The sequence below is a fragment of the Vibrio sp. D420a genome (assembly GCF_030248625.1).
GTDB classification, from domain to species: domain Bacteria; phylum Pseudomonadota; class Gammaproteobacteria; order Enterobacterales; family Vibrionaceae; genus Vibrio; species Vibrio fortis_A.
This window is the reverse complement of sequence record NZ_JAHGAN010000047.1, coordinates 1-57,671: the sequence shown is the minus strand read 5'-3', so window position 1 is coordinate 57,671 and position 57,671 is coordinate 1. Positions and strand designations below refer to the sequence as shown.

Genomic DNA, 57,671 nt, shown 5'->3' with positions numbered 1-57,671 from the left:
TCAGTTCCCTTCCATGCATCACTTTTATCTCAAAGGGGGTAGCAATTGGATAAACACAGCGTAGATACTCCAAAGCTTCAATGCCGTTACTTTGATATACCGCTCCAGCGAGTGGGGCGCCGACATTTTCTAAGCAAAAGTTTTGATTGATGGCGATAGGTAGATCTTGTCGTGCTGCATGCAAATTTAGAGCATCCCAAAACTGAAAGCATTCATCTGGCGAGCAGAATAGCGCGCCGTCTTGAAACCAGTTCATGGGCAAATTTGCTTGGGGAAGAAAGTTTGCTAGATCGATCCCCAAGTCAGATAGGATTAGTCGCCATCCTAGCTGTTTTGGAAAGTTCTGATTCACAGGCGCTCTCTCAATTTCAAGGGTTAGGGAGAAAGTAGGGGGCTTAACCCCCTTGACTAATCAAACGTCGTTACTTATTGGTATAACACCAAATTAATCAATAAGTTGCCGAAAGGCCTTACATTACTTTAGTGCTCATTATTTAGTTTTACGTAAAAGGGTTGTTGCTATAACCGTAGTGATTATAAACAATCTGTTGAGTGTTTATATCCGTAAGGCCGACACCAACGTTATAGAGCTGAGTGAGGTGTTGATACTTGTCTAAGTTAGAGACCGTTTTCGAAGTTTCGAACCATGCGGTTCCGGTTTCTAGAAAACTTGAACCAAGCGCTTCAAGCAGTAGAGTTTCACCTAATGATGTGCGGACAATGATCTTCGAGTTCATGACCATTGAACCATCAGGCATGACTCTGAGGAAGTTTCTTCCAGAGATCACGCCATTGATTGAGCCTTGCACCGGGCCACTGAAGTATCCATTTAAGCGCAACCCTTCTTCAGGGATCGGATATTGGCCGCTCAATACCGCTTGGATATCGACACCAAATGACTCAATACCATTGAGCTTCCCTTGTCCTGCGTAAATGATTTGCGCATTGGCATCACTTTGCAGTGACTCTAGAGTAAACGGAAACGCTTTGTAGCTGATGGTAGGTGCATCGGGATCGAAGAATGCGTTCCCTCCCAAGTAGAGTGAGAGACCGGATCCGAATGGGTTCGTTTCTGATGAACAGATTTTGAGACTCGTACGTCCCGTTAGCACGTCGACACGTCCTGTCGCAAAAAGATGAAGATGGTTAAACTGTTGCCCTAACTCACCATATTGACGTAATGCGATCTGATAATTTGCAACGCCCAAGTGGCTAATATGGCCGAGCATCTTTACTGAGACTGACTCACCCACTTCAGTGCTCAGAATACCATGAACATTAACGGAAAAACCGTCGTCAGTTTTCGTGAAGTACTCTGTGGTTGTGAGAGTCCCTGATAGCTCACCATTCATTTTGCCGGTTGATTCAGCGATAAACTGAACCCCGATTTCTACGCTGGACGAAAAGATCTCGCCTACGTTAAGACCAAGGCCATCAATGGACGTAAAGTGACTGCTGAGCTTCGCAAAATGTGTGCCGTTAACTTGTGCAAAAATTGGTTGGGTGTTCGACATCGTCAATCTCCTATTGGTTCAGCTGAACTAAGTCTCTTGCTGCAGAAACTAGTCGTATTGCTTTATCAAGATCGTTGGCATTTGGGTTTGGGCTTTTCATTGGCCACCCTCCGTTGCGGCACTCTTTATCCTGGTAGAGCACACTAGATTGGCTAAAGTAAGCACCAGAATAGTCAGGCACCGTATCGCTGAGTAGTACATGCAATGAGGTTTGTGCTGATGCCCAATTACTGTCTGACATGTGCCAAGTTAATGGGCGAAGTATGGTAAATAGCATGTCCATCCATTTGCCCCCTCCACGACCAAAATTGGAACGAGCCCAGCCAGGGTGGATCGATGCGACAGTGATATTGGTGTTTTCGAGTCGTGTCGCTAACTCACGAGCATAAAGTGTATTGGCAAGTTTTGCCTCAGAGTAGGCATCAAAGGCGTTGTATGAACGAGTCGTCCAGTTAAGGTCATCAAAATTAATGTCTGTACGTTTTGATGGTTTATTTGCGTGAACGACCGATGACAGGATAGCGATTCGAGCGGAGTGATTGAATTTTCCAGCACTAAGCAGTTGCTCGATCAACAAGAAGTGGCCAAGGAAGCTCGTTGCTAGAGTCAGTTCATGACCTTGCTTGGAGTACTGAGCTTGGTTGCCCATGATGACAGCGCCTGCATTGCACACCAACCCATCTATTGGAGTATAAGTTTGAGACAACTTTTTTACACATTGCTTAACACTATTCTCATCCGCAAGATCGCAGTCAACGATTTCATAAGTTCCGATGAGGTTTTGAAAAGCTAATGCTGCTTGCTCCGCCGCTGTCTTGCGGCGACACGCCATAATGACGTGAGCCCCTTGTTTAATGAGCTGTTTAGCTGTTTCAAACCCGACGCCTGAGTTTGCGCCCGTGACAACGTATACTTTGCCGAAAAGGCCTTTTGCAAGGTCTTCTATTGAGCACCAGTGAGTATTTCTGCGAGCCATTACTTTTCCTTCTTACAACGACTATCAAGCACCATTTGACCGGCCAGTTTTATGAACAGCCCCCACGTTTGATGGACTGAGAATTTTGAAGCGTTCACTAGTAAGTTTTCGAACTGTTTCTGATTTGTGAGAGCAAATGTGTCGGCATTGAAATCATCAATGATCACTGACTTCAAAACGTTGTCGAAATTGAGTGCGTTACCAAAGTTTCCGACACCAGATACCAGATCCTCTTTCGTTTCTCCGCAGCCTCCCCATGTAAGGTAAGCATTGAGCCAGATATTGGGTGGCACGTTGTTCACTGCTATGCCGCCATAGTTAAGCTGATGAACTGTGTTATCGAGCAGTGTTCGATGTGCTTTTAGGGTGTGGTTATCCACTAGGATCATGCAACCCAACGAGCCAAGAAGCTTGTTGTTGCAAAAGTCCGTTGCTTTGGCCAAAAAGTCTTGTGCGTTATTCTCAGTATTCAGGGGGAGTTCGCTGAATACTTGGCAAAATGCCTCATTAGTGACAGCGAAGTCTTCTTCACCAATATCCGGGATGAATACAAAGTCTCCGAATGGGTTCGCCCCATCTTCCGGTTTAAGTATCTCTGCGCGTGGTTGCTGCTCAAGAAATTGAGCTTTGGTTTTCTCCACCCCTGGGTAATAGGTAGTGGTGGCAAATGTTTCTACCTCAATCGCTTTTCGTAATGCATTAAGAAACTGTTCTCTTTGGGGCCAGTTTTTTGAGGTAATAATGGTTTGAGGACGTCCGCACACCGCTCCACCATTTAGCTTGCCGACAGAAGCAATCTGGAGGGCCCACTTATTCAGTTCTTTGTCGGTCCACGGCTTGTCACCCGGAACGATAAGACATGGATTATTGCCGCCACATTCTGCAACTAACGGCGCGCTGGCTTCGTCTTGAATAGCTTTAGCTACGCCAGTCGAGCCTGTGAAATAAATGGCGTGGAGTCCTTCTAATGAGGCCATCGCATGACCTTGGTCACTATCGATAAATGCGAGTGAATTGCGAGAAATCAAAGGCGCAAAAATTTTTGCCCATACTTCATCGGTTGCTTCGTTGAGCGCATGTGGCTTGTGAATCACCGCTTTGTTCTCTAAAAAAAGCGCCATCGCCATTTCAATAGAAGAGCTGTAGTTACCTGCACCAGATACGGCGATAATGCCTGCTGGTTTATCTAATGGGCTTGTTTGGTTTGGGGTCCCTTTGACGTGTAAGTAACCTTTCATACGTCCCGCAGTGAGCTTATCTTTATTATGGATGGGATAAACCTCAATTGCATGGACATCATCATCAATTTTCTTTGTGCTTTTTGCTATCGGCATCGCGCCATGAGCAAGAGATTCATACAGGTGGCGAATACCCTGTAGGGTATTGCCCATTGCATTGACGGTGGTACCGACCCCTTCACCGAAGCTAACGGCGTTGTTGGACGTCAAACCGCACTTCATTCTCGCGTCGGTTGTGCCCAGCTCTTCGGTGTATTTTAAGAGGTTATTTTGGATCTCTTCGATAAGTGACAGGCGTTCAATCGCAGATGTCTCTGACCAAGATTGAGGGTTCAGTTGTTCAAAGGCTTGTTTAGCGAGCATCACAGTTCCCTATACGTAGTGGACGTACTGTTAATACTGGTAGAGACTCTGCTGTTTGTACCAATCAGAAGGCGACAAGTAATATACCAAAGGCGTCATATATATTAGATGTGACGCCTGGACGTCATTTGGGGTGATTTAGCCGATACTGACTTGGTGTACTTCCACACCATTGTAGAAATGCACGAGAAAATGAGTTGTTGTCTTGATAACCGAGTAAAAAAGCAATTTCTATCAATGGTGTCGAAGGCTCTTTTAGGTAGTGGATGGCGAGGTCTTTCCGTGTTTGTTGCAGTAGGTCTTGGAAGCCGCAATCTTCTACTTGAAGTTTACGTTGCAGTGTTCTGCTGCTCATAGCGAGTTCACTCGCGACACAATTGATTGTCGCTTTGCCATCAGGAAGTAACCGAGTTATGGTTTTGCATACCATATATCGTAACGATTGATTATGCGTATAGCGATCCAATGACTCTTCCAAATTTTTTTCTAGCGTTCCCCAAATCAGACTGTTTTCTGTGAGCAGTGGGGTTGTCAAATCTTGTGTAGAAAGAGAGAACGCATCTACGTCATCAAGCTCGATAGGGCAACCGAGAAGCTGCTCAAGTTCACTGTAGTCTTCGTGCTTTTCTTTCACGGTGACTCGCACGGGAACAATGTGTTTTCTCGTGGCGATGCGTGCTACTTGCACGAGCAATGCAATCTCTGTTACGCCTAAACTCTTAGGTACCTCGTCCCCGTCCCCAACAGGGAGAATTTGGTAACGAGTATATTTCGAAGACGGTTGGATATTGAGTTTTACTGGACCGATTAAGGGTTTGTAGCGCTGCATACGAAGAAATGCTTGTTCCATGTTTGCGCTACACATGCACCCAAAAAATGCAGGACTAAGGCTCTCGAAAGTCATGGACTGAGCCACTTTGATGGAGAATGTATTGATACCTACATCTTGTTCAACCGCTCGCCATAGTGCATAGAAGGTATATCCATCAATATCTTGAGAGTTTGAGGTGTAGTCGTCAGGCTCAATGTTGGCGCTACGCATTACTGTCAAATAATCACACCCCATATCACTGATAAGAACTTTCCAACCAGGGTTAAATGGGTAGAGTTGGGTTAGTGACACAGATGCTCCTTGGGTTGAAACCTGTTGTTCTTTAAAGTTAACACCGAGGTTGCATGTTGTCATTATTGAGTTGTTTATAAAAAGGCTAACTGAACAGAGCCTTTATAAACAGTAGAGCCCACATTTGTAGTAGAACCCAGACTATCATCATCAAAATATCCATAATTATTCTCCTAATAAAGCATCGGTAATATCGCGATAAGCCTCCAATTTCATCGAGCATAGCGAGCGCGTTTATGTCGCGGAAAATTGGAGGTTGTCGATTGAATAAGGGCGCTTTTAGGATTCATCCCAAAAGCCAAGACCGTGTTCCGAACCGGATTAACTCTGGCAGAGCATGTACACAACGGTTGCAGCTAAAGTTAGTCCTAAGCAACGGTTAACGATAAGCATTTGATGTGTCGACTTTAGTGCGTGCTTGAGGAGTGTTCCTGAGTAGGCCCACACTAAAGTACATAACGCCGTTACCAAGACAAAAATGAAAATGAGAATGCTCACTTGCAGTACGTAGTCTCCCGTTGCATCGGTAAACTGAGAAAATATAGTCATGGCGGCGATCCAAGCTTTCGGGTTTAGGACTTGAATGAGAATGCCTGATGTCACGCCGCTAGTACGTTCTGTCTCCTGGCTTTCAGCTATCTCTTGTTTTGTGATCCCCCATGCTGTGTACAGCAGATAAGCCGCTCCAGCGTACTTGACTGCTATGTATAGCTCGGGGCTAGACAGCAAGAGTCTATATAGACCGGCACTTGACCCAATAAAAACGAACATAACGCCCAATGTCGTACCGATGACAAAAGGCAGTGCTGCTAAGAACCCATATCGATTTGAGATACTTAATAGCATTAGGTTACCAGCTCCTGGCGTGAGCGACATCGATATAGAAAATACGACGAAGGCCATAAAAATCTGAGGTTCCATTAACATATCTTCAATTCCTCTTAGCGTTTGTGCGTGTAATGCACAGTTGGGTAATGCACAGTTGGGTAATGCCAAATATTTTATAAAAACTCACGGGAAGAACTTTGCTTTATGCATTATGATTAGGGAAAAAGTGGAAAGGATATTTCAATGAGTGGTATTAATAAGAAGGAAAATAGCCTTGAAATGCTTGATGACGTAGATTTATCAATGCTCAGGCTCATCCAAAAAGAAGGACGAATCAGTAATAGTAAGCTGTCTGAAAAGGTCAACTTAAGTGAAGCCCCGTGCTGGCGCCGCTGGAAAAGGTTGGAAGCGGCGGACTACATCAGTGAATATGCAGGCGTGCTTAACCGTAAAAAACTCGGTTTTTCAATGGTCGGCTTCACTCTAGTGACTCTTGGCAGCCACGAAGTGGAGAATACGGAATCGTTTGAAGCCTTTGTATCAGAAACGGATTGGATACCCTTGTGTCATTGCATTGCAGGTGGAGCCGATTACATTGTGCAAGTGATGGCACGAGACTTAGATGAGTACTACGAATGCATAAGTGAGCTGAGACGTGTCAAAGGGGTCACTGCTGTGAACTCAAATGTGTCTGTTAAGGAGATTAAGAACAGCCATAAAGTTCCGCTAGGCTAAGATAAAGCATGACGTTTCGAAGGTTTCGCTTCGGTATTTCTAGCATGGTTCACTCCTATGCGACAGCAAACTTGCAGACATTGCGTTAGTTTAACGTCAACGCTTTATTCATTAGGCTTTATCTGAGCTTGTTCTGTTGTTTTTTCGAGCGCGGGGTAAGGACATTTCCATTCGGATCAGATCCCAACTTTGTCCTGCAAACATAAAGCTTGCTGTTTCCAACAATACGGGGCGAAAGCCTAGTGACTCATAACACTGCTTAGCGGCCGAATTATGTGTGTAAACAGCGAGACTGAGTGTGTCAGTGTTTCCGTCTGTCTCGACTATGGAGATCAGTTCTTCAAGCATAACTTTGGATAAGCCAAGGCCACGATGTTCATTACTTATCAAGACGCGACAGATTCTTTGACGACGTTTGTCTATTTGGCATAACTCAACAAACCCAGCAGGTTTCTCACCGTAAAAAAACAGGTAAGGATGAAGACCTTTCTGAGAGTAGTGCTGATCTAATTGGTTAATAGACAAGGGGAAGTCAAACGTAGGTCCCCCCCATAAATAGTTCAACTCTTCAGAGTCAATCCAACTCATTAATACTTCATAGTCGTTGTCTTTAAATGGTACTAACATAACGTTGCCTATTGTTGATGAATATAAGTCATTGCAAGTTGTGGATACGCGGCTTGGAGAGCTTCGAAGGTTTGAGTTAGAGTCTAATTGATTCCCAAATACGCGATAATACCTATTTTGGGAAAAACATTAGATTCATATAGGAATGAATAAAAGGGTAAGTCATGGATTGGTTTCAATGTGTGAAAAGCTATATACAGGTCGTTGATCAGGGAAGTTTTAATGGGGCCGCCAGAAAACAACACACGACAAGTTCTGCTGTGAGTAAAAGAGTCTCTTGGTTAGAAGAGCGCCTTGGTGTGCAATTGCTTAAGAGAACAACTCGCTCTGTCATACAGACTGAAGCGGGAGTCTTGTTTTATCAGCGGTCGAAGGTTCAACTAGATGAATGGCAATCGGTAATCGATGAAACTCGGTCTGTAAATCAAACGCCATCAGGTGTATTGAGGATTGGCGCGAGTTTAGCTGTTGGGGCTAAGTTTCTTGTTCAATATTTTGGTGACTTTTTGAGGCTGTACCCCGACATCAAAGTCTTGTTACTCACTACAACACCCGGACAAGTGCCTGAGCTCAACCTAGATCTCTTTATTAGTCCGGAAATTGAACATTTAAACTCATTCAATTACAAAGCAATGCCACTTTTTGAACACAAGCTTGCCTTTTACGCTTCGCCTGATTACCTGCATGAATATGGGGAGCCAAAGCAACCAGAGGAGTTAACAAACCACAATATGTTGATCCATGGTGAAAGCCCACATAGAGAGATTAGAATTTTTCCCAATATACGTGTTTCTTTGACGGCTAATTTTGCTACGACAAATGTGGAAGCATTGTTTTATGCGGCAAAAGGTGGAATGGGGATTCTGATGTCCAACGACATGGTGCTTAAAGAGGAGCTAAAGAACAGTCAACTGAAACGAATCCTCCCTCATACAACATTAGAAAAAGCCACAATGTACGCGTATTACCCAAATCTGGATTACCAGCATACCCGGACTAAATTATTTTTAGATTTCTTAAAAGAGCGTTTGCGGGAAGACCAACACAAAGGTTCGTAATGGGGGCGTGGATTCAGTGAATCAAAACCTGAAGTAACCTCGAGAGCTGTAACTCTATGCAACCAATATCACCGCATCTTTTGTTCGCGAGTTAAATGTAAATGAGGGCGACCAATACAGCCCGTGAAGTATGATAAATACTTGTGTTTAAGTGGTTAACTCTCATTATTTTCGCCTTGGTGAAGTGGCTCATTGAGACAGTGCAAAATAACAATAGAACCATATTAAATCTCTAAGTAAAAAAACGATCTAGGAATCCCTGTGTAACCATTTGTAACCGTTTATTCACCACTCATTGAGTCGAGGTAGGCTGCACATACCCGTGTCTTTGAACCGGGGTCACAAAAATACCGTGTACCAAGCAGTGGAGTTACTTAGACGATGAGTAAAGACGTCCCTCATTCTAAGCGGGCCATCAGCCTGACTTATTTTATTTCGCTTAGCTTACTGGCTAACCCCGTGGCGCTAGCCAACGGTGATCATGCAGAAGCTCAAGTGAAGCCTTACTTAGAAGGGCATCATGGGTTTAACCTTGAACCGCCTACACCATATCCTGCGTTTATTATGTATTCGACGTATCCAACTGACACTTGGCAAGATATAGCAGATCGGACAGGTACGCCTTTGAAAGATGTACTGCGCTTGAACGAAGCTCGAGTGAACGATCAGTTACCAACAAAGGTATGGGCATACGCTCCACCCCTAGGGGCAGGGCGATTGGCATCGGATCTAAACCTACCAGATTTGGGCTCATCCTTGACGAACACGTCAAACGACGACTCATTGAAGGAGCAGATTGCGACAGAACTGAGCCAGTTGGGAACCGCGTTAAATGACGGCAATGAGCGCGATTACGCGCAGGCTCGTGCGACACAGGGGGCCGAACGAGGGGTATCCAACTGGCTGGAGCAATGGTTCGGTGGGCTAGGTAAGCTAGAGGTCAAGAGTAATGTTCTGAGCCACTTGGATGACCCGAGTCTATCCGCAAAAGCATTAGTCCCGCTTTATGAGCACGAAACTGGGGTTATTTTTACGCAATTTGGCGCCGAGATGAATCCAAAGTCGACCTATCAAGGCCGCGATTTTGCGCATGTGGGTTTCGGCTTTCGCCAAGAGCTCAATGAGTTTGCGCTGGGACTGAACACCTTTTTCGATCGTGATTTGTCACGTGGTCACCAAAGGGGAAGTGTTGGGGTTGAGGCGTGGGCTGAGTACTTGAAGTTGTCGAGCAACTATTATGTCGCGTTGTCAGATTGGAAAGATTCGCCAGACTTTGAAGATTATCAAGAGCGCCCTGCGTCGGGCTTTGATGTCAATTTAAAAAGTTACTGGCCGACAAACCCTTCTCTAGGGTTGGATGTCACTCATGAGCAGTACTTTGGTGATGAGGTTGGCGTTGATGGTACGCGTCAGCGAATGAAAGACCCTTATGTCAGCGAAGCCTATCTAGCGTATACGCCTGTGCCTGCTGTCACGGTGAGAACCGGTGTAAAGAAAGCGAAAGGTCTGGATTCATCCTTCGAAAGTGATGTGAGCTTCACTTATCGCTTCGGTATGCCTTGGTCGAAACAGTGGTCGATGGACTCTGTGGCACCGCTGAGAGACCTACGAGGTCAGCGTTTGGATTTTGTTGATCGAAATCATCGCATTACCCTCGAGTACAAAGAGAAAGATCTCCCACTCAATGTGAGTGCACTCAACAGCGTAGCACAGGCACTCAATAGCGGTGATGGATACGGACCACTGGAGTTGCGTTTGTTGTTTGACGAGGAAGACGCGACTGCGAATGCGTTGTCTGCCATGTCAAATGCCCACTCGAGCTCTGCGCATCAAGAATACGAAGTGGATTGGACACTACCAGAAGCCTTTGCCGTGGATGAACAGACGTTACAAAACCAAACTCGCATTATGGTGAATGTGCCGCCGGTTGCGGGTGACTATAACTACCATGCGACGGTTCGTCATTTGGCCTCTGGTAAGTTTCGAGATGTGACCGGTACGTTGACGGTGGTTGACTCTGGTGAGTTAAATGAAGTGATTATTTCACCTGTGAGTACCCTGAGCAGCACACAGTTAGAGCGCTCCGATTTGACGTTTGACATCGAGTTTTCTGGTGCGCCAGATGACGTGCTAGCCGCTTTGACGCAATATAACGCCGCGTACATGAATCTCTATCCATTAGAAACACGCTCCAGCGTGGGCTTACACGTTAGGCTAGACAGCAGTCAACGGGTTCAGGTGGACATGGATAATACACCGCTTAGATCGCGTTTAGGTGATGGTCAAGAGCCAGTCCAGCTTATGTATGGTCAACAGGCGATGATGTATCAGCTGGTTAGTACTAAAGTGGGCTTAGCTGGTCAACCTCTGGACTTTGGCGATGATATGACAATCGAGTATGGTACGGTGGTGAACTTTACTCGTGCTGCAACCGCGGGGAATCAGGGGACCATTACGTATGAGTCGTCTGATACCAGCGTCGCAGAGGTGAATACGACGACTGGTGAAGTAACCATTGTGGGGTTAGGGAGCAGCACAATTACCGCAAAAGAAGCCGAAGCGGGCGAGTTTATGGCGCAGCAAGCAAGCTATAATATTCATGTTACGGCTTCTGCTGGGCAAAGATTGTCGTTTGGTCCTGATGTGGTAATGAACTTCGGTGGCGATGTCACGGGAGAGGGGGCGAACGTCTTTACACAAGCGGCGACTCAGGGCAATGGGGGGCCGGTGACTTATACTTCCTCTAACCCATCAGTGGCTACGGTTGAAGAAAGCAGCGGTACTGTGACCGTGTTGCTTCCTGGCGCTACGGTGATCACGGCTCATGAAGCGGCCAAAGACGGATATTTAGCGCAGCAAGCAACGTATTTACTGACAGTAGACAAGACATCGGGCACGCCATTAGAAGCGGGCAGTGATGTGACTCAGACCTACCAAACGCTGACGCAAACGCCGCTTCATAGAACAGCGCTCGGAGGCAATGGTGGCACTATTGTTTACCGTTCTTCTGATACAAGCGTGGCGACCGTGGATATTGCAACTGGGGCCGTGACAGCTGTCAAGCCTGGTCGAGTGGCCATCACTATGGAAGAAGCGGCATCAGAGCGTTACCAAAAGCAAACGGCAAGCTATGTTCTTACCATTGAGAAAGACGCCCGACCAAACTTCGAACTAGGGCCTGACATGTCGGTAACGTATGGCGACAGTGTTCAAGGGCATACAGAGGTTGGGGCACGATACCTCTCGTCTGACTTTGATGTGGCGATCGTGAATTCCCGCACGGGTGCCGTGTCTATTGTCGGAGCCGGCAGTACAACAATCACTGCGCTGGTGACGGAAGATGAGTATTTACTGGAGGCAAGCGATAGTTACACCATCACGGTAGCCAAAGCTCCGGGTACCGCGCTCGATGTTGGAGAGACTCAAATTAGACGTCTGAGTGATGGTGGGTTTGTCGCGGCGTACCGTGGCGGTAATGGTAGTGCGATCAGCTATCATTCTAGTGATCCAGCTGTGGCCAGTATCGATGCTGTTGGTCAAGTGACCTTACACAAGGTAGGGAGTACCACCATTACACTAACCGAGGCAGAATCGGAAAACTTCTTGGGTAGTACTGATAGCTTTGTGTTACAGATTATCGATGGCGGCACGCCACTGAATGCAGGGCCAGATGTGCTAGGTAAGGTAGTATTTGACGATGTAACCTTTACCCAAGTGGCAACCGGCGGTAACGGCGGCGCATTAACGTACCGTTCGGATAATGAGCACGTGGCCACCGTGGACGACGATGGGCAAGTGACGATTCATAATGCAGGCGCCGCGACGATCACGGTAGACGAAGCTGCGTATGGCCCGTTTTTAGCTCAGAGTGATAGTTATCTGTTAAGTGTGAGTCGAAAGCGAGTTTCAGCGAGCATGCTCAGAGAGAATGTGACGGACTACTTTGATATCTCAGTGCCTATCGAACATGTCATTTCAAGTCACACAGCACCAATAGAGATAGAAAGGGGGGAGTCGATGCCGATTCACATAGCCTCTAAAGTCGGGGGCAATCTAGCGTATCTCAACTACGGGGGGTCAGGCTATAGCAGATTTGATTTTGACCGTTTTAAGAGTGAAGGCATTGCTTCTTGTGGTGGTGTCGACAATATCGCTTATTGGGGGCCTGAGCATATGCGTAACGTTGCCATAGGGATTGAAAATAGCCCCAACTATCGCTTTGGCGACACCGAAAAGGAAGATATGGTAAATGACTGGCGTGATTATACTACGATTCGATTGCAGTTTTACTGTTCTTATTAAGACACTTATTATGTTGAGGCGATCTTGATTCCTGCCTCATGAGTGTTTTTTCTATCGGCCCCACTTAATTGGGGCCGATTTTATTTTTGGATCGCGTAACTGAGCACAAGTTTGTGTGGGTTACGGGCATACTGTGCGCTGACTGTTTCTGCTCATTGAAAGCACCGCAAGCCTATGCGACGTTCGTTACTTATCATTTCTCATTGATTTATTTGCAATCTCACTCGAAACTGCGAGGCGATGAGCCGTGCTTTTTAGAGCGTTCTTGTACCACCTTAACGCTTAGAGTGTTTCTAAAGCACACAAAAGCCGACTCCTTAAGTTGGAAGGTGAGTGCCTTGAGTCGTTGCAATGGACGGCCTGGTCTTCTCTGTTACCCGAAAGCTGACCTCAAACATCTTTTGTGGTATCTGGGTTCTGGCGACACAATGAATAAAAGAAGATTCATTAAGTGAGTCTTAATGTTGTGTTGCAGGAAAGGGAGAGAAATAGCGTTTTGAGTGCGTGTGTAAGTTGGTCGAAATCTCTTGAAGCGGGGCAACAGCTTCAAGAGACTTGATTATTTTAATCTGAGAGTGGGGGGGTTACAGGTCAAATGAGTAACGAGCGCCGATTGACAAGTTGATGATATTTTGTTGTTCCAGTTTCATAAAGTCAGCCATTGAGTAAAATTGCCAATGGTCAGAAAATTGGTAATGGGTTCCTAAGCCTACTATAAGGTCGGTACCATGGTACTTTTGGCTGTCTGAAAGCGCACTAATTGGCTTCGCCTTAGCTTGACTCTGCCAGACAAATGCTCCTACTTTCCCCAGCGCTGCCCAGTTGTCGGTTATCGGGTAAGAGCCGATCAAACTGGTTGTTAGACCATGACCTGTCGCGACGTACGCTTTTTTAGCCACATCGGCTTGTAAAGCTTGATCGGGTGTTAAAGAAACGCTGCGCCTACCAAGGTTAAGGTAGCCTGTTTCAATAGCCAAATAGTCATTTACATGGTAACCCACTAAAGCAGAGTATGAGATTCCTCCGTTGTCCACGTGACTTTTCCCACTGTTTGTGCTGAATTGCCCTTCGATATCTTTGTATGTTGCGTCGGTATTGCTATAGCCGATTTGACCACTTACATAGAACTTTTGCTGATCTAAACACGATGGTGTCTCCATACATTCTTGAGAGAATGCTGGCTTGGCAACAACGGGTAATAACATCAGTACAGCAGTTGGGCCGATCCGCGTATTTTTACCTGTGTTTTGCTCGCGTGAACGCAGTCGAGCGATGAGTAATAACAGTGGGCCGAACAGTATGTTAAATGCCCCCCCAGACATGCTCACTTCACTCGCGATAACATTGTTTGATGAAGATTGCCCTACGGTAACGCTGCCATCAATTTGACCGCCATCTCCGTCGCTTATGGTGAAATTGATTTGAGCTGTGCCATGGAACTCTGCGTTTGGTGTGAAGGTAATGCGACCATCTAGGCCTATTTCAACACTGCCATGGTCGCCATTAACGCTTACATGACTGACGGTGATATTCGTGCTGTCAATGTCTAGTGCAGCATTCAGTACGTCGATAATATAGCGGCCATCTTCTTGGCGCTCACTCAGGATTTGTTCGGGGTCGGAAATGTATGGGGCATCGTTGACTGGGCTGATAGAAAGCTCGATATTGACGTCATCCGACCATGTACCGCCGCTTGAATCCCAACCTTGCCAAATAAACGAGTCTTCACCGAAAAAATTGGGTGCGGGTTCATAACGCAAATCACTATAACTGTCTTGATCAATGTCCAACCCTTCCGTTACTTCTGTTTCATTTAGCATTAAGCGTCCATTTGTGGGTAAGCTCTGGATTTTAATTCTAGGAAACGTGGCTTCGGTGTTGTCTTGAAAGCTTGTTGCGTCGAAGCTTACATCATGATCTTCTGTTAAGGGGATTGTTGTGTCTGTTATGGCGGAAAGTTCAGAGATCATGGCTGCTAGGTCTTCGGCCTGGCCGCCTGAATAGTTCCAATCAAACTGCACGCTCTCTGATGTCTCTAAATCGGGAAGGCGCATAAATAAGCCATAAGAACAGTCTGCCCCATCTATGTAAATCTCGCTATTGTTTGGGTCTTGAGTGTATAGTGGGTAGAATGTAGTCCCATAGCCTGCAACGACAGAAGCGACGTTTGGTGATTGTGAATAAAAGAGCACGCTATCGTCAGCAGATTCTACTTTTATGGCATTAGAGCTGTCGGTCGTTTGCGATAGAGGAATGAACTCGCCGTTAATTATGTTTCCGCGAGTTTTATTGGGCGCATCAACCTCACCTATCCAATCATCGCGAGTACCGACCCAAACACGCAGATTGTTAAGTCTACTATCGCTTGTGTTGGTAACGGTTGTTTTTGTTGATATGAATTGGGTATCTGCAGATAGTGTATAGGAATGTGATAGCTCGATCGACTGACCGTTGATGTAGAGTGTGCCGCTTGCGATAATCGTACCGTAGCCTTCTGCAGATCCAGTTGAGATATATTGGTCTGAATTAATGGTAAGGTCGTTTATATACGGTGAATTGTTATCTGTCGAAGCGAATACGCCGTTTGTGTTCCAATTATTCTGGCCATCCCCGCCGGCGGCAATGGCAAAATCTAAGGCAAAATCTCCATAAGTGAGTTTGCTCCAGTCTACTCCATTGAAATAGTGCGGTTGATATAAATTGCCCCAGCTATCCACAGAGCCCTTTTCTACGCCCCCTTGATTTTCCGAAGCAATAAATCTTAAATTTCCATTATTGAGTACGTTTTGATCCGCATAGGAAGAAAGCGAAATGAGCGCTGAAAATACAGTGATCGCAACGCCAATTTGGCTTTTAGAATTTCGTTTAGAATCCATGAAATTAATCTCTACTTCATTTTATGTCGATTATCTAAGTAAGGAAAGGGCGGTCACATCCAGCTATGAAGTCGAATTCCCCCACCATTTAACAATATAAATAAAGTCAATCCATTCTCATGGCGAATGATTGTGGGTGAAATTGAATTAATCATAATTAAATTATTGACGTTTTTTATTTGCTATTAAGCAGAGTGGTTGTGGCGTTGCATTGAGAGAAGTGACTTTCAATCAAGGTAGGCGTTAGTACAGGCTACGATTGGGTTGTTCATTTACCGTGTAAGATCTTTAAATCTGCTATTTTAGAAATGTGATAGCGTATGTCTGAGCTTGTTGAAGGTTGTTCTTGGTAGCCAGTTGTACACATTATCAACGGCTTCTTTATGGTAACGTTTTCAATGTGTTCTATTTAGGTGAGATTGAATGAAAAAAAATTGTTGTTGTTTTGTTTCTTATTTGTTTGCTTGTTTGGGTTGGGTTAATATTTAGGTCGTGAAGGTTGTCTCAAAAATGAGAATTTGAATGGTTTGAATGATGAGACCTACAGTTTTATCAATATCATTGATATTTTTTGCGATCGTTATCATGCTTTTTGTGTGTCTTTTCTATATCATTTTATCGATATAAATTTGCTTTTTTTCGGGAACGTTCTCTTTTTGGCTGGGCGTGCATTTTTTAGGGGTTGAATGTGTAAATACGCGCACCCAGCTGAGTAAGCTCGAGGGGAAGACAAACCTACTCAGCGCTCTTGGGTTCGTTAGGTAAGTCCTTGTTCGTGAGTGACGAGTTATTAAGAGTTGTGCGAATCTAAGGCAAATGTTGTTAACGAAAGACCTATGGTGTCTTTTGCATTACGTAACCAATTCTAGAGACATTAATGATGGCAAATTCTGCTGAAACTTCCTTTAAGAAGGCACGCAGCTTAAAAATAGATACGTTTAGAGATGATTCACCGATGACTCTTCCTTCCCAAACGACGTCTAGTAGTGTTCTTTTCGTTACTAGCTCCCCTAAGTTTTTATGCAATAGTAAGAATAAGCGAAGCTCCCGACCTCCCAGCTTGTGAAATTCAAGTGAAGATTTTTCCCACTTATAGAGCCCTGTTAATGGGTCTAGCAAGCAACTTCCAACTTTGATTGTTTTATCAGTAATGATCATAATTCCTCCAGGTGTAAGGATAACAATGACTTGCGATTAATAAATTAAAATAAGATTAAAAATTTCTTTAATTTTCTCAGGTTTGTTTTCCACGTTTTTGTAAAGGAATGAGCGTTTTTTCATGAATGCTTGGCTGAATTTTGTTCAATGTGGGGGAGGTAGGGTTAATTAAGAATTAATTTATTGAGAATTAACTCCTTTATAGCTATTCGCACTGCTAAGTTAGTGATTCATTTGTAACTTATCTGTGAACTGTATGGGTGATTGATATGATGAATGTGCGAGTGCACAGTGCTGCTATGACAATGAGTCAAGGGGAGGAGGAAGAAAAGTTAAGCAAAAGTGAATTAAAAATTCTTAAGTTACTTTCAAGTTACCCTGAACAAGTGTTCACTCGTGATCAAATCATGCGCCAATGTTGGAGCGGAAAAGTTGTTACAGACAGTTCAGTGACGGTGGCTATTTTCAGTTTAAGAAAGAAATTTAAGCGTATCTCAGGTGCTTCAACTTCGGTGATCGTGACGCAGAAAAACGGCAATGGTGAAACGTGTTATTCCATTAATCCCGTGATTTCGATTGAGTTTATCGAACGATTGGCATCGAGCCAAATTGACACCGTGAACAAAGCGGGAGGTTGGCGAGAGCGGCTTACTCGTTACAGAGTAGAGATGGTGTTTTTCGGGGGACTTATTGTTGCCTCATTCGGTGTATATGAGCTTCATCTCCTGCGTTTTATTAGCCCAGAAAGAGTTAACCAATCATACATTCAAAACGGTCATAACACTAAAATTGTCCATTTATATCAAGTGCAAAAAAGATTGCTTTCCGACATCGAGGCGTTAGAGAACATAGCCACTTTTACCCAAGATGTGGGTAAACAAGCGGACCACGTAGTGTTTATTTTTGAGGAGAATGGGGAATATCGGGTTACCTGTGTTGGGCAAGGAGATACACGATTATTGAAAGTAAAAGAAGAGTCGTTAACCGAAGAAATCAGCAATTGCGGTCACACAAAATAAGAATAACAAAAAGGAAAGTAAGGGATGAAAAAAAAGATGTTTAGCACTGCCACCTGGGTGCCATACAAAGGGGGCGCTTTTCTCCAAGGATCACTTTTGGGGGGCACTACAGACTTAGAGCTGATAACGATGAAGAGTGAAGGTGGCCACGGAGCTTGGAGGTAAAGGATGGCACTGCAATTTACTCTTAAGGTGCACTCTCGTAAGCTAATTTACAATGAGAAAAGTGTTCAACTAACAAGTACAGAGCATAAAATCTTGACGGTGCTGATCGAGCAAGATGGAGAGAAGCTACCTAAAAGTGCTATTTTAGATAAGTGCTGGCCGGGGAAAGTGGTTACAGATAATTCAGTTGCTGTCGCGATTTCTGGTATTCGGAGGAAAGCTCGTTCAATTTCTTCAAACGGCGCGCCTATTATCTTTACAGAAAAGTGCTCTCGCGGTGCCACATGTTATAGGCTGACTCAAAATATTTCTAAGTGCTGTTTGGAAGAGCCAGAACTTGCCCCTGAAGAACAGCAGTATGCCCCGGATCTAAGGAGCACCGTTAAAGAGTGGCTGAATGGGCATCGTTTAGGCAGGGTTACTTTATTCGGTTTTTTTGTTTTACTCTTTGCTCTTGTTACTGGTGGCGTAGGGTGTGCAATTGCGACCATGAATTATTATACATATGTCAATAAAGTGGGCACTCATAGTGATTTTGTTTCTGATCTCGGTGAGGGCGTGCATTTTCATTTCGATGATGTAGAAAAAATCGTCGAAAAACATTTGGTCAATAGCTTAGGGCTACAACCGTTTTATACCGATATTGACAGGAAATTTAAATCTTACATCTATGTGCGAAAGCAAGAGTCAGACTATTATATCACATGTGTTTCAAACGATATAAAAACGTATCAAGTTGATGATCTAGATGATTTGCTAACTAAGGTTTTTATTTGTATGTAGTCGTTATTCATTAACCTTCTGTTCCTCATTTCCAATCAATATTGGAGATGGGGACCTTTTACAGCAAAATATTATCGAGTCAATATTTTTTAGTGTTAATTAATCAATTAAAACCCTGAGATTGAATTAATTAACAATTACTTAAATCAAATTAATTGTCTTTGTTTTTCCTAATTAGTTAGCGTTGCTATTATTTAGGGAGTTTAGATAATTCATGAACCATTCTTTTTTTTGGGCAACAATCGGACTTGCTTTTTTAATCCAACCAGCCTTAACGTATGCTGGTAGTATCAAATTAAGTGCACAAGCCGTCAATTTAATTCAAGATGACTTTGAACCTAGCCTAGTTCTCACAAATCAAACCGATACCCCCTATGTACTTCATGCTGAAGTGACCGCTTTAGATAAATCTCTCTCGGAGAACTTGATCGTCTCACCCTCTATACAAAAGCTGAATCCTGGCCAACACGCGGCGTTCAGAGTCTTACCAAGACAGGGGTATGAGCGTTTGAAACCGAACGAAGTATATGAACGTTTAGTCATTACTTCAGTTGCTGGTCGCAAGAAGGAAGAGAAGAGTACGGCCAACACTCGGCTTATGATCAATGTGGCTTATGATCTGCCGGTTATTTATCACGGAGAGTCGATTGAACAACACCCGTGGAAAAAGATACGCTTTGAAAATCGTGATGGTCAAAACTACATCGTTAATCACTCTGAATCCATTGTCAGAATCAAATCCGTGACTGATTCATCTGAACATCCGATAGCACCGTTCACAAATACGATTCTTAAACCTTTAGAAGCAAGAATCATTAAGCACGAAACGGACTATGTCCATTTAACACCAATTAATTATTTTGGCTATGTCCAAGACCCTACAGTGCTTTATCTAGCCATGGGGCAGTGAGCGTGTCAAAAACAACAAGTGCCGCTTTTTTGCTATACGGTGGGTGGGTGAGTTTCGTGTTTGCTAATGATATTGAATCCGAAAAGCAATCGAACGCAAGAGCTGCACCAGATGAGTATTATTTTGATGAAGCGGTTTTAAACAAGAAAGGGATCGATCTTAGCGTTATAAATGGGGAGACATACGATGTTGTAAAAAACGAATCGGTTTTCTTTGATATTTATTTAAATGGGAGAGAGACCGAGTCGGAGTGGGTTCCTTTTAAGGGGGGCGCTCTTTGCCTCCCAAACACGCTTTACACGATGACTTTAATTCTTCCTAGGGCACAGTCTTTGTCGTCGGCGGGGTGTGTAGAGATCACCGATAAAAAAGGCGGGGTTATTTTTGACATCCACACTCAACGCTTGGATATAGTAGCTCCAGAAGTTTCTATACAACGACTTTCTGATAAGTATGACTATGGAGTACCGGCACTGAGTACTAATTATTCTTTGTTCTATCGTAATCGACTTACTAGTAATCAAACTAGCTCTTCGGATGCGGCGTACTCTGGTAATTTTGATTCGTCATTACATGTTCAGGGGTGGCAAACAAGCAGTTATTTTAATGTTACGGATAACCAAGTTAAACATAGCAGAAGTTATGTGAGTAAAGACTTTGTGGATTATGGTTTGACTATGAAAGCAGGGCAGCTTACTGATGGGGCCGCCTTATTACCCGGATTTGCTTACGAGGGGATTGTTATAGGGGATAACCCTCTTGAACTTGATCAACGCTTGGTGGGTAAAGTTTATGGCCATAGTGATGGGCCCGCTACTGTAAAAGTGTTCCAAGATAACAAGCTGCTCTATGAAACGTTTGTTATGGGCGGAGAATTTGAATTTGAGCAAATTAATTTACTGAATCGCCATAGCGATCTGGTTCTGAAAATTGAAGAGCAAAATGGTCATATCGCTGAAAAGCGACACCCTGTGTTAACTAGTCACTCTGATTTAACTGATCTCATTTCGCCATTAGTACTATTAGATGGTTATCAGTTTTCATTGGGTAAAGTTGAACAGACAGAACTTATGTTTACTCGCTTAAAAGTTGATCAAGTTGGGACGGGTATTCGCTGGATAAATGACTTTAAAACAGAGGCTTCTGTATTTGAGAATGGCAATATAGGCATGGCCGTGTTTACCAATGCCGAAGGATTTTCCAACTGGTCATTTAATTCTCAGGTTGATAGTAGCTACCAAGCAAAAAAGCGAGCTTGGGGCTGGCGCTTGAAAGTGGGAACGACAGTTAAGACCGACAACGGTTTGGGATATGCTTATAACTATAACCGAACCCAAAAAGATTTTGTCGCACCACACAATGTTGAAAGCCAGCTTAGTGGCAACCGTTTAAAAGATTCTCATTCCATCGCCATCAGTTATGCAGACCAACGTTTTTTTCCTGGGAGCCTACGCGCTACTCTGACGCACCGAAATTATAAAGAGAGTCATGATGACTTTTATGTTTTATCTTATTCACGCCCTTTGTTTGATGGCACTGTAGCCATGAACTTTCGTGAAATGCTTGGTGAAGACAACAGTGAATTTTCACTGACGCTATCGCTCCCTCTATCTTTGAGTGATAGAGCGTTAGATTCTTATACAAGATACAGAGAAAAAGGAGCATCAAGTAGTTTATCTACCAGGGTGAGTACAGATATCGGCAACATAAATACTTCCCTTTCAACGGATTACAACAATCAGTCTCGCTATGTTTCGAAAACACTCTCTGCAAGAGGTACATCCTCCATTAGTTCTTGGTCGTTAAGTTATACCGATACAGATGACATCGACACCCTTTTTGCCACAGCGCAAGGGGGGATGGTGTTGCACTCAGAAGGGTATGCGATTTCCCCAACACCGCTAGGAGACACATTTTCCGTCGCAAAAATAACAGAGACGGGGTCTGGGCGGCGGGCGAAAGGGATTACCTTACTAGGGGAAGAGCAGTCTTCTCCAATTGGTGATAGCGTCAAATCGAATGTAGCGCCTTATCGTAAAAAACAAATTGGTATTGACTTAAAAAGTTTGCCATATGGCTATGAACCTGTTCAATCCTCCTTTTACTCAACCCCTGTTAGGGGGGCCGTTGTTTTTAGGGAACTGTCGTTAAAAAAGGTGTCTCGTGCAATGGTCACTATGTTGCCTAAAAAACGCTACATCGGCATGGTATTGAAGGACAAAAACTCTAACTATATGGGTGTCATTGATGCCTACAATCAGGTTATGTTGCAAGATGAATCCGGCCGTATGCCTGGTTATTCGTTATGGCTGGATGACGAAAAAGTGTGTGATGTTACGATCGATTGGACTGGTGTATTAGATGAGTCAAATTACTATCATGAGGTAACAGCTCGATGTTCAAACTCTACTTAGCCTGCGCACTGGTTGCCATAGGCGGCAACGTAAGTGCTAAGGAGCAATGCCAATTTCATATCGATAACAACGAACGCATTGAGGATATACAATTGGGGCACGAGCAGCCAATCTATCGAAGTTATACCTTTAACTTCATTGGATATTGTGAAGAAAACGAGATAATTGGTCTGCAAGCGACACATCTTATTCCAAATTACGCAACGAGTTCACACATCAGCTTTCGCCTTGAATGGGAGAGTGTGCTTTTAGATGGCTATCCGATCACTTTGCAGCCCCATGTTGTTAGGGAAGAACAGAAAGAGAATACTTTTTTTATTTATCGTGGAAGCAAACATGTTGGTGGGCGCCATATTCACGGGAAAGTCACTATTTTAATGAAGGGGGACTATTTGGGGGCAGGAAAAGAAGTATTGCAGTTGAATAGCAGATTGAGCTTAATAAAACGAAGCTTGCCTAAAGCAAAATAACATATTAAATCGATTAATTACTCCAATTTAAACAAGTGCTAAATTGTTATTAGCCATTAATTAGCAGATAATCAATGGCTTAACTGTCCAAAGTGTTAGATATTTATAATTAATTTTCGAACAATGAGTACACTATTTTAATAGTAAGCACCAGCATCACGATACATTACAAGGAAAGTTCGATCGCCATGTTATTAGAAGTTGGAAACTATGAGTTGAATCTGTTGAATGGACATTATTGGGTAAAGGGAGAGAGAGAGTCGGAGACGAGGAGGGCTTTAAATCCTGCGGAACTAAGAGTATTGAGTATTCTTATGAGAAATAAAGGAAATGTAGTCAAGGTTAGCGAAGTATCTAGCTTGATTTATAGGAATAGAATTGCAAGTGCTGCCTCAGTGGATATTACGATAAACACTCTTCGCCGATTCTTTAGAGATAGCAATTCGAAATTTCATATAGAAGCATACTGTAACTTAGGGTATAGGTTAAAAAAGAACATATAACCGTTTCTATTGATACCAGTAACCTCGAACTGATTTACAAATTAACGATTACTGCCCCTTAATTAATTCACCTTTAATTTGTTTATTGTCGTTTTTTTGCTGAATATAAAATTGCATCACCTTATGGTGCACGGCCAAAAATACGACCTTGGCAAGGTGAATAAGTGAATAGAAACAAGGATGAATACAGTGATACGTTTGACATACCTTAATTTAGCAATAGCATCAAGTTTGCTCATATCAGTAAACTCTTATGCTGCCGATTCCGACAGTTTATCTATAACCGCGAACATTACCCCAACTTCCTGTGACATTGTGGTCGACCAAGCGGCGATCACATTGCCTTCAATCGCAACGTCTCATTTAAACGATGTCGGTGCAGTGGCAGCGAGCGATTACACCGGGTATTCCGTTTCCGGGCAAACATTTACCATAACTTGTGGCGCCGAAGCGCATATTGGCTTCACGGTGACCGATGGTAACGCGGTAACAGACTCGGATGCTCCTTTAGGAGCGCTTGGCTTGGGGCTCGGTATTAACTCTGGGGATGGCCAACAGGATCAAGACATTGGTTACTACCTACTTAATATCAGCGATGGTCAAGTCGATGATACCCCTGTCACAGGAAGCTTCCAATCTCGCGAAAGCTCTTCCGGTACCTATAGTGACGAAAGTGGGAGTGTATTAACGGGCGCGACACAGTATACCTACTCAGATGTCGTTACCACTCCAGCGACTAAACTATCGTTTAAATTGACACCAGAGGTCTACTTTTGGGGTAAAGATAAATTAGATGTTAGTGAAACCCATACCATCAATGGTAGTTACACTGTCACTGCGGTATTTTAACCATTAGGAGAATTAAAAATGCAGGTAAAATTTTCAATCGCACTTTTAATGGCTAGTGCAGCGGTAACATCAAGCGCTTTTGCCGCAGATAATGTTGGCGCTTCCATTACTGGAACGGTATCCCCTTCAGCATGTAATTTAGAGTTATCTACTCATACTTTAGACTTTGGTGACATTAGCTATGACGATGTCAAAAGTATTGATGCTGCTCGTGAAAGCGAGCCTTCATCAACGGGTCTAAGGGTTTCTGGATTTTCTAAAAGCGCATCGCCAATCACTATCACGTACAACTGTGGCGTAGATACTTCTATTACTGCTGTTTTTGAAGATGCTATTGCATCAAATGCAGATGACCATTCAGCGAATAACATTTTTGGCTCTGAGGTTACCAATGGCTTTACAATGCGAGACTCGGATAACAATGCCATAGGGATTGTAAGGTTCGGTAGTAGCGATGCCCTTCCGTCAACAGATAATCTTGGAAACGAAGGCACTTCAACATCGTTGAGAAACTTTAACAAGGCCAGCTCTTCATCAACACAAGGTTCCAAAATGGGACCTATTGCAATGGTCGCAGATACCGATGAGGTGTGGACGTTGGAACCCTTGCTATACCTCAATGTTAATGCGCTTGATCCAAGTAAAGAAGTAGCCATTACTGGGACAGTAGATATGAGGCTAGAGTTTTAACCTTACTCATTTAAGCGACGCTTTATGGTACATGTCATGGTAAGCGTTGCGTTCAATGCATAACTAGACGTATACAGACCTAAAATATTTCAGGTCTGTATATATCGAAGGTTGTTGAATGATAGAAAAACTTCATTCATTGCAGGAGCTGCGAACGCATGGCTACAGGTTCGCAATGGATGACTTTGGTAGTGGTTACGCGGGTTTAAGTATGCCTCGAACTTTGCCCTTGATTATATAAAGATTTACAACGAGTTTGTGGGTCATATTCAGCAGCAAGGGAATGGTCGAGACTTCTCAACCGCTGTCTTCAGATTAATGAATCAGTTTGGATTACCCACTGGGCTAGAGGGTGTTGAGGTTCTTGATTAATTAATAACCACATGTAACTAATCATTAATAAAGAGCTTCAATAACAATGACTATAAACCAAGAAGTCTATGTACCTGTCGGTGCAGAACTTATCTCAACGACAGACTTAAACGGTCGAATTACCTACGTCAATAATATATTTTGTGAAATAGCAGGCTTTACTAAAGAGGAGTTATTAGGCCAGCATCATAATATCGTTCGACACAAAGATATGCCAAAAGCAGCGTTCGCTGATTTGTGGTCACATTTAAAACAAGGTGAAGTTTGGCGAGGAGCCGTAAAAAACCGCACTAAAGATGGTGGCTATTACTGGGTAGACGCCTTTGTCTGTCCTATATATGAGAATGGTGATCATGTTGGTTACCAATCTGTACGTATACACTTAGAAAATCAATATAAAAAACGCGCTATTGAGGTTTACGAGAAACTAAACCAAAACCCTTCACTCAACGTTCAAGTAGGTCGGTTTCAGAATCTAAAATTGGCATCTGGTTTGCTGGCTGGCGCAGCATTTACTTACCTTGCTTTTGCAAGCTCCCCTCTATTCAATCTTGCGACACCAGCGTTTTTGCTCTTGCTCTACTATCGTGAGTTGGTATCAAATCCATCAGAGCAGAAGCAGCGCGCTAATGACTACGATAGCATCTCTCGCCTTGTTTTCAGTACCAACAGAGACAACGCCACCGACTATCACTTAAAAATTGAACATGGACGAGTCCGTACTATCTTAGGTCGCGTAATAGACCGAGGGCTGTCCATTCGCTCCAGTGCTGAAGAGGTTAATAAATCTTCAGCGCAATCTCAGTCTAATATCGCACGTGAAACACAAGAGCTAGAGGCCGTCTCAGTGGCCATCGAAGAGATGACCCAAACGATTCAAGATGTCGCCAAGAACTGCGTTCAGACATCTGAACAGGTTAAAATCGCTGAGTCTCACTGTCAGGAAGCATTGTCTTCCATTGGCATCACTCGTCAGAAAGTAGAAACGATGACGCAAGAAGTAGAGCAATCGACACTGGTGGCTTCCAAGGTTGTTAGTGAATCTGAACAGATAAATGCCATTATCTCTGAGGTTCAAGGGATTGCAGAACAAACCAACCTACTCGCGCTTAACGCAGCAATAGAAGCAGCCAGAGCTGGTAGTGCCGGTCGAGGCTTTGCTGTCGTTGCTGATGAGGTTCGTGCTTTGAGTATTCGTACTCACGATGCTACCGAACACATTCAAAAGACGATTGGACGTATACAGGCCTCTTTGCATGAACTTCAAAACAAAATGATTGCAAATCAAAACGTAAGCCAAGTATGTGCGCAAGAGACGAAACACTCAGAGACAAAAGTCGTTGCGATGTCTAATTCATTAAGTGAGATCTCTGATATCGCACTGCAAACAGCAACCGCAGCCGAGCAACAAGGGGCGGTTGCCGAAGATATCAGCACCAACGCCATGAGCATTAATGACGCATCTCGGAGCAATCTCGCCCAAGCTGAAGCACTGTCAACACTATCTCACGAACTTACAGTATCTGCGGATAACCTAAATGGGCTCGCTTTATCGTTTAGCAATCGATAGTCATCAATACACGGTTAGATAGAAGAAGAGCGCTAATCGAATTAGCGCTCTTTTTGTTAAATATAGATCCGACTGTACATCGCTTGCACGCCTTCAACCGATGTAGCGGTAAAGACTATATTTATCACGATTGTGCGCCTGTGCCTAAGGATGTCTTGATTGTTAATATCGTAACAAATTAAATCCCCATTAATTCAGCGAAATTAATTTTAATCATTAGCTTCTTGTAATTATGTTAGGCAAAGAAAATATCATATTTACAATATTGCAAAGGTTAGTCGAATGCTGGATAAGTTTTCACCAAATTTTAGACGCAAAATGGTCGCTCTTACATTGGCTATGCTCCCATCTATTTCAATTGCATGTACAGGTATAAAACTGATGGCGAATGATGGAAGTGTCGTTTACGGAAGAACTATGGAGTGGGGTGCCTTCGATTTAAATTCTCGAGTCGCCATTATCCCAAGGAATGTCGCTTTCCAGGGAACAACGCCTGACGGAAAAAATGGGAAAAAGTGGGTATCGAAATACGGCGTTGTTGGGCTCGATCTGTTAGAAAAAAACACCATTGCAGATGGCATGAACGAAGTGGGTTTAACAGCCGGGCTGTTTTATCATCCAGGCTTCGCCCAGTATCCAGACTATGAACCGAGTAATCAAGAAAACACCATTACAGGTATAGACTTAGTTCATTATGTTCTGACTCAATTCTCAACGGTCAAGGAAGCGGTGAATGCGCTGTCTGATATTCAAGTCGTTGCTGTAATCGAGAAGTCGATTGGTATTCCCGTCGAGGCCCATTTCATTATTACAGAACCGTCAGGAGCCTCTGCCGTTATCGAGTTTAATCAAGGTGAAATGAAAGTTTTTGATAACAAACTTGGTGTTATCACTAATGCTCCAAACTATGACTGGCACCTAACGAATTTACGAAACTATATCAACCTTTCTCCGGTCGCTTTGCCTAATAAGGCGCTGAATGGTGAAGATTTTGCTCCCCTGGGGGGAGGGAGTGGAATGATTGGTTTGCCAGGCGACTTTACTCCACCTTCGCGCTTTGTCCGTGCTGTTGCGTTTTCTCAGAATGCCCGCCCAACAGAAACATCAAGTGAAACCGTCTATGAGTTATTTCGAATCCTCGATGGTTTTAATTTAGGTGCCGGTGCGGCTGAAGGGAGCGGCTTGGGGAACGCAGACACTGAATCACTAAGATCAGCGACGTTATGGACGACAGCATCGGATATGCAAAACAAAGTCTTTTATTACCACACTCAACATAACAGACGAGTACGCTCCATTTCTCTCGCAAGCATCGACTTCTCAACAATGGGGCCTTCGATTCTACACCTGCCTTTAGACAAACAGAAACGGCAAGATATTGTCGATCTAACGCCATTGCTCAATCGTGATTCATAACGTCTCACGAATGATTACGTCAAAGTGACTGAGTCATTGTAAGCGTAAATCTAACGACGCTATCCCGTTTTGCTGTTGTATGAATTACAGCGGCAAAACTCATTTGTCCAAATACCTCATTAAAGTAAAGTTTAAATAAGACGGGCTATTCGATGAATATTTTAATTGACAATGATCGCCATGAAGATGCCGAACAATACATTACTTTTTTATCAAAAGTTCAATCTATTCATGAGGCATTTTACAATATAAAAGAACATATTGATGAAAATGTTTCATTAAAAATTGGAGGTATAGAAGACCTTGAGAAAGCCGATATCATTTTTATTAATGGAACGTCAGATCGAGACCGAACTTGTGCCCATTGTAGAGAGATAAAGTCAAGGTCTGAAGTCATCCTCATTGTCATTGCCAACAAACCAAGTGATCGCTATATCCTTGATGTTATTAAGAGTGGAGCAAACGAAGTGTTTCACTCTGACACAAGTTCAGAATTGATCAGTACTCAAACTAAATCTTTGTATCAAATTAAGAACAGAACGGCTAGAAAGAAAGTCGTTATCAATGAGTACGCCAGAAGCATTTACTTTGATGGCAAGACGGTCAATCTAAGTGAGTCCGAGTTTGAGTTATTCCTCCCTTTTTCAACGAACATAAACAGCATCATATCCAGGAAAGAGCTTTGTTTAGCCTTGAGAAATATTGAGTATGAAAAAAGCAATCGTTCGATTGATATGAGAGTCTCTCGCTTAAGATCTAAGCTCTCTTTTTTAAAGCAGGCCGGATTAGAAATAAAGACCATAAGGAACTTGGGTTACACGATGGTTGAGTACCGCTAATTTATGAGCACTTTGTACCGCACCTTAACGTTTTCCATGGGGCTTCTTTTTATTATGTGGGTCCATGGTTTTAACGCATGCTTTTTGTGTCATTACGCAAATGCCTCAAGTTACCCAATTTCCGACAATGTTTTATATAATATTCCACACTCATTATGTTCTACCGAAGAAGATGTTGACACCAAGTTTCTTCCGTTAGTCAAGGTTAGGAGTCAGAATAGCTCATGGCTTGCAATCTCAGTTTATGATGATGGTTATAAAGCCGTAGAAAAAACCACCCTAAACGATTTTGAAAAAAATCGACTGGTGATGCTATTTCAAAAATCAGATTCAAATTATTGTTTAAAGGCAGTATTAGATAACCCAACCGGACAGCGTGATGACTCATTCGGTTACAGCATCGCAATCAGTGACTCAGGGGCCCAGCTAGCAATAGGCAGCCCGAGAGCAACACACATAGTTAAGCGCCACTCTCGATACAAGACAAAAATAGATGAAAACGACGTAGCACCAGGGGCCGTATTTGTATATGAACTATCCGATAATAAATGGTGGTTTCAACATCAAATAAAGTCCACTCACCAGGGGTATCTTGATTATTTTGGTGCGGCAATCTCATTTGCTACAGATAGTACCACATTAGCGATAGGTGCCCCTTGGAAAGCTGAGGTCGTTCATACCATGACAGAGGATGTGGTGTATCCCTTTGTTGGTGAGTTATATATATTTCAGTTCAACAAAGAACGTTGGATTGAGACACAAACGATTTCGCCGAAAGAAACGGTCAGTGGTACTAATTTTGCAAACCGAATTCGGTTCGATGAAACAAACAACCTCCTTTTCGTGTCAGATTCACCTAACATTACCACTAATCATGCGATCCGTGAGCATGCATTCCGCTATGAATCTGGTCGGTGGAAGCTTATTCGTGTCAACGAAATTTCTCGTAATAGAAACTAGCGATGTAAGCAATTGGTGGTGTAATTGCTCTAGTGTTAATTATCAACTATGGTGAAAGCATGGATATGCAACTAATGACACCAGATAAACGACTATGGCGCAAGACACTGCCAATCCAATGGAATCCCTGTTTCAATGGCGATGGGATGTTCACAGTAATGAATTTAAGTACGATGAAGAAGCTTTTTCTTTGTTGTTTCAATATGAACGCCCCATAAAACATGCTCATGATATTCTTACTTATTTCACATCAGAACAAGTGACAGCGGTTCAAAATGCAATTGCAAAGGCACGTAGGAATCAAGAACCCCAACGCGTAATATGTACAATGCGTATGCGCCAACACTCTTCTGTGCTCGGTGAGTTTGTGGTCGACAAGGTTGAAAAAGAGAGCCTTTCTGGTTACTTCCAGCCCTTAATTATCATTCCCAGTGGTGATGAGCTCGCCAGTCTTTTTCTTCGTTTTTTTGATAACGCCTCTCAGGGGATCGTAATTACTGACAATACGACTCGAATATTGGCATGCAATACTCATTTTGAAAGACAAACTGGCTTCTTACGACGTGATATATTAGGTTTAAAAGTCAGCTTATTGAGCACAAGCAAACATTCACCACTATTTTATGCATCTTTATGGGCAGAGTTGAATCAACATGGGTTTTGGTCTGGTACTCTCTTCGCTAAAAAATCGAATGGAATGATATTTCCACAAGAATTAACAGTTCAAAAACTCACCATAACAAGCGGAGAGTCGTTCTTCTTTGCCATGACAACGGACCTGTCTCAAGATCTAGCCCGTCTCGATGAAAACATTAACGACGGTTATGAGCTTTTAACCCTATTACCAAGTAAAGAGAAATTCTTGTTCCAGTTAGAGGCTCTATTTGAAAGCAATAGAGAAGCAAGCGTTGCCATTCTTGCATTCTCTCCCGAGTTAAGTGTCGCTCATCGACTACACGAAAAGAAAATCATTGCCCAAGCACTCGAGAGAAACCCTCATGTGGTCATGTCTGGCTATTTAGGGGAGGGGATCTTCTCTGTTTGTATTGAGGTTGAAACACGTAACACTACTGAACGAACGAAGAAGCTGAAAAGCTTAATAAAAGATTTACTTAAAGAGCTTAAATTCCATTTGGGGGAGTATACCTACCAAAGGTTACTTAACACTAGAGTAGGGGGGTCGGTGCTAGGTATGGATGCAGCATGCCCAAACCAGTGTCTTGAGCACGCATTAGAAGCACTCAAAGAACCGCTACCCAACGATAACTCACTATTTAATTTTTACAGTAAGAAAAAGAGTGTAGATAAAGAGCTTGGCAAAGCGTTTGAAGAATGGTTGAAAACGATTGTAGATCAGCAGTTGTTATCGGTTCATTACTTGCCCACCATTGACGCAAATACCGGCAGGATTTCGGCCTTTGAAGCCATCTGTACTTTTCCTCAATATAAAGGGCAAGAGGTCATTCTTGAAGAGGTGATTACGTTACTAGAGGAGCTCAACCTCATTGTTGATGTATACCTGTTTTGCAATCGACTCGCTTTGGTAGATTACAAACAAATCCAACAGATATTCGGTGACGATGTTCAGTTGATTTTGTGTTTTTCAACAGAATACGAGCGTTATACAAACGTGTTGCTCGATGAACTAATCAAATGGCAAGAAATTGATTTGATTGATTTAAATAACATTTTAATCCGAGTTAACGAGAAAGCTGTTCTTGAATCAAATACATCCCAAGCAATAAAACTGGATACCGTTCGGCATTCAGGAGGGTATGTTCTAATCGATGAAATTGGCTTTGGTTATTCATCCGTTAGCTTCCTAAAGGCAAATCATTTCGATTACATAAAATTACATCACTGGCTCGTTCACGATTTAGAACAATGTGATGTATGTGAACAAGTTTTGAATCACCTAGTAGGTCTCTGTCAAACGCTCAAGGTGCAAATTGTTGCTGAAGGATTATCGAGCCAGTTTGAAGTATTGGCTTTAAAAAATTTGGGGGTACAGTATATGCAAGGTCCGATATTCTCAGAGCCTCTCTGTCTCGAACAGCTCTCTTGGGCCATGCAGTTTAACCATCTTTTTAGACATGATGAATGAGTTCATCATTCTCAAAGCGGTATGCATGGTGTAAAGCTTACTCATTTAAGCACCGATTTAACTAGAACCGATGGTGACGACGCTTGATTCTCTATTCAAGAAAGTAATCATTCCCCGTTATCTCGGTTAACCAATCTCGAACCCGATAAAGAGAAACAAATATTGCTGGTTGTGAAACGGTAACATTGGGGAATTGAACATCTCCCCAGGCATACCCATGATTAACGCCAACCAGTTCATTTCTATGATTATAAGTGCCACCTCCAGACATGCCAGACATAAGAACACCTGTAGTTGCCGACATTTGACAAGGCCCTCTATTAATCGCAACGATCTCCCCGACATAGCTGCCTTTACCTGTCGATAATGGCAGCCCTATTGGGTAGCCGACATGCGTAACTAATTGACCTTCATACACTTTACCCACTTCAGTGTATGAGGTGCCTTGACTACGGATCAGAGCGATATCACAGGTAGGGTGATAGTACACTTCATCCTTTGTCATGGATAATATGAGCTTGTTGTGGGCAGCTGTGACAATCCATTCACTATCGAGTCTAGCGGTAGTACCCTCTAGGCTCGCAAATAAAGGGATACCAACAAATATTTTTTCATTGCTCACCTCAATACCGTGGTCGATCTCGGTGTTTATATTCGGGATACCATTTGCGCACCCTGTTAAGGTCATCACCAACCAAATTACACAATATCTCAGCACTGACTTACAGCCTTAAGAGTCTCACTTCTTCTAAGGAACTCTATCAGTGCAACTGTCTATAACGAGTTATTGGTTACATTGTAACAATAGCACTTACACCCAAAGTGCATATTAAATAAATTATGTTAAATAAACTGCGTGTAAAATCTAAAGGCCCCACCTTATGCAGGGCTCATGTTATTTTTGGTTGACCTTTTCAGAGATGAACTGGACGATTTCATCGTACATCTCAGAGGGTAGCCGGCTCAATTCTATCTTCAGCCCGCGTTTATCACTGCTACGAGAAACCTTGGCGTATTGGTTCTTATCTTCAAACTTCGCAATCGACTCGGTTTTCCAAGAGACTTTCGCGACTTGTTTCGCAAGCTTAGCTTCAATCGCTGCGAGTACGAGCTTCTGTTTGTCTTCCACGTTCTCAGCATCATCAAGGTTAACCTTAAGTGAGTTGATAAAGCGCGAAACGGAAGTGTTTTCTTTCACTAGTTGCTTTTCAGCTTTAGCAAGCTTGGCATAGTAACCGTTTGGGATACCTTCACAATCAGGGAAGACCTCGATCATGCGTGGGTCAATCGCTGCTGCACTGAAGCGCTTTCGACACGTTTCGCGGCCAATGTTGAGATGTGCGGCAAGCTCATCAACCTTAGTGAAACCTTGCGCTTGCATAATGCTTGCGTACTCCGCACCCAGCTCTCGGTAAGACAAGCGTTTCACCGACTGAGTCGTACCTATGAAAGCGATAAGGTCAGCTTGCTCTATCTCTCCTTCAATCACCCACAAAGGTAGATCTTTTTTAGCATGAAGACAGGTGAAACGTCGGCGCGAGCTGTCGAGCAACTGATAAGTGCCCTGCTCGTCTTTGGTGGCGACACCTTCCGTATGTACGCCCTCTTCTTGAATGCTCGGTAAAATATCGCGCACGGAGTCTAACGTGAGCGATTCTTGGCAACGTGGGTTAAGTGGGTGAATCGCCGTTTTACTTTCAAGCTCATCGGCTTTGACAATGACTCGCTCGGCCGTTGCAGTTTTACCACTGGCAAAGGTGAAGACTTTCTTCGGGCTCTCAGACTTTGCACGTTTTCCCAGCTGATTGCCTTGGTTAAACCCGGTGCGCTTATCTTGTGGTCGTAACATGTTATAGCCCCTTCGCTGCTAGTTGCTTGATTTCGGTGATGAACTGGTGATAGACGGCGTTGACAGATGTCATCGCTAAATCAAACTGTTTACCACTGCAGATTTGCTCCGATTTGCGGATATCCAGTACGGTTCGATTACTTTCTGCTGCTGCGACAAACGCTTCAGAGTGGCGAATAGCAGTAGACAGCAAATGCCCTTGCGCTGCGCGCAGTAGCTTGTCGAAGACTTTCACTTCATGAGCGCTCTTTTCATCAAAGTTTACCGGAAGAAGCTTCGCCCATTTGAGATTTTCCCCCTGGGACGGCAGCGCTCTGAACGTGCCTGGCATGGTCGCCATGTAGTTACTGGTAGACGCAAAATCGAACTCTCGCGGCGTGACAGGAATAAGCACAGCATCAGCTGCCTCATTCACGGCCCATAGAATTGGTGAGTTCTGAGGTGGCGTATCAATGAAGATCAGGTCGTATTCTTCTTTCAGCACCGGAAGGATTTTTTCACGCAGCACACTCACCAACTGTTGTTGGCCGGCTTCATCTTGTCCCCAGTAGCTGTCAACAAAACGTTCGTCTGACGGGAAAGCTGGAATCACATCAAGGTTTGGTAGGTGGGTCTTGAATGGAATCGCTTTAACCAGTTCGTCATAGCTAAAGTCGTTAAGGTACTGAGAAAAGTCGCCTTCAGGCTCTAAGTCAGCCAGCGCAATGTCGACAGCTGTCATGTACACCGACTCATCATCGGCTTGATGGATGAGGTTTTGGCCCGTTGAACCTTGCGGGTCTAAATCGATCACCAAGCAACGCGCATTGAGGTTAAGGTCTAGAGCTGCAGCTGTCGCTAAGGTAACTGTCGTTGTCGATTTACCGGTGCCACCTTTATGGTTCTCGACTACCACCGTTGTTGGTTCGAAGCGCTGGTTGTACTTTGGAAAGTCCATAAAATCCATCATGCTTGCCACATCAAAGCGATTATAAAGATGGGTGCGGCCTTGAATGATAGGCGCACCAATCACGCCCTGTTCTGTCGCTTCATCGATTCGAGTATTGAACGTCACACGCGATAGACCAAACAACTCTTGAAGCTCTTTTTTCTTCAATGAATGGTTGTAGATCAAGCGGTCAACACTGCCTTCAATTTCAGTGTCTGTTACTTTGATCTGCATGCGTTCTTTAATCACAGCCTTGAGATCGGCTTGCTCTTGCTGCATGCGTTCGCATACGCGTTCCAATGAATCGATGATGGTGGTCATGAAGTATCCTTCGTGCTTAAATCGCCTATAGGCATTATAGGGTACTAAAAATAAAAATTAAACCGTTTAAAAGCGAAAACCAACAAAAAAGGTTTAATCTCAACAAATAAGGTATATAGGCGTTATAGTCGTTTCATGCACCAGAGTGAGTGGCCACTGAAATTCGCAAACTTACCCCTTCAAGGTCAGAATGACTGACCACATCGCCACAAGAAAAATCGACTAAATATTCAATAAAAAACACAGTCACGATAATTAGTCACATGATGACGATGAAAATCTCCGTGCATATAAATTAGAATAATTACTCGACAAATTTGGTTTAAAATTCACCCAACCATTAAAAATTAATTAATTATTAATAACTTACACCAAAAACAAAGACTCTCACATGTTAACTAATATTGTTGTTTTATTGCAAAAAATCACACAGACAAACATTCACAGAATAAATACCTTGGACTTTCAAGCCAATGTTTTATAGCTAAATAGCTCATTGATAAAATGCAGTTTTGATTTTTAATAGATAAAAAGTGAATAAAAATACGCTCAAAAAAAAGGAATAGAGCAGATGCATTACACAACGTTAAAAGTAAAAGGCTTGGTGAAGCTGTCAACCATTGCAGTGGCAACAACATGCACGATGTTTTCATATGCCAGCCCGATAAACGGGTTCGATGAATCTAACCTACCAACAAAATACATCGTGAAGTTTAAAGAACAGGCAGCGTCGCCCTCGGCTTTAAGTAACAACACCCTCTTCGAGCCACGCATAACAAAAGAAGCCGTCTTGGATCAGCTTAAGGCACAAAAAGTCGAAAAATTAGGTCGTAGCGATATTTACAGTGTCGAAATCGAAGAATCTAAATTGGGGGAACTACGCGACCGCAGTGATGTTGAGTATGTAGAAGTCGACCCACCGCGTTATCTATTAAGTGAAACCGTACCTTGGGGTTATGAGGCAGTCAATGCTCAACTTCTTGATGACTCAAACGCAGGTAACCGCACGGTTTGTATCATCGACTCAGGTTACGACTTAGCACACGGTGACCTCAACGGTAACTCGGTATCAGGTACCAATGATAGCGGAACAGGTTCTTGGAGCGTACCCGGTAACAACAATGCTCACGGTACTCACGTTGCGGGGACAATTGCTGCCATTACCAACACTGAGGGTGTTAAAGGAATAATGCCCAACCAAAATGTGAACTTACATATTGTTAAAGTGTTTAATGAGCAGGGTTGGGGGTATTCTTCGAGCTTGGTGCGGGCCATTCAAACTTGTGCCGATAACGGTGCAGACGTCGTCAACATGAGCTTAGGGGGCAGCCAGTCCAGCGTTACCGAAAGAAATGCTCTACAGAATATTTACAATCAGGGCGTTCTACTGATCGCAGCTGCGGGCAACGATGGCAATACAGCACACAGTTATCCTGCATCCTATGGTTCTGTGATGTCAGTTGCGGCTGTCGATAACAATAACGACCATGCGGCCTTTTCTCAAGCAACCAATCAAGTAGACATTGCAGCGCCAGGTGTCGCGGTGTTATCAACCGTTACCTTGGGTGAAGGTAAACTGTCGGACATCGTACTGAACGGTGATAGTCAGTTTTCCCGTGGTGTCGTACCACATAATCGATTAGTTCAGAATGGTGATCGATACGCTCCTGACCCAGTTGCAGGTTCAATTACTGCAGAACTGGCTAGCTGTGACGTCACTGGCAATAGCTTTAATTGCGGAGATATGACAGGCAAGATATGTCTCGTAGAGCGTATTGGTAACCAATCTTCTGGCAACTATCCTGAAATAGACGCTGTGCAAGCCTGTTATGAGGCAGGGGCTAGTGCCACCATTGTGTACAGTAATAATGAATTGCCGGGATTGCAGAACCCATTCTTAGTCGACCAAAATAACACGGCACGCATGGTGTCAGTAACTGTGGACCGTACTTTTGGCCAAGAGTTGTTAGGTTATGTAGGCCAAAACATCACTGTTTCAACCACAGAAAACGAAGACTACGAGTATTACAATGGTACCTCAATGGCCACACCGCACGTGACAGGCGTTGCCGGCCTTGTATGGAGCTTCCATCCAACATGTACTGCAGCGCAAGTTCGCAACGCACTGACCAAGTCAGCTACAGACATTGATGTTGTCGGCCGCGACAATCGTACCGGTTTTGGCCTAATTAATGCTGAAGCGGCCAAACAATACCTAGATGCTGGCTGTGACGGCCCAGAAGGTTCCGATGGTGCTGACACAGCAACCTACACCAACTCAAATGCGGTGCCTATTCCGGACAACAACCCGACAGGCGCAGTAAGTTCATTGGATGTTGATCGCTCCGGTGATGCTGGTTCAGTCGTTATCGAGCTAAACATCTCACATACTTACATTGGCGACCTGCGAGTGACATTAACGTCGCCAAATGGTAGACAGGTCGTACTGCATAACAACGAAGGTGGCAGTGCTGATGATATCATCACAAGCTTTCAAGCCAACTTCTCAGGTGTGGAGTCACAAGGAACTTGGCAACTGAGAGTGGTGGATAGTGCGAGTAGAGACGTGGGTACCATCAACAGTTGGACGCTTACTTTTCAATAAGGAGTAGTTATGAAAACGACGGGCTTACTTTCACTTCCAATCGTTGGCATGTGTGTGTTGGCAATGTGGTTAAGTACGAACAGCTTTGCTAACAATCAAGGTTTCCCTCTTTTAGATAAAAGGGCAGAGCATATTGCACAGCAGCCACTACGCTATTTCGTTAAGTATCAGAAAGGGAAAGAGAGCGAAGTCATCGCACTCCTTCGCAAGCATGATATTGAAGTGGTCGATGTTCTAGTGGACCAACATGTTTTAGTCGTGATCGGTGAGCAAGCAGAAATAAGCACCCTTATTGATAACAACGCCATCGAGTATACGGAGCAAGAACCGATAAGAACGTTGCTTTCAAAATAAAATAACGCCCCCTTTATGTGGGGCGTTCATTCTATAGTCCGTAAGACTAAAAATTAATAACCAAGCAGTGAAAAGAAACATTACTGTAACCAAAACAAATCGCTTTATGTCTACAAAGGTTTTGTTCTTAAACTCGTTCCGCTACCGTTCTACTCAACTCAAATAGCCGACAAGCAGAGATTCGTAACCGTTCGGCCATTTCAAAAATGAAAAATGTACCCTGCTCCAGCATCAAAATTTTATCGAACAGATAAGCCGGCCTAAAAACAAAGGCTTTGATCGATACCAAATTGGAGTAACCACCCATGAAATTGAAAAACCTGGCCTTATCGAGTTTGCTTCTACTAAACTCTCAAGCCGCTTTAAGTTATGACACAAATAGTTGGATGGAAGACCTGTTCAATAATTCCAAACAAACAACACCACTCAACAAAATCGTTATCCCCGGAAGTCATGATAGTGGCGCCTACGATGCAAAAAAGTACAGAGAAGTGGAAAGTGGAGTCCCATATCCTTTAAATCATTTAAGGAATTGGTCGCAAACTCAAACCCTAAACATTCAAGAGCAATTAAACGCTGGAACGCGATTTCTCGACTTTAGGATTTATGAACGCAAAGGTGAATACTATTTTTCTCACTCACTGATTTATGGGAAAGTGAGTGACATGATGAATCAAGTCACTCGCTTTCTAGATAGGAACAGTGGAGAGATAGTGATCATTCACTCTCGGTTCGTGCATAATGAAAATAGCACCAATAACTTTTACCAAGACTTATGTGCGAATCCAGACATTTCAAAACACCTCATCAACAATACTTTGCGTCCAACATCGACATACGAAGATCTCATCAGTGCGGGCAATCTAATAATAATCCCAAGCGAGAAAGTGAATACGTGCAACGACCATTTATGGCCAAACCATCGCATAGAAAGTTTCTATAATGAAAAAGTTTATCAACGCCCAAACAAAATTGGGGAATGGATAGCATCAGAACTGGCAAAAAAACAGAGCAAGAACAAAAAACGACTGTACGTTGAGCAGCACATTGTGACGCCCACGGACAAAATCATTCTCAATGGCGTAGTAGAAGATTTCGCACGTACAGCTGTATGTAAGCTCACTATAGGCTTGTACTGTAAAAACGTAACCGGCTTTTCCAAAACTTTACAACAATATGACAGTAAAACAGCCAAACGTAACTCGAAAGGCTGGCTATACAACCATTATCATCACGGAATACAATCTAACATCGTACTTCGGGATTTCGTAAACTCAAAAATAAACAGAACCCTGATTAACCTCAATTTAAACAACACCGATCTCATGGTTCGCGGGATAGCCGAGAAAGATGACTCATTCGGGAAAGTACTGTCTACTGGTGACTACAACGGAGACGGTATCGATGACTTGCTGGTTGGTTACCCTAATGAAGACATCAATAACAATGAAGACGCCGGTGCAGTTTCGGTGATCTACGGAGGAGATTCTCTGCCGTCGAAAGGATTAACGATGTTGAACGCTCGCGGCTTACATCAAGACATGAGCGGGTTGTCAGATATCAGAGCCGAAGGTGGAGACCAATTTGGCTACTCGATAGCGAGTGGTGACTTTAATAATGATGGCATAGATGATGTTGCGATTGGCTCCCCCAATGAAGACATCGGCAGTCGCCCCAATGTTGGTATCGTTACTGTTATATATGGTAGTGCAACAGGCCTAGTTACGGACGACTATCAACTCATCAAAGAAGCCAATATCAATACTGGCAACGAAGAGCGTGAAGACAAGTTTGGCTTTGCGTTAGCCAGTCACGACTTTGATGGCGATGGTTATGCAGATTTGGCTATCGGTGCACCTTATGAAGATATAGGTAATCAAACCAACGCTGGCGTGGTCTACATTAGTTATGGCTCAATTAATGGCCTAAGCAAAACTCGAACGGATAGGTTGCACCAAAATAGCCCTGGTTTTAGAAGAAAAACGGCGGAAAAAGATGACCGATTTGGTTACGAACTGGCCGCTGGTGACTTTAATGGGGATGGGTTAGGCGATCTCGCAATCGGCGTGCCATTTGAAGACTTAGGCAGCGGGGATAATGAAGGTCAGGTCGTTGTATTGGCAGGTTCACGTCAAGGATTAAGCACTCTCGGGTATCGCACTTATCACGGTGACATGAATGGTTTCCCTGGTACTGCGGAAAGGCATGACCACTTTGGCTACACGCTCGCAACCGGTGACTTTAACAGTGATGGCTATGATGAGCTGATCATCGGTGTACCTTATGAAGACTTGAGCTCCGGAGGCAATAACAATGATGGCAATGTATTTGTGCTAAGTGGTGATAGCAACGGCCCATCAAGAAACCGTATTCTAGAAATACACCAAAATAAACCTGGTGTGAGTGGCTCAGCTGAGAAAGACGATAAATTTGGGTACGCATTGAGTACAGGAGATTTTGATGGTGATGGGTATACAGACCTTGCTGTAGGCTCCCCAACTGAAGACTTAGCCGGACAGAATAATGCAGGCAAAGTCGATGTATTCTTTGGCTCGGGCAATGGCCTGGTCATAAATAGTAGCCGCAGTTATCACCAAAATGTCACCAACATTACAGGCGATATCGAAAAAGACGATAGATTTGGGTACAGCTTAGCTGCTGGAGACTTTGACAACGATGGTAAAGACGATCTTGTGATCGGTGTGCCATACGAAGACTTAGCCAGTGGTGGTAATGACAATGATGGTACCGTTCATGTTTTATACGGCGATAGTAATGGTGACTTAAAGAGAAGAGAACAAGAAATTCGACAAGGCACTCAATAGCACAACGGCCCCTCTTTAGGCTAGAGGGGCCAGACCTTTCAATCAATACAACAATCTTACTCACCCCTCACACTAAAGTGATTGCACCACATCCAACCAAGATCACCAAAACTGAGCAAACCTTTGAACCAAGTGCGTGCAAAGTCCCATTAAAAATCCAAATACTTGATCGCAATAAAATCACCCCCACAAATACAAGAATAAGTCTACACATAGACCGGAGTTTAATTTTTATTTAATAACTCTCTTTGTCTTTATTACTACCATTGCGCAGGACCAATGATAATATATTTGAGACAAAGAACATGAGAATGACCAAACCTTTAACCACTGCAATTTTGCTTGCCGGACTCTGCACAAGCCTTGCCCCTCAAGCTCAAGCAACACCACGGACCGCCTTTGTTCACCTGTTTGAATGGGGGTGGGATGACATCGCGCAAGAGTGTGAAGAATTTCTAGGACCCAAAGGGTTTTCAGCGGTGCAGATATCCCCTCCTAATAAGGCCATTTCTGGTGACCAATGGTGGACGCGCTATCAACCGGTCAGCTACACCTTTGAGAGCCGAAGCGGCAACCGAGAACAGTTTAAAAGCATGGTTCAGCGTTGCAAATCTGCTGGCGTCGATATTTACCTTGATGCCGTCATCAACCATATGGCTGCTTGGGGGCGTAATTTTCCAGCAGTACCCTATGGTGAAAGGGACTTTCATAACTGCACCTCTAACATCAACTATGGCAATCGCTGGCAAGTACAAAATTGTGACTTATCCGGTCTGAATGACTTAGCCACAGAGAGTGATTATGTCCAACAGAAAATCGCGGATTACATGAATGACGCAACCAGTATGGGCGTTGCTGGATTTAGAATCGACGCTGCAAAACACATCCCGGCGCAAGATATAGCAGCGATTAAATCTCGACTCGTAGGCTCTCCATACATTTTTCAAGAGGTCATCGGTGGAGGTGGAGAACCCGTTCGACCTAGTGAATATACCTACAACGGCAATGTGACTGAATTCTCTTATGCTCGACAAATCGGTCCTGCATTTCGAGACAGTAATATCGCGTGGTTGCGTTCTCTGAACACCAATATGGAATTGAGCAGTGCTGATGCTGTGACTTTTGTCACCAATCATGACGAAGAGCGTCACAATCCAAACGGACCAATTTGGCACGGCGTACAAGGAAATGGTTACTTTCTAGCGAACATTTTCATGCTTGCCTACCCTTATGGCTACCCCAAAATTATGTCTGGCTACTACTTTAATCATGATTTCGATGCTGGCCCTCCAAATTCAGGCATCCACAACGGCAACGCTTGTGGCTTCGATGGTGGAGACTGGGTTTGTGAGCACAAATGGCGCGGAATCGCGAATATGGTTGGTTTTAGAAATCATACGGCGGCGCAGTGGCGCATTACAAATTGGTGGCAAAACGGCAACGATAGGATCGCTTTCGGCCGTGGTGGCTTGGGATTTGTGGTTATCAACAAGCGTAGCAACGGGGTTTTAGAACAAGCATTAGAGACCGGAATGCCTGATGGCACCTACTGCAACATAATTGAAGCGAACTTTGACGAAAATTCAGGGCATTGCACTGGCGCTGCAGACGCAAAAGGCGCGGTGACAATTACGGTAACAAACGGAGTCGCGCACTTTTCTGTCCCAGGCGATCACGCTGCAGCCATCCACGTTGGCGCCAAAATCGTAGAGGGTAACCAGAATGATACCCCTCCTTGTACAGGCTGTGACTCACCCGCGATTCCTCCCGTCACTGACAGCGAAATCTGCTTTGACAATGCCAATAATTTTGCAAACCCTACACTTTATTACTGGGAAGTGGATGCAAACAACCATGTTCCAAATGCTGCATGGCCTGGCGTAGTCATGACAAAAAGAGGCGATTACTTTTGTCATGATTTGGGTACTCCGCTGACTAAACTCAACGTGATTTTTAGCGACCAAGGTTTACGTCAAACGCCTGATATGGAGGCGACAAGTCATCGACTCTGCTTTAGCAATGGCAATTGGGTTCCGTCGGATGAGTGTCAACTAAGTGATGACAGCACAACGATTGAACCCTGGTATTTTCGAGGCACTTCAAATGGATGGAGACCAACCCCATTAGAGTATGACCAATCCAAAGAGGTTTACTATACCATTCAACAATTTAAAGGAGAGGAAGAGACCGCGAGGTTTAAAATTGATGATGGTAATTGGGGAGAGTCATACCCAGCAACGGACTACATTGTAGAAGATGGGGCAAGCTACAGGATTGAGTTTAATAGCATCTCTAAACAGATTCTAGTCATCAAAAACTAACATACGCCTAAATCAACCCACATTGGATGGGGTAACCCTACCCCATCTACCTTCCATTAGTGACCATCCTTTCAGCCCTAAAAGCACCCACAGTTACAATGTAACAGATACAACTCGCAATCTGTGCACTCTGGTATTGTCCGGCGAAAATATTAACAACATTCACAAGAGCACCGTTTTTGAACTCTTACTATTTCTGCCTCTAAGACAGGCCATACCATTATGCCTCGATTTCTCGAAAACACGTCGTCAACATTGACTCTCCCCCTTCTTATATTGTTAAGCGGTTGTGGTATAGATGTGCCAACTCACAGACCAAAGGTCAATTTAGAGCATATCGACATTATTGCCTCACCGATAACGACTGAAGGAGCAAGTCAATTGACATTGGCCGGAGGTAACAACCAACCTTTTGAGGCCACTGGACGCTACTCTGACGATTCATCTCGCGCACTCACTGACCTTCATTTGGACTGGATCTCTAGTGATCAAGACATAGGGTACTTTGAAAGTCCTGGGGTTCTTATTGGTGGTGATACACCAGGAGAAGTCACTGTATATGCAACCAAGGATGGTATTGTCAGCAATCACGTGACCATTACCATCACAGCAGCTGTGATAACAGGTATCACCTTGCTCCCTGCTTCTATTGATATCGCAAGTGGCCAAACCCAACAATTCATCGCACATGCGACTTACAGTGACACCACTTCTACTGACATTACAGGCTCTATTACATGGGATATCGAAGACCCAGAAACAGCAATCGTCACAGAAACTGGGTTACTAACAGGGGGTGTTTCTGGGACTACAACTTTAACGGCAACAAAAGACGGGGTTATTAGTAACATCGCTACAGTCAACGTGACGGACACACCGCTTCAGTAAGTAAAAAAACAATAATTTCATAACTTTAAAGACAAATTCAAAACGCTGAATTTGTATCTAACGCTTTCTTAGGAACAGGTAAATACGAATGAACGATGCATATTTGTTAGCGGACTTTTTAGAAGACAACCGTCAATGGACAAACCAAGAAACAACAAATCTAGCATACGCAGAAGCCATTTTTTTTGCGTCCTTGTTTGACTATGAATTCAATCTAGAACCATTAAACGGCGAAGCCTTTATACAAACCCATGGTATTAATGTATTACTTGGGGGGAAGCATGTCTTTGAACGCCTCCAAGGAACCCATATTGAGTATTGGATAGGCGGACTCAACGCGATCATACATGGAGAGCGAGTGTGTCGAGGCTTCATTAAACAGTGTATCCACAATGGATCTCTCAAGATTATTTTACAAAAATTTGATTGTGATGACTTTTATAACAATTTTCCCGAAGAACGGGACAGTCATTGCGTTAAGTCTCATGAAGACAATACTCCCCTCCCTCTATTTCATCAAAGCCTTATGGCTATTAACCATCGACGCACTGCTTTGGGTGTCAAGCCTTACATCCCAAATTCAAATAAGCAGGGGCAACAGGTTGAAACGCCACCTGACACATACTTCTTAACGCCCCAAGAGTATATGATTCAGAAAATGTTGCGTAATAATCAGGGACGATAAGCCAATCAAAAGTAAAAGACATTTGCCCCGCACTCTACGGGGCATTTTAAATGTGACCACGAGTTGTTCTCGCGAACTTAAGGCGCGTTTTTCCAGTCTTCAACTTGTTCAATGAAGCTCTCAAACTCGTCCTTTCCAACTATTCGCTCCCCTCTTTCTTTCAGAACAACATTTATGGCAGCGACTATCTGCCCAACGGGCGGATTAAGCGCCGCAAGTTTTTCAAACAACGCAACTAATCGACTGTCTAGGTTAAAACGTTTGGGTTCTTGAGGCGCTAGTTGACGGACGCGTTCAAAAACCAACTGGCGAGACTGAGCTACCTGTTGGCGGTTAAGCAGGTAACGTTTGAGCAACGCTAGAAGTTTCTGCCCTTGCACATCAGAAAAATACCAATGTTGTGGCTGCGATACTTTGAGGGATTGCGCATGTTCCAAAATACGAAAACAGTGATCCGCAAAGCCCGTTTCTTGCTCTCTACATCCCAAACTGATTTGACATCGATGTTGGTGTTCTTGTTCAAATTTAACGCTAACGTCAATGCTATAGTGACCACCTTGCAGGCCATCTAACGCCGCTTTGAGAGCGATAGCTTCAAAGATTTCAAACTCAAACTCTTCACCCGGTTTTAGCCTTGGTGACTGTGAATCATGAATCACAACCGACAATGGCGCAATTTTCATTGTTGTAGAGCCTGACAGATGCAACGAGGATACGTTGCTCGCTTTCGCGGACTTAGTGCTGTGAATTTGCGAAGAAAGGGAATGTGGCATGGTGTGCTCCTTAGCTGATTGAGGTTTCATCGTCGTTTTCGCCTAACTTCCCTACAGACAAGCGGTTTTCATTGTCAAAAGCGCGCAGCGTGCATTTCACTTTTGATAATGAAGTTCGATTGGCAAAGGATAGAAGTGGCGTAAATGAAACGTTGAAAGCCATAGGCGGAGGACCTTTTAGCGCACAGACACAACGCAAATTCAGACAGCACTTGGACGAGAAAGTGAAAGCTTGTCTAGCCCTGATTGTGACCCGAAGGGCCAAGACAACGTAAATCACGTCGTTTGTGATTGAAGGTGGCTTGGTTGAGCCACCGAAGAGTGAGGCACGAACGAAAAGGTTCGCGAAATAAAGCACGGTTGCCGAAAGGCGCTTCTTGTTAACAACTTAATAAGCAACTCAGACTTTGAGCAAGTCACAGAATTATTTACAGGGTCAAGTTAAGGTGCATTATCGACGTGATGTTCCATACCCTCGTTTGTCTCAAACGCACCCACCGCTGTTTGCTATTCTTGGTAGAGATTAAAATTCATCTCTCCGGCTTGATTTCGCACCGATAACAAGTCCTTGTATGCATCACAAGCAAGAAACGACTTGACCGAGTCTTCATTAGGAAAACGAAATATCCCAGTAATATGATCGGACTGCTTATCACCTAGTAGCGTATCAAGATGCTTACCCCGCAATAAAACTTCAGCCCCAAACGTTTTCATTATTGGCCCAGCTGCCGAAATATATTCTTGCAACTTATCGATATCTTTAACCCTTGTTTGAGCAATAAATAAGACCGTCATTTGCTTTCCTTATTCGGTTTTACGTACCACATAGTGTTTTGTTGTCGTTTCAATAACCTCCCAATACCCCTTAAAGCCATCAGGAATGAAAAACGCATCACCTTTCTTATAGTCTTTTGCTGTACCGTCTTCAGATATCAAACGACAATGCCCAGCAACGATGTAGCAAAACTCCTCTTTACCAGTAAAAGCGTGCCATTTCCCCGGAGAACTCGTCCAAGTCCCTGAAGTAATGACACCGTCTTCGCTGTCAAAATAAACACTGGAAATATGTTTAGGATCACCGTCAACGACTCGATCAGGGAGATCACGCAAGCTGCGCTTATTAATGGTCTTTGGTGTGTCTTTAAAGCTGATAACTTCAATAGTCATGTTTTACCTCAATAGCATGAATGATTAGAAACCCAATTTGTCGCGCAATTTGAACCACTGCACTACCCCTGGAAGAAACCAAGGCTTACCGTTATAAAAAGGAACAGCCTTAAAAGGTTGACCTTCAAATGCTGAGTGACCTTCAGGGTTACCCAATATTTTCTGCGCTGCTTTTTGGCCAAACCATCGGCCCCATACCACTCCCGAACCACAATACCCACCAACATAGTGAATCCCATTGTGTTCTGCTATTTGGGGGCGGCCGTCCATATTCATCGCAACGTACCCCCACCAAACATGACTGAGACCGATACCCTTTAATTGAGGTAAAATCGACGTCATCTCATCTTTCATATGAGAATAATCAATGCTGCCATCGACGATAAGTTTGTTTGGCGCTCGACCGCCGTATAGGACACGACTGCCATCAGGAGAAGGCCTGAAATAGCTATGCAGTAGGTTGGAGTTGCAAGCCATACGACGATTAGGGAACATCTCGTTCATCAGGTTTGGATCTATAGGATCGGTCGCGATAATCATACTTGCGACGGGGACAAGACGTTGTTGAAGCCATGGGACTGCAGAGTCAGTATAGCCATTGGTTGCGACAATGACATTTTTGGCTTTGACTACCCCTCGTTCCGTTTTTAAAAGGTAACTTGTCGCGCGTTTGTCGATCTTTTCGACGGCAACATACTCATGGATGATTGCGCCGCTTTCAATAGCCCTCAGATACATACCATGATGCAGCTTTGCTGGGTGCAATCCATTCAGATCGGGTCTAAATGTTCCTCCAACAAAGCTATCCGAACCCAAAAAGTTATGCTGTTCATGTGGCTGAATAAGTTGCGCTTCGAGCCCTAAATGCTTATTGAGGTTGTCGACCTCCCGGCCCATACTTTCATAATGGCTTGGTCGTGTAGCTCCTTGAAATCGGCCGACGTTTTGGTAATCACACTCAATATTTTCTTCAATGATAAAATCTAACAAGGCTTTACGTGCTTCGACCGCTTCACCGCAATAGGCCTTAGCTTTCTCTAAACCATATGTATCGATCATTTTCGAAAACGACATACGTAGATTGCCACTTGCAATGCCGCCACTTCGTGTTGAAGCCGCTTGTCCCAACCTATCTTTTTCAAAAATTTCTACACTTTGACCAGCTCGAGTAAGTTCGATAGCCGCACTAAGGCCAGAATAACCAGCCCCGATAATCGCAACATCAACTTCCTTACTCACTGATTGCTGTGAATGTGAGATTATGGGGGTGTCTTCCCACCAATACGGAGTAAATTTTGTCATCATGCCCACTTAGCGTTTGTTAACGAATTAACAAAACACTAACGTTGCACGCCTATAATTTCCAATTGCAAAAATCTTTATATCTCAAAGAAAAATTTATAGCCTGAGCCGAACTATTCATCAAAATGAGGCGTAAGTAACCAATAAACGTAAATCACCTCTCATTGAAAGTAGCTCTTTATTGAAGTGCCGATAACTCTCTTTTTAGGTGCTCAATATAAGTCGTCGCTACTTTTGAAAGAGGGCGTTTAGTCGGCGTCACAATTGAGATGGTCGATGTTATCGTCGGCGCAAACGGTATGAATGCTAAGCTACCCAATTGCTTTCGATATTGGTAATAACTCGCAACCGTCAGTGGGTCGACAATCGCATAAGCAAGGCCTTGCTCCACAAAGGTGAGTTGAGGAATAAAGTATTGGGTTTTTATGCGCCTTTTTAGTTTTAACCTGTGTTTAGAAAAGACACTCTTCAACTGCTTAGTTACCGAATGGTCATCTTGAAGCAAAGCCATCGCTTTTCCATCTAGGTCTTTGATATCTATAAATGATTTTTGAGCGAGTGGATCATCTATTGGAACTGCGCATAAACACTTAAACTGCATGAGGTCATGATGTACCAGTGATGTGCTCTGGTATTGATCATTCTGAAAATCGACAATTCCTACATCGAACTTTTGAGTCGAGAGAAGCTCTTGGGTGGTGTGAGAGTTATAACTCAAGAGTGACACATTGACATGTTCTTTATCCGCTAAAAAATCACTCGTGAGTTTAGGGATTAGAAATATAGATGGTCCGAGCATCGAAACGACATTGATGTCACCGGCTTCCAAATTCTTGATGTTGATTAAGCTCTGTTCTACCTCATCAATGTTATCCAAGATTTCCATCGCTTTTTCTAATACATACTGTGCTTCTGGCACCGGTTGAAGTCGGCCGTCTACGCGATCAAACAGTTTTAACCCAACCTCTTTTTCAAGAGTACTGATCTGAGCACTGACCGCTGGTTGAGTTCGATGCAAATTCTTTGCAGCTTTAGACACCGACCCGGTCAACATCACTTCCCTTAAAGCTCGTAACTGTTTGATATTCATAATTTTATCCAGATAAAAATCGAAATATTTATTTACCTTAACGTAGCTATCATTTGAATGCTAGAAGGATCACTCAATTTACATATAGGACCTATTCGTTGGCTGGAGGGTTATTCATACTCACGAACCAGCCCAACATTGGACTCATTGACATGCGGACTGCATTTTCTCATCGAGACTCGAAAAACGTCATCGTTAAATCAATGTTGCTCATTTGTAAGAACCAGTCAGCATATACACATTGCAAATAAATGAGCCAAACACCGAAAAATGCACAACTTGGGGGACGAAAACAGCCAACCTATAATAAAAACTTATATATATAGAACAATTTTAAAATTGTATATATACACGCAATCGTTAAACTGAAATAAATGTTACAAACGCATAACAAAAGCCATGTTGTTTTATAAGGAAGTAGATTGTGGATAGAAGGAAGATAGATTGCGTTATTTCCTCAATGCTCATTGTGGTGGCAATCACAATACTAACCAGTAATAACCTTGTGGAAGGTGGTGTAGAGAGTTCCTTAGGATCCATGACGCTACCACGAATCGTCGCCGCTATGATGCTCATCATGACTCTCATCATAGGTGGTCAGGCACTATGGAGTATCTTAAAGAGCGCAAAGTCCGACGAAGACGTTGTGGAAACGAAAGGACTCCTGAACGTTAGCTTATACATTGCAAGCTTTGCTATCTATTGGTGGTTAATGCCTATCTTCGGTTTTCTTATCTGCACTCCGGTCATGATGCTAGCCATTGCTGCATTGCTAGCATGTGAGAACTGGCGAGCAATGATAATGCTATCTGTCATTGTCCCTTTCATTATTTTCTACGGTAGTCGTCATTTTCTTCACGTCTATCTACCGACGTTCAATCTAAGTTAGAGGGAAGAAGAGATGTTTACAGATATCATTAACGGCTTCAGTGCAATACTGGCTCCTGAGCCTCTAGTGGGAATTGTTGTTGGGGTCGTTGTCGGCATTATATTTGGCGCGATTCCTGGTATATCAGCCATCATGGCGATTGCGATCATCTTACCCTTGACCTTCTATGTCGATCCTATAATCGGTATCAGCATGCTGCTAGCTGTATATAAAGCGGGCATTTACGGCGGGTCTATTTCTGCGATTCTAATCAATACACCCGGGGCGGCGGCCTCGTTTCTGACAGCACAAGATGGCAATGCCTTAACAAAACAAGGCAAAGCTGGCAAAGCGCTCGATATCTCTTTATTTTCATCTGTGTCAGGTGAAGCAATGGCGACAATTGTACTCATTTTTGTCGCAGCCCCACTTTCTATCTTGGCATTGCATGCAGGGCCAATCGAAAAAGTATTTCTTATTCTATTTGCTTTCACGGTGATTTGTTCGCAAACCGGAAAATCTATCTCACGTGGCTTGCTATCCTGCTGTTTAGGAATGCTGTGTGCCATGGTTGGAATGTCAACGATAACCGGTGCCTCACGTTTTACATTCGGTTCTATCGATCTCATGGCTGGCTTTGCTTTTACTCCAATGTTGATGGGAGTCTTAGTGATGCCCGAAGTCTTGGAAGCTATTCGTCGCCGCCAATCGAACAAAACTACCGCTTCAACCTATACAAGCGCAAACAAAGAAGATGGGCGTATCAGTCTTAAAGAGTTTCGTGCCGTGTTCAAAACCATCTTAAAGTCCACTGGTATCGGAACCGTAATCGGAGCCCTTCCTGGTTTGGGCTCTAGCACAGCTGCATTTATGGCCTATGGTGAAGCTAAGCGTGTTTCAAAAAATCCGGACGAATTTGGCAAAGGCTCAGTAGAAGGTATTGCTGCTGCCGAATCGGCGAACAATGCGGTGTGTGGTTCAAGTCTTATCCCCATGCTGACGTTAAGCCTTCCCGGTGATGACGTGGCCGCGTTGTTGATGGGCGCGTTCATTATCCACGGCCTAACTCCCGGCCCAATGATTTTCACAGAGCATACCGACACCATCTATGCAATTTTTGCAGGATTCCTGATCACCGACCTGTTCTTACTCCTTATTGCTAAGGGTGGATTCAAGTTCTTTACTCGAGTGGCCGCGTTACCCCGCTATTTTATTTTCCCATGCGTAACGATTTTTGCATTTACTGGTGCATTCCTGTTCGGCCAAAACATGAACGATGTATTGGTTCTGATCGGGTTTACCATTGTGGGCTTTATTATGCGCGAGATAGGTCTTAATCCAGCCGTGTTCGTTATAGGTTTCATCTTAACCCCGTTCCTAGAACAAAATTTAGATCAAGCGCTAGCCATTGTAGGCACGGATTATCACCTGTTCCTTACTAAACCATTTTCTTGGTTATGCATCATCGTTTCAGCTCTTTTCCTGGCTTCTAGCATTCACATGAAGAACAAGCGAAGCAAACAGAATTCAAAGGAGGTCGCGAGCAATACATAAATTGGAAGTAGCCCCCCTGCCGGTTGGGGAGCCATTACACATATAAATAGAATCACTTTAAAAGGAACTTGTTATGACACTATTCAGGAAGCTCTTGACCGTTGGAGCGATTGGTATGGCATTTACAGCCCCTGCCGCCCACGCCGATTACCCAACAAAGCCAATTAAAATCATTGTGCCATACGGTGCAGGTGGAGACTCTGACTTATCTACACGTATCTGGGCAGATGCGATGGAAGACGAGCTAGGGCAACCCGTGGTTGTGTTGAATAAACCTGGCGCTGGCGCCGTGATCGGCACAAGCTTTGTCGCCAACTCTAGAAATGATGGCTACACCTTAATCAACGCGGGTCTGGGCAATATGTTGGTCACCCCAAACTTTTCAAAAGCGCCTTATAGCTTTGATAGTTTTGAACCGATCCTTAAGCTCACGTCCGTGCCTCTCGCGGTGGTGGTTGCTTCCGATAGTCCGTATGAAACCTTTGATGATTTTAAGGCAGCTGCTTCAGAAAACACACTCACCCAGGGTGCTTGGGGCGCTTCTTCTTCAGGCAGTATTCTCGCGGATATCATCGCAAGTCAGTCAGGTTATACGCCCAAGTTGGTACACGCTAAATCCTCAGCCGAATCGATGGCGTCTGTTGTCGGTGGCCACATTGATTCTGCCGTCTCTTTCCCTCCAGCTTTCGGACCACATGTTAAAGCAGGCAAAGCACGAGCGTTGGTGATGAATCAAAAAATGGAAGCTTACCCAGGTGTTCCAACCTTTGCTGATTATGGGATCAAAGGTCAGTTTGAAGGCTGGGCGGGCGTATTTGCACCTAAAGGCGTTCCTCAAGAAGTCATCGATCGTTTGGTTGAAGCAACCAAAAAAGTCATGGTGAAACCTGAAGTCATTCAAGCATACAAAAACATAGGTGCAAACATTGATTTCCGCTATGGCGATAAGTGGGTAGAAGATATGCGTGCTACCAGTAAAGTAATGAAAGATGCGGCTGAACGAAAAAAGGCTCAGTAACCCTGCCACCTTATAATTTGGCGTTTATATAAACGCCAAATTATACAATAAAAAGTTAATGTTATGGATATCGTTGATATTTCGCTATTGGCGACTATTTTCTTGTGCTCAGTCGTATTTCTTACCGCATTTATTACATCTGTAACAGGAATGGCGGGCGGAGTTTTAATGTTTTCTGCAATGTCGATATTTATCCCGATAAACTCGCTCATTGCTATTCATGGAGCGGTGCAAGTCATTAGTAATGGCTTTAGAAGCTTTATATTAATCAATCATGTAAAAAAGGAGATGTGTTTATATTTTGCGGTTGGTGCAATCCTCGGCACAGTGACTATGACATATTTACTTAGACACTATGCTGACAAGTTGATTCCACTTGTGATATTAGCAGTTTTGATCGCCTATACATTGTTCAAGCCAAAGTCGATTCCGCCAATCAAATTAAAAGATCCAAGCTTCTTTTTTGTCGGATTTTTTACTGGAGTTATCGGCATGCTAGCAGGCGCGATAGACCCATTTTTAGCACTGTTTTTTATGCGTGACGACTTAGGTAAAGAAGAAGTTGTTGCGACAAAATCCATGATGCAACTGACTTGTCACATATTGAAAATTCCAGCATTTTTATTTCTAGGATTTTCATTTATTGACAATGCTTTTTTAATTTTCCTACTTAGTATATTTGCAATTTTTGGCACAAAAATAGGCGTAACAGCATTACGTAAAATAAATCAAAAGATGTTCATTTTAATAATGTGGTGGGCTTTGTTTTTTTCAGGATTATATATTATTTACAAAATTTATGAGCTAATAATTTAATCGAGGTATTTATGAATAATAGCTTTTCAGTATCCAACCCTTTCAATAATGAGACGCTAGGAACTTACCAGTATTCATCTCTTGAAGAACTTAAAAAGTCTTTGGACACTTTACATAATGGACGAAAGACGCAAAATAAACTGGCAGCGTTCGAGCGTGCTGATATTTTACGTAAACTTGCTCAACTGTTAGAGAATCATAAAGATACGATTGCACAAATGATCACTCGCGAAATGGGTAAAACGATCTCAGACAGCCATATTGAAGTCACTCGCGCAATCAACACAGCAGTTGCGAGCAGCGAAGAGGCGCGCCAGATCACAGGTGAATGCATCGATTCCGACGCTTATCCACCTGCTCGTGGGCGCTACGGTATCGTTCGTTGGCATCCATTAGGCACGATCCTTTGTATTACACCGTTTAACTTCCCTATCAATATCGCAATGCATAAGATAGGACCAGCGTTTGCTGCCGGTAATACCATTGCCTTCAAACCGAGCCCTCAAAACATAGAGTCTTCTCAGTTCTTATTGAAACTTTGCTATGAAGCTGGCATCCCAGAGGATGTGCTTCAGCTGATCATGCCTGACGTCCCTGACATGGAATTTGTCATCACTCATCCAGTGATCAGTGCGATCAACTTTACTGGAGGCAACTTTGCTGCAGATGCTATTGCAAAGGTTTCTGGCTATAAGAAATTACTCTTAGAAATTGGCGGTAATGACCCCCTTATTGTCATGGACGATGCCGATCTCGACGGGGCAGTCAACGCTGTCATAAACCAACGTTTTGCAACGGCAGGGCAACGCTGTACAGCCGTTAAAAGGGTATTTGTTCATCGCTCCGTGTACGAGGAATTTGTTCCTCTCCTGCTGACAAAAACCGCAGCGCTGGTATGCGGTGACCCTCAAGAACCAGATTCGTTCATTGGACCGCTCGTTAATACACGCGCCGCCGATGCTGTGAAAGCGATGATAGACAAAACGATAGAGGAAGGTGGTCAACTGCTATTGGGGGGAGAACGTATAGGAAACATCATTACACCAACGGTGTTAGCTGATGTTCCTAGCACAGCCGAAATCATGCGCGAGGAGGTTTTTGGCCCTGTAGTGCCAATCCAACAGTTCGATGATGTCAAAAGCATTATCCCTGTTATCAATAACTCCGTTTACGGCTTGCAAGCCGGCGTATTCACAAACAATCTAGATACAATCCACTACCTATACGACGAGTTAGAAGTGGGGGCTTTAGCCGTCAATGATGGACCTGGTTTCCGAGCTGAGCACTTTCCTTTTGGGGGGGTTAAAGAGAGCGGTGTGGGTCGCGAGGGCATTAAATACGCAATTCGTGAAATGAGTTACCAAAAGACCCTAGTGTTATGAGTTATCGATAACTCATAAGGAACCCTAGCGTCAATCAATTATTTTGATGCTAGGATTGCCACTGAAACACACTACTTCACTGGCAATTTATCTGACCGTATACAGGCTCCTACCCTAGCGGGGCCTGTATGCGATTATAAAGCGGCTTATTAGCAAATTGGCCCGATGCCCCTCTTAACATCTGTACTTCCCCTAACTTCATTACAGCGCCTTTAGAGCAACGCTCCCACGACACGCCCGCCGCTGCGCCATTAAAAAACAAGTGCCCATGGGTAGGCTGCCGAAAACATCACAGCGTAAAATAACCTTCTGAAACCAAAGAACGGGGCGCAGCACTGGGTGGGCGGGGGATGTGGGGGCGGCCCTAAAACAGCTTGCGCCTTTTGGGGATTGGCCGGCACGGGCAACAAAAAACCCACCACGTGTGAAGATTCAAACTCACCGCTGAACGTGACCGCATGAAAACACGTTGTTTGTGTTTTGATGCGCCCCCAATGCCCTGCTTTGCCCGTTTTTTTGGGCAAGGCAGATAAACACTGCCAGCTTGTCTGGCCGCCTTGCAGCACGCTTGCCGTGCGGTTGTGAAAATTTATACATAATGTCCAACAATGCTTGAAGTTGCCCAGCGCCCGGCAGCTTGCTGACGAATTGGCGCGTAGCAATTTCGCATTGTTCCACATTATGTTCAATTTGAACTAAAAAGCCCCAAGCTTGGGGTTTGGGGTTGGTAAAAAAGCTTTTAAGGGGCCTTGCTACGGAAGACAAAGCGCTGCCGCCTGAGTGGTGAAGACGTTTATGTGATGGGCTGTGGCGCGCAGCGGCACGTGTTTAGCCCATGACATGTTTTTTCGTGTTCACCGCTTAGAAGTGGCAAGTTTTGGCTGGAGTGGTGAGCAAGGCCTCCTTTTGGCAAATATTTCAGGCTCAGTATTCGTTCAAAGAGATAGGAAATTTAATTGGAAAGCGCTCAATGTAATCTTCCTCTATTCGACGAGCAATACTCTTTATAATGTCATCTAAATCATGATCTATAAAAGTCCAAGTAGATTCATATATACCACTGCTGTACAGACAATTTTTTATCTCAGATATATGCGCATTTTTGGGGATATAGTCAGCGCATAAAAAGAACTGCACAAAATCGGAAATTTTCTCCTTAGAAAACAGAGTTTTCCCAACTTTCTCTCTACTTCCTACTGCTAATAAATAGTACCGTCTTACAAATCCTTCGCACGAAACTGATAACTCAATACAACCGTATGTACTACTCTCAAAAGGAATAGAAGTCGCTCTATCTGTTCTAATATAGCTATCTACGTTAAATAAGACCTTATCTATCGGAATTCTACTGAAAACGTCACTATCCGTTAAAAAAATATTTATGAATCGGTCGGCTAATTTTGCTTTGTAACGCGTACCATTAGCCGAGTGAGTAACATCTTGAATTCCAATATGTTCCATATAAACCTCAAATAAATCAATGAAAAACAATGATATATCATCGCGAAGATTTTATAAAATACACTTGTACAATCCAAGTGCAACATTCATGGAGTTTATTAAAATAAGATACTATTCCTAGATATTGCAATAACAGCAAGACTTGTAATTTCTCTCAACATAAGTATTTCATCGTCGCTCAGTTAGGCTAAATTTCCTAACACTTTATATACAGTAGTCCGGCTACACCCTAGCTCTTTACTGATCGCATGCTTATTCATCCCCTGCCCTGCAAGGGCCTGTATGCGTTCATGAAGCTGCTTATTAGGAAATCGGCCAAGGTGCCTTCCCTCCTCTCTTGCTCGCTCCCTACCCTCGTTACAGCGCTGTAAGATACGCTTTCTCTCCATTTCTGCGAACGCCGAAATGGTCGTATAAATAACTCGACCTACATCGCTATTAATGTCGACATTTCCGAGATCGTGAAACACCAAACCCGCGCCTTTTTTTGCAAGCGCATCGGCAATTTGCAGAGCATCGATGGTGTTACGAGCCAAACGGTCCACTTTCATCACATGAATGGTGTCCCCTTCTCGAGAGAAATCAATCAAGGCATTCAGCTGGTCGCGCTCTGCACTTTTACCACTCGCATTTTCTTGGAAGATTTTTTCACAGCCTACTTGTTTGAGCTGCTCAACCTGAATGTCGAGCGACTGATCGCTCGAACTGACCCGGGCATATCCGATAAGCATGAATTAACGCCTCAATCTGTTCATTTAGTTGTACCAAATATAATGGTCATGACCATTAAAGATCAAATGGAGTTTATGAACAGTTAAAATGATCCTTTCGATGGGTGTCCTTAAAGTACACCTTTTTGGACACTCAAATATAGCATGTCATTCCATTAATTGGTCTTTATAGAATGGGGTTTCTTAAATTATGTCGACGAATATAATCACTCAAGGTGCTTGGTGAAATATCAAGCAACTTGGCGATCGCGGCCTGAGTCAGGCCCATTTCTAAGTATTCAGTGATCTTGTCTCTCTGTTTATCAAGCTTAAGGTGTTTGGCCGGCCCTTTCGGTCTCCCGCCAATAATGCCGAGTTTACGTTTGGCGTCTAACGCTTCTTTAGTTCGAGTTGAAATAAAGGTGCGTTCAATCTCTGCTGCGAGCCCTAGAACGGTAGCTGTGATGGTCGCCTGCATAGTGCCGTCTAGGCGCATATTCTGTTTAGCGATAAAGACGTGAATTTTTTTGGAAGAGCACATTTCAAGTACTTCTAACACTTGTAACGTTGAACGGGCTATGCGGCTGATTTCTGCGAAGATGATTGTGTCTCCCGCCGTAAGTTTCTGAAGCAGATGACCAAGCTTACGCTGATGCCACTTTTTGGTGCCGGAAGCCGTATCTTCGATAAACTGAATGTCGGCAATACCCATTTGGTTAGCGTACTCGAGAATGCCGTGTTTTTGATTCTGGGTGTCTTGTGCGTCCGTAGAGACGCGCAAATAAGCGTAGGTTGCCATGAACCTTCCTTGGTTGATTACCTTAGACGTCATAACAAAGGTGATGATTAAGAACGTGAGATCTGAGTCACTGAAGGTAACAGATTTTTAGTG

48 protein-coding genes (1 of these 48 running past the window's edge) are annotated in these 57,671 nt (G+C 43.7%); 27 read left to right on the top strand and 21 right to left on the bottom strand.

Going from position 1 to position 57,671, the window contains the following annotated elements; all coding sequences use genetic code 11:
* From KI743_RS22265 to KI743_RS22240, 6 genes are all read right to left on the bottom strand, one after another.
* Positions 1-256: the 5' portion of a hypothetical protein gene (locus tag KI743_RS22265; RefSeq protein ID WP_285468277.1), read on the bottom strand. 353 nt of this gene lie to the left of the window's left edge; the window shows 256 of its 609 coding nt (coding positions 1-256); its start codon is at positions 254-256; the stop codon falls past the left edge of the window.
* A gap of 244 nt (positions 257-500) precedes the next feature.
* Positions 501-1,514, bottom strand: coding sequence for a hypothetical protein (locus tag KI743_RS22260; protein WP_285468275.1), 1,014 nt, complete (start codon positions 1,512-1,514; stop codon positions 501-503).
* A gap of 10 nt (positions 1,515-1,524) precedes the next feature.
* Positions 1,525-2,490 (bottom strand): SDR family NAD(P)-dependent oxidoreductase, encoded by a 966-nt coding sequence (locus tag KI743_RS22255; RefSeq protein WP_285468273.1) that lies wholly within the window; start codon positions 2,488-2,490, stop codon positions 1,525-1,527.
* Positions 2,490-4,091 carry an aldehyde dehydrogenase family protein gene (locus tag KI743_RS22250; RefSeq protein ID WP_285468272.1) on the bottom strand — a complete coding sequence of 534 codons (1,602 nt, stop codon included), beginning with the start codon at positions 4,089-4,091 and terminating at the stop codon, positions 2,490-2,492. Before KI743_RS22250 ends, KI743_RS22255 begins: the two co-directional genes overlap by 1 nt.
* A 124-nt stretch (positions 4,092-4,215) precedes the next feature.
* Positions 4,216-5,214: an AraC family transcriptional regulator gene (locus KI743_RS22245; protein ID WP_285468270.1), complete on the bottom strand. Its 999-nt coding sequence runs from the start codon at positions 5,212-5,214 to the stop codon at positions 4,216-4,218.
* Between the two features lie 321 nt (positions 5,215-5,535).
* Positions 5,536-6,135, bottom strand: a complete 600-nt coding sequence (locus KI743_RS22240; protein WP_285468268.1) for a LysE family translocator — start codon at positions 6,133-6,135, stop codon at positions 5,536-5,538.
* A gap of 150 nt (positions 6,136-6,285) precedes the next feature.
* On the opposite strand from KI743_RS22240, the gene KI743_RS22235 reads away from it, so the two are divergent.
* Positions 6,286-6,777, top strand: coding sequence for an Lrp/AsnC family transcriptional regulator (locus tag KI743_RS22235; RefSeq protein WP_306416948.1), 492 nt, complete (start codon positions 6,286-6,288; stop codon positions 6,775-6,777).
* A 111-nt stretch (positions 6,778-6,888) separates the two neighbouring features.
* On the opposite strand, the gene KI743_RS22230 is transcribed toward KI743_RS22235, so the two are convergent.
* Entirely contained in the window at positions 6,889-7,404 is a 516-nt protein-coding gene (locus tag KI743_RS22230; protein WP_285468266.1) for a GNAT family N-acetyltransferase, read from the bottom strand.
* Positions 7,405-7,568: 164 nt separating this feature from the next.
* Here KI743_RS22230 and KI743_RS22225 point away from each other — a divergent pair, with 164 nt between their 5' ends.
* On the top strand, positions 7,569-8,462 hold the full coding sequence (locus tag KI743_RS22225; RefSeq protein ID WP_285468264.1) for a LysR family transcriptional regulator: 894 nt from the start codon (positions 7,569-7,571) through the stop codon (positions 8,460-8,462).
* Between the two features lie 381 nt (positions 8,463-8,843).
* Positions 8,844-12,764, top strand: coding sequence for an inverse autotransporter beta domain-containing protein (locus KI743_RS22220; RefSeq protein ID WP_285468262.1), 3,921 nt, complete (start codon positions 8,844-8,846; stop codon positions 12,762-12,764).
* Positions 12,765-13,348: 584 nt separating this feature from the next.
* On the opposite strand, the gene KI743_RS22215 is transcribed toward KI743_RS22220, so the two are convergent.
* Positions 13,349-15,640, bottom strand: coding sequence for a cadherin-like domain-containing protein (locus KI743_RS22215; protein WP_285468260.1), 2,292 nt, complete (start codon positions 15,638-15,640; stop codon positions 13,349-13,351).
* Positions 15,641-16,474: 834 nt separating this feature from the next.
* Complete coding sequence (locus KI743_RS22210; protein WP_285468258.1) at positions 16,475-16,798, bottom strand: helix-turn-helix domain-containing protein; 324 nt, start codon at positions 16,796-16,798, stop codon at positions 16,475-16,477.
* Between the two features lie 269 nt (positions 16,799-17,067).
* Between KI743_RS22210 and KI743_RS22205 the strand changes: the two genes are divergently transcribed.
* From KI743_RS22205 to KI743_RS22150, 13 genes are all read left to right on the top strand, one after another.
* Entirely contained in the window at positions 17,068-17,817 is a 750-nt protein-coding gene (locus KI743_RS22205; protein ID WP_285468256.1) for a winged helix-turn-helix domain-containing protein, read from the top strand.
* 168 nt (positions 17,818-17,985) lie between these two features.
* Positions 17,986-18,765 carry a winged helix-turn-helix domain-containing protein gene (locus KI743_RS22200; RefSeq protein WP_285468254.1) on the top strand — a complete coding sequence of 260 codons (780 nt, stop codon included), beginning with the start codon at positions 17,986-17,988 and terminating at the stop codon, positions 18,763-18,765.
* 214 nt (positions 18,766-18,979) lie between these two features.
* Positions 18,980-19,675, top strand: a complete 696-nt coding sequence (locus KI743_RS22195; RefSeq protein WP_285468251.1) for a molecular chaperone — start codon at positions 18,980-18,982, stop codon at positions 19,673-19,675.
* A gap of 2 nt (positions 19,676-19,677) precedes the next feature.
* A complete protein-coding gene (locus KI743_RS22190) occupies positions 19,678-22,089 on the top strand; it encodes a fimbria/pilus outer membrane usher protein (RefSeq protein ID WP_285468249.1) in 2,412 nt (803 codons plus the stop codon).
* Positions 22,071-22,559 (top strand): hypothetical protein, encoded by a 489-nt coding sequence (locus tag KI743_RS22185; RefSeq protein WP_285468247.1) that lies wholly within the window; start codon positions 22,071-22,073, stop codon positions 22,557-22,559. Before KI743_RS22190 ends, KI743_RS22185 begins: the two co-directional genes overlap by 19 nt.
* Before the next feature lie 188 nt (positions 22,560-22,747).
* Positions 22,748-23,062 carry a helix-turn-helix domain-containing protein gene (locus KI743_RS24670; protein ID WP_373417851.1) on the top strand — a complete coding sequence of 105 codons (315 nt, stop codon included), beginning with the start codon at positions 22,748-22,750 and terminating at the stop codon, positions 23,060-23,062.
* A 180-nt stretch (positions 23,063-23,242) separates the two neighbouring features.
* A complete protein-coding gene (locus KI743_RS22180) occupies positions 23,243-23,911 on the top strand; it encodes a hypothetical protein (RefSeq protein ID WP_285468246.1) in 669 nt (222 codons plus the stop codon).
* Between the two features lie 18 nt (positions 23,912-23,929).
* Positions 23,930-24,601: a hypothetical protein gene (locus KI743_RS22175; protein ID WP_285468244.1), complete on the top strand. Its 672-nt coding sequence runs from the start codon at positions 23,930-23,932 to the stop codon at positions 24,599-24,601.
* A 418-nt stretch (positions 24,602-25,019) separates the two neighbouring features.
* Positions 25,020-26,543, top strand: coding sequence for a PAS domain-containing methyl-accepting chemotaxis protein (locus KI743_RS22170; protein WP_285468242.1), 1,524 nt, complete (start codon positions 25,020-25,022; stop codon positions 26,541-26,543).
* Between the two features lie 282 nt (positions 26,544-26,825).
* On the top strand, positions 26,826-27,959 hold the full coding sequence (locus tag KI743_RS22165; protein ID WP_285468240.1) for a choloylglycine hydrolase family protein: 1,134 nt from the start codon (positions 26,826-26,828) through the stop codon (positions 27,957-27,959).
* Between the two features lie 152 nt (positions 27,960-28,111).
* Positions 28,112-28,798 carry a winged helix-turn-helix domain-containing protein gene (locus KI743_RS22160; RefSeq protein WP_285468238.1) on the top strand — a complete coding sequence of 229 codons (687 nt, stop codon included), beginning with the start codon at positions 28,112-28,114 and terminating at the stop codon, positions 28,796-28,798.
* 3 nt (positions 28,799-28,801) lie between these two features.
* Entirely contained in the window at positions 28,802-29,758 is a 957-nt protein-coding gene (locus tag KI743_RS22155; protein WP_285468236.1) for a hypothetical protein, read from the top strand.
* Positions 29,759-29,852: 94 nt separating this feature from the next.
* On the top strand, positions 29,853-31,862 hold the full coding sequence (locus KI743_RS22150; protein WP_285468234.1) for an EAL domain-containing protein: 2,010 nt from the start codon (positions 29,853-29,855) through the stop codon (positions 31,860-31,862).
* A 91-nt stretch (positions 31,863-31,953) separates the two neighbouring features.
* Here the strand turns inward: KI743_RS22150 and KI743_RS22145 are convergent, their stop codons facing one another.
* From KI743_RS22145 to KI743_RS22135, 3 genes are all read right to left on the bottom strand, one after another.
* Positions 31,954-32,550 (bottom strand): hypothetical protein, encoded by a 597-nt coding sequence (locus tag KI743_RS22145; protein WP_285468232.1) that lies wholly within the window; start codon positions 32,548-32,550, stop codon positions 31,954-31,956.
* Positions 32,551-32,757: 207 nt separating this feature from the next.
* The gene (locus tag KI743_RS22140; protein WP_285468230.1) at positions 32,758-33,711 is read right to left on the bottom strand and encodes a ParB family protein; all 954 of its coding nucleotides are present in this window, start codon (positions 33,709-33,711) and stop codon (positions 32,758-32,760) included.
* Between the two features lies 1 nt (position 33,712).
* A complete protein-coding gene (locus KI743_RS22135) occupies positions 33,713-34,960 on the bottom strand; it encodes a ParA family protein (protein WP_285468228.1) in 1,248 nt (415 codons plus the stop codon).
* A 571-nt stretch (positions 34,961-35,531) separates the two neighbouring features.
* On the opposite strand from KI743_RS22135, the gene KI743_RS22130 reads away from it, so the two are divergent.
* The 6 genes from KI743_RS22130 (at position 35,532) to KI743_RS22105 (ending at position 44,638) form a co-directional block, all read left to right on the top strand.
* Positions 35,532-37,565 carry a S8 family serine peptidase gene (locus tag KI743_RS22130; RefSeq protein ID WP_285468227.1) on the top strand — a complete coding sequence of 678 codons (2,034 nt, stop codon included), beginning with the start codon at positions 35,532-35,534 and terminating at the stop codon, positions 37,563-37,565.
* A gap of 9 nt (positions 37,566-37,574) precedes the next feature.
* Positions 37,575-37,919, top strand: coding sequence for an ATPase (locus KI743_RS22125; RefSeq protein WP_285468225.1), 345 nt, complete (start codon positions 37,575-37,577; stop codon positions 37,917-37,919).
* A 305-nt stretch (positions 37,920-38,224) separates the two neighbouring features.
* On the top strand, positions 38,225-40,744 hold the full coding sequence (locus KI743_RS22120; protein WP_285468223.1) for an FG-GAP-like repeat-containing protein: 2,520 nt from the start codon (positions 38,225-38,227) through the stop codon (positions 40,742-40,744).
* A 311-nt stretch (positions 40,745-41,055) separates the two neighbouring features.
* Entirely contained in the window at positions 41,056-43,065 is a 2,010-nt protein-coding gene (locus KI743_RS22115) for a starch-binding protein (RefSeq protein WP_285468222.1), read from the top strand.
* A gap of 300 nt (positions 43,066-43,365) precedes the next feature.
* Positions 43,366-43,953, top strand: coding sequence for an Ig-like domain-containing protein (locus tag KI743_RS22110; protein WP_285468220.1), 588 nt, complete (start codon positions 43,366-43,368; stop codon positions 43,951-43,953).
* An 88-nt stretch (positions 43,954-44,041) separates the two neighbouring features.
* The gene (locus tag KI743_RS22105; RefSeq protein WP_285468219.1) at positions 44,042-44,638 is read left to right on the top strand and encodes a hypothetical protein; all 597 of its coding nucleotides are present in this window, start codon (positions 44,042-44,044) and stop codon (positions 44,636-44,638) included.
* 77 nt (positions 44,639-44,715) lie between these two features.
* Here the strand turns inward: KI743_RS22105 and KI743_RS22100 are convergent, their stop codons facing one another.
* From KI743_RS22100 to KI743_RS22080, 5 genes are all read right to left on the bottom strand, one after another.
* On the bottom strand, positions 44,716-45,411 hold the full coding sequence (locus tag KI743_RS22100) for a hypothetical protein (RefSeq protein WP_285468218.1): 696 nt from the start codon (positions 45,409-45,411) through the stop codon (positions 44,716-44,718).
* 507 nt (positions 45,412-45,918) lie between these two features.
* On the bottom strand, positions 45,919-46,206 hold the full coding sequence (locus tag KI743_RS22095) for a DUF1330 domain-containing protein (protein WP_285468216.1): 288 nt from the start codon (positions 46,204-46,206) through the stop codon (positions 45,919-45,921).
* A 9-nt stretch (positions 46,207-46,215) separates the two neighbouring features.
* Complete coding sequence (locus tag KI743_RS22090) at positions 46,216-46,578, bottom strand: cupin domain-containing protein (protein WP_285468214.1); 363 nt, start codon at positions 46,576-46,578, stop codon at positions 46,216-46,218.
* 24 nt (positions 46,579-46,602) lie between these two features.
* Complete coding sequence (locus KI743_RS22085) at positions 46,603-47,880, bottom strand: FAD-binding oxidoreductase (RefSeq protein WP_285468213.1); 1,278 nt, start codon at positions 47,878-47,880, stop codon at positions 46,603-46,605.
* A gap of 178 nt (positions 47,881-48,058) precedes the next feature.
* Positions 48,059-48,970, bottom strand: coding sequence for a LysR family transcriptional regulator (locus tag KI743_RS22080; RefSeq protein ID WP_285468212.1), 912 nt, complete (start codon positions 48,968-48,970; stop codon positions 48,059-48,061).
* A 424-nt stretch (positions 48,971-49,394) separates the two neighbouring features.
* Between KI743_RS22080 and KI743_RS22075 the strand changes: the two genes are divergently transcribed.
* From KI743_RS22075 to KI743_RS22055, 5 genes are all read left to right on the top strand, one after another.
* A complete protein-coding gene (locus KI743_RS22075; RefSeq protein WP_285468211.1) occupies positions 49,395-49,859 on the top strand; it encodes a tripartite tricarboxylate transporter TctB family protein in 465 nt (154 codons plus the stop codon).
* A 12-nt stretch (positions 49,860-49,871) separates the two neighbouring features.
* Positions 49,872-51,392, top strand: coding sequence for a tripartite tricarboxylate transporter permease (locus KI743_RS22070; protein ID WP_285468209.1), 1,521 nt, complete (start codon positions 49,872-49,874; stop codon positions 51,390-51,392).
* A gap of 73 nt (positions 51,393-51,465) precedes the next feature.
* On the top strand, positions 51,466-52,410 hold the full coding sequence (locus tag KI743_RS22065) for a tripartite tricarboxylate transporter substrate binding protein (protein ID WP_285468208.1): 945 nt from the start codon (positions 51,466-51,468) through the stop codon (positions 52,408-52,410).
* Positions 52,411-52,473: 63 nt separating this feature from the next.
* Positions 52,474-53,226 (top strand): sulfite exporter TauE/SafE family protein, encoded by a 753-nt coding sequence (locus KI743_RS22060; protein ID WP_285468206.1) that lies wholly within the window; start codon positions 52,474-52,476, stop codon positions 53,224-53,226.
* Positions 53,227-53,237: 11 nt separating this feature from the next.
* Positions 53,238-54,608 carry an aldehyde dehydrogenase family protein gene (locus tag KI743_RS22055; RefSeq protein WP_285468205.1) on the top strand — a complete coding sequence of 457 codons (1,371 nt, stop codon included), beginning with the start codon at positions 53,238-53,240 and terminating at the stop codon, positions 54,606-54,608.
* Between the two features lie 251 nt (positions 54,609-54,859).
* On the opposite strand, the gene KI743_RS22050 is transcribed toward KI743_RS22055, so the two are convergent.
* From KI743_RS22050 to KI743_RS22035, 4 genes are all read right to left on the bottom strand, one after another.
* Entirely contained in the window at positions 54,860-55,288 is a 429-nt protein-coding gene (locus tag KI743_RS22050) for a hypothetical protein (protein WP_285468203.1), read from the bottom strand.
* A 244-nt stretch (positions 55,289-55,532) separates the two neighbouring features.
* Positions 55,533-56,069, bottom strand: a complete 537-nt coding sequence (locus KI743_RS22045) for a hypothetical protein (RefSeq protein WP_285468202.1) — start codon at positions 56,067-56,069, stop codon at positions 55,533-55,535.
* Between the two features lie 182 nt (positions 56,070-56,251).
* A complete protein-coding gene (locus KI743_RS22040; protein ID WP_285468201.1) occupies positions 56,252-56,800 on the bottom strand; it encodes a recombinase family protein in 549 nt (182 codons plus the stop codon).
* A gap of 166 nt (positions 56,801-56,966) precedes the next feature.
* Complete coding sequence (locus KI743_RS22035) at positions 56,967-57,578, bottom strand: recombinase family protein (RefSeq protein WP_285468200.1); 612 nt, start codon at positions 57,576-57,578, stop codon at positions 56,967-56,969.
* Between the last annotated feature and the right edge of the window lie 93 nt (positions 57,579-57,671).

What these genes read in the sequence shown, in the direction of transcription:
- KI743_RS22260 (WP_285468275.1), bottom strand. Translation starts at nt 1,514, where the DNA reads ATGTCGAACACCCAACCAATTTTTGCACAAGTTAACGGCACACATTTT.
- KI743_RS22255 (WP_285468273.1), bottom strand. Translation starts at nt 2,490, where the DNA reads ATGGCTCGCAGAAATACTCACTGGTGCTCAATAGAAGACCTTGCAAAA.
- KI743_RS22250 (WP_285468272.1), bottom strand. Translation starts at nt 4,091, where the DNA reads ATGCTCGCTAAACAAGCCTTTGAACAACTGAACCCTCAATCTTGGTCA.
- KI743_RS22240 (WP_285468268.1), bottom strand. Translation starts at nt 6,135, where the DNA reads ATGGAACCTCAGATTTTTATGGCCTTCGTCGTATTTTCTATATCGATG.
- KI743_RS22235 (WP_306416948.1), top strand. Translation starts at nt 6,286, where the DNA reads ATGAGTGGTATTAATAAGAAGGAAAATAGCCTTGAAATGCTTGATGAC.
- KI743_RS22230 (WP_285468266.1), bottom strand. Translation starts at nt 7,404, where the DNA reads ATGTTAGTACCATTTAAAGACAACGACTATGAAGTATTAATGAGTTGG.
- KI743_RS22225 (WP_285468264.1), top strand. Translation starts at nt 7,569, where the DNA reads ATGGATTGGTTTCAATGTGTGAAAAGCTATATACAGGTCGTTGATCAG.
- KI743_RS22220 (WP_285468262.1), top strand. Translation starts at nt 8,844, where the DNA reads ATGAGTAAAGACGTCCCTCATTCTAAGCGGGCCATCAGCCTGACTTAT.
- KI743_RS22215 (WP_285468260.1), bottom strand. Translation starts at nt 15,640, where the DNA reads ATGGATTCTAAACGAAATTCTAAAAGCCAAATTGGCGTTGCGATCACT.
- KI743_RS22210 (WP_285468258.1), bottom strand. Translation starts at nt 16,798, where the DNA reads ATGATCATTACTGATAAAACAATCAAAGTTGGAAGTTGCTTGCTAGAC.
- KI743_RS22205 (WP_285468256.1), top strand. Translation starts at nt 17,068, where the DNA reads ATGATGAATGTGCGAGTGCACAGTGCTGCTATGACAATGAGTCAAGGG.
- KI743_RS22200 (WP_285468254.1), top strand. Translation starts at nt 17,986, where the DNA reads ATGGCACTGCAATTTACTCTTAAGGTGCACTCTCGTAAGCTAATTTAC.
- KI743_RS22195 (WP_285468251.1), top strand. Translation starts at nt 18,980, where the DNA reads ATGAACCATTCTTTTTTTTGGGCAACAATCGGACTTGCTTTTTTAATC.
- KI743_RS22185 (WP_285468247.1), top strand. Translation starts at nt 22,071, where the DNA reads ATGTTCAAACTCTACTTAGCCTGCGCACTGGTTGCCATAGGCGGCAAC.
- KI743_RS24670 (WP_373417851.1), top strand. Translation starts at nt 22,748, where the DNA reads ATGTTATTAGAAGTTGGAAACTATGAGTTGAATCTGTTGAATGGACAT.
- KI743_RS22180 (WP_285468246.1), top strand. Translation starts at nt 23,243, where the DNA reads ATGAATACAGTGATACGTTTGACATACCTTAATTTAGCAATAGCATCA.
- KI743_RS22175 (WP_285468244.1), top strand. Translation starts at nt 23,930, where the DNA reads ATGCAGGTAAAATTTTCAATCGCACTTTTAATGGCTAGTGCAGCGGTA.
- KI743_RS22170 (WP_285468242.1), top strand. Translation starts at nt 25,020, where the DNA reads ATGACTATAAACCAAGAAGTCTATGTACCTGTCGGTGCAGAACTTATC.
- KI743_RS22165 (WP_285468240.1), top strand. Translation starts at nt 26,826, where the DNA reads ATGCTGGATAAGTTTTCACCAAATTTTAGACGCAAAATGGTCGCTCTT.
- KI743_RS22160 (WP_285468238.1), top strand. Translation starts at nt 28,112, where the DNA reads ATGAATATTTTAATTGACAATGATCGCCATGAAGATGCCGAACAATAC.
- KI743_RS22155 (WP_285468236.1), top strand. Translation starts at nt 28,802, where the DNA reads ATGAGCACTTTGTACCGCACCTTAACGTTTTCCATGGGGCTTCTTTTT.
- KI743_RS22150 (WP_285468234.1), top strand. Translation starts at nt 29,853, where the DNA reads ATGGCGCAAGACACTGCCAATCCAATGGAATCCCTGTTTCAATGGCGA.
- KI743_RS22145 (WP_285468232.1), bottom strand. Translation starts at nt 32,550, where the DNA reads ATGACCTTAACAGGGTGCGCAAATGGTATCCCGAATATAAACACCGAG.
- KI743_RS22140 (WP_285468230.1), bottom strand. Translation starts at nt 33,711, where the DNA reads ATGTTACGACCACAAGATAAGCGCACCGGGTTTAACCAAGGCAATCAG.
- KI743_RS22135 (WP_285468228.1), bottom strand. Translation starts at nt 34,960, where the DNA reads ATGACCACCATCATCGATTCATTGGAACGCGTATGCGAACGCATGCAG.
- KI743_RS22130 (WP_285468227.1), top strand. Translation starts at nt 35,532, where the DNA reads ATGCATTACACAACGTTAAAAGTAAAAGGCTTGGTGAAGCTGTCAACC.
- KI743_RS22125 (WP_285468225.1), top strand. Translation starts at nt 37,575, where the DNA reads ATGAAAACGACGGGCTTACTTTCACTTCCAATCGTTGGCATGTGTGTG.
- KI743_RS22120 (WP_285468223.1), top strand. Translation starts at nt 38,225, where the DNA reads ATGAAATTGAAAAACCTGGCCTTATCGAGTTTGCTTCTACTAAACTCT.
- KI743_RS22115 (WP_285468222.1), top strand. Translation starts at nt 41,056, where the DNA reads ATGACCAAACCTTTAACCACTGCAATTTTGCTTGCCGGACTCTGCACA.
- KI743_RS22105 (WP_285468219.1), top strand. Translation starts at nt 44,042, where the DNA reads ATGAACGATGCATATTTGTTAGCGGACTTTTTAGAAGACAACCGTCAA.
- KI743_RS22100 (WP_285468218.1), bottom strand. Translation starts at nt 45,411, where the DNA reads ATGCCACATTCCCTTTCTTCGCAAATTCACAGCACTAAGTCCGCGAAA.
- KI743_RS22095 (WP_285468216.1), bottom strand. Translation starts at nt 46,206, where the DNA reads ATGACGGTCTTATTTATTGCTCAAACAAGGGTTAAAGATATCGATAAG.
- KI743_RS22090 (WP_285468214.1), bottom strand. Translation starts at nt 46,578, where the DNA reads ATGACTATTGAAGTTATCAGCTTTAAAGACACACCAAAGACCATTAAT.
- KI743_RS22085 (WP_285468213.1), bottom strand. Translation starts at nt 47,880, where the DNA reads ATGACAAAATTTACTCCGTATTGGTGGGAAGACACCCCCATAATCTCA.
- KI743_RS22080 (WP_285468212.1), bottom strand. Translation starts at nt 48,970, where the DNA reads ATGAATATCAAACAGTTACGAGCTTTAAGGGAAGTGATGTTGACCGGG.
- KI743_RS22070 (WP_285468209.1), top strand. Translation starts at nt 49,872, where the DNA reads ATGTTTACAGATATCATTAACGGCTTCAGTGCAATACTGGCTCCTGAG.
- KI743_RS22065 (WP_285468208.1), top strand. Translation starts at nt 51,466, where the DNA reads ATGACACTATTCAGGAAGCTCTTGACCGTTGGAGCGATTGGTATGGCA.
- KI743_RS22060 (WP_285468206.1), top strand. Translation starts at nt 52,474, where the DNA reads ATGGATATCGTTGATATTTCGCTATTGGCGACTATTTTCTTGTGCTCA.
- KI743_RS22055 (WP_285468205.1), top strand. Translation starts at nt 53,238, where the DNA reads ATGAATAATAGCTTTTCAGTATCCAACCCTTTCAATAATGAGACGCTA.
- KI743_RS22050 (WP_285468203.1), bottom strand. Translation starts at nt 55,288, where the DNA reads ATGTGGAACAATGCGAAATTGCTACGCGCCAATTCGTCAGCAAGCTGC.
- KI743_RS22045 (WP_285468202.1), bottom strand. Translation starts at nt 56,069, where the DNA reads ATGGAACATATTGGAATTCAAGATGTTACTCACTCGGCTAATGGTACG.
- KI743_RS22040 (WP_285468201.1), bottom strand. Translation starts at nt 56,800, where the DNA reads ATGCTTATCGGATATGCCCGGGTCAGTTCGAGCGATCAGTCGCTCGAC.
- KI743_RS22035 (WP_285468200.1), bottom strand. Translation starts at nt 57,578, where the DNA reads ATGGCAACCTACGCTTATTTGCGCGTCTCTACGGACGCACAAGACACC.